The following is a 55,970-nucleotide window of genomic DNA, read 5'->3' on the forward strand; positions in this document are numbered from 1 at the left end:
ATCGGTCGCTTTTCTCATACTCATGTCCGCTACAGGAACAGCGATAGTTTTTTACGAGCCGGTTGAATCGACGCTGTATTGGCTAACGAATGAAAAGCCACAGCCAGCATTGACTTCTCATCCCCACTCTAGCAGTTCGAGGCACAACCTTGACGAAATCTTAGACGAAGTTAATACAGTTTGGCCGGAAGCTAAAACCACTTTTATTTCTCTGCCTTTGAAGCCTGAAGCAACTTTTAAAGTACGGAAAAAATTTCCCAATGAGCCTCACCCAAACGGGGTTAGCACCATTTATCTCGACCAATATAGTGGCAAAATATTGCAGGCTAACAGTGTAAATTCAGCTTCTATACCAAATCGAATTCTCAACTCGCTTTATCCGCTACATATTGGCAGCTATGGCGGAATTTACTTGCGGCTGGTACACGCGATCGCAGGATTAGCAGCGATTGTACTGTTTGTTACGGGCGTACTAATGTGGCGGCAGCGGCATTTGGCGAAATTTTACCGCACGGAGGCGAGACAGCAATATGAAGAATTATCTCCACTTAGCCAGCAATGGCCTTGGTTTTAAGGAGAGCGGCGTGCGGTTGGATGCGGGTGTCATTCTTCTTCCTAAAAACCCCTAAGCTGTTGTGCATTTAAATTTTGTGTTGAGGGCGGGCAGGATGCCCACCCCACAAAAGTAAAAGTTTATTTGACCAGGCAATTTAAATGCGGGTTAGCTTATCCTCTGAATTTTAAATCCTATCAACCGCCTATTTAATGCAAAAATTTATTCAACTCTGGCTCGGACAAACTGCTTCGATGATTGGCAGCGCTATGTCCGCGTTTGCGCTGACTATTTGGATTTGGGAGTCCACCAGTCAAGTGACGGCTTTGGCTTTGTTGATGTTTTTTACTCAATTGCCGCGCATCTTGCTCGCTCCGGTTGCTGGCATTCTCGTCGATCGCTGGAATCGAAAATTTTTGATGGGGAGTGGTGATGCGGTTTCAGCTTTGTTAACGCTCACTATCCTATTACTTTATATCAGCCAAAACCTGCAAATATGGCATATATATGTAGCGGCTGCGGTTAACGGAGTTTTTGACCAAATTCAGCAGTTAGCTTACTCAGCAGCGATCGCCACAATGATGCCAGAAAAGCATTACAGCCGCGCTAGCAGTTTAAGTTTTCTGGCAAGTTACGGTGCGAGTATTATTGCTCCGACGCTGGCGGGGATTCTCTATTCTGTGATTGGGTTGAGCGGGATTTTTACGATCGACCTGGCAACTTTTACAATCGCGATCGCCACGCTAGTATGTGTCAAAATACCCCAGCCCGCGATCGCCTCCAATCCCCAGCCGACTCGCCTCCACCTGTTGCAAGAACTCAGCTTCGGATTCCGCTACATCGTCCAGCGTCCCAGCCTGCTTGCCTTGCTGGTGTCAGTTTCGCTATTCTGGTTTGCTCACGACATCGGCGCGGCCCTCTACTCACCGATGATACTGGCACGCACCGGCAACAATGCCAGAATCCTCGGTACTATCCTTTCAGCCGCCGGCGCAGGCGGCGTTTTAGGAGCATTGATCGTCAGTATTTGGGGCGGCCCCAAACGCCGAATCCGGGGCTTTCTGCTCGGCATGGCAGGCGCGGGCTTGAGTAAAATAGTCTTTGCTTTCGGTCAGGCGCTTTCCATCTGGATTCCCGCTCAATTTTGTTCGTCTTTCAATTTCCCCATCCTCGGCAGTTCCAACGAGGCGATCTGGCTGGCGAAAGTCGCACCAGAGGTACAGGGCCGCGTTTTTGCTACCAGAGCAGTGATCGTGCAATTGGCGTCCGCGATCGGTTTATTGATCGCAGGGCCACTTGCCGATCGCGTCTTTGAACCCGCCATGCAACCGGGAGGTTTTTTAGCAGCTATTTTTGGCGGAATTCTGGGGACAGGTGCCGGTGCTGGCATGGCTTTGTTATACGCTATCTCCGCCCTGGGCTTATTCTTCGTTGCAGTCGGTGGGTATGCTTGCCGGCTGCTGCGGGATGGGTAAAGGGGACACGGAGAGAGGTCTTTTAACTTCTTCCTGACATCCGTTATATCGTTTCCGGTTGCATCGAAATCATAAAATCGAGTCAACCGTTAACACTCAACCATTCAGTTTTTCGACCCGCCCGTCAACAGTCAACAGTCAACAGTCAACAGTCAACAATCACGGACGGTGCAACCGGAATTGATATTACATCCGTTATATCCGTTACAGAATCCGTTGCCGAACTTCCTTCTTCTATAGTTTCTGGCGCGAACTCAGGTGAGCTTCAATTTCCGATCGCGATCGCCATACAGGGCGCAATTCCTTGCGAGCAAAAAGCTGCAACTGATCGCCGGCGTGGGGCGAACCAGGTTGACTGGCGTTGCCGTAACTGTTTAGCGCCATCGCTTTCACCGGATTGGAGAACTCAATCGCGGCGACAAAAGAATCGCCCGCAACCGCTTGAAAGCGATCGTCTTTCCCAGGAGCGAACCATACTGAGCGAAATACACCCAAAGCACCGTCAGCTCCATTTGCAGGCAGATTCGCCTCCCCAGGCAATCGGAAGACTTCCCCCCATGCCACATCTAACGCGCCATAAGTTAGCTCAACTTTGGTAGCTGCCGCTTCCAGCACCCGCACCGCCTCCGCAGGATTTGCCAACCCGTCTGGCGTCGTTAGCGGCGCATCTTCGCTCCAAGGTTTAGCGAATAAGCGATCGGCATCCATCGCTTTTTTCCAAAAGGCAAACAGCACCGCACCGCGACTGTCGGCATCGACTTTGCGATCCCAAGTGGCGAGAACTTCCGCAGCGCGGCGCGCTTTTTCACTGCCTTGCCGTGCGGCGGGAATTAAATCATGGAGGAGGCGATCGGCTAGTTCTACCTGAGTGGAATGTTTGTATTGCATCAATTCATCGAAAGAGATTTTTTCATCTTCTAATAGCATTTTTGCCGATCGCTGCGATCGCAAATCCATCGGGCCGCGCGGTGCCATGTAGGCGGGATAATTATCGGGTGCGATCGCCCTGGGAAACGTCGTTGTCCAAGGCGGATCGTTGGTATTTTGCAACCAACCGCTGGGCGGATCGACAACGCGCGGCAAATCCGCATAGGGATGATTTTTGCTCCACAAAGTCTCTGACGTATTGCCTGCGATCGTGCCTGACCAGTATTTAAAATCTCCCTTTTTGCGTATGGGGACTTGACCGTTAAACAAGTGCATGATATGCCCCTCACGATCGGCATACATGACGGTAAACATGGGAATTTCCAAGCGCTTTAAAGCGGCTTCAAATTCAGAAAAATTCTTTGAGCGTGCCATATCCCACCACTGCTGAAGGGCTGCTGGTTTATCGAGTCCGACAACGCGCAGGGCGATCGCTTTGCCCTGTTTTTCTGTGAGAATCGGCCCGTGAACAGAACGCCGCACGACTAGAGATTCCGATCGCAAATTTCCATTCTTTTCTTTGACTTTTAAAACCTTCTCTTCTCTGTCAAATTTTCGGACTTCGCCATCGAAGCGATAGCCATCGTTAGCGAGGGGCAATTCGTAGGCATCCCAGCCATCGTGAGTGTTGACAGTATGAGTCCATCCCAAGTTGTCATTAAAGGCGATCGTTAATACAGGAAATCCGACGAGAGTCGCTCCGTAAGCGTTAATTTCTGGGGCAATCAGTTGCGCTTCATACCATAAATATAAATCCGACCAAGGAAGGTGAGGATTTGCCAATAACATGGCATTGCCGCTTTCAGAACGGGAAGGAGCGATCGCCCAACCATTAGAGCCTTTGGGGGTGTCATTTTCCGCGAGATCTTCAACGCGCTCTGGCTCGACTATAAAAGTAAAATTGATGACACGTTGCGCGTGTGCCAATACATCTGTCGGTTTGAGGGGCAATGCTACTTTTAATTCTTCGGTGAGCGCCTCTGGGTGTTCTTTTGCATAGGCATTCATTCCGCCAACAAAAGCATCGAGATAGTTGCGAAAAATGGGATTTTGTGATTCATACCACGCATTTGCGCGATTAGGAATTCCCATAGTTTGCACCCAGCGATCGGATTCCAGATAATCTTCGCCCCAAAACTCGGCAGCTTGGCCGCGAGCTTGCCCGTAAAGACGCAAAATCAGATTACCGTGACTTTGCATCTGCGCCCACCCAAAAGCGTAGAAAAGGCTTTTAGTATTCTCTCCATAAATATGTGGAATTCCATAGGTATCCCAAAGAATTTGAGTCCCGGTTTGAGGCGAGGATTGAACCCCATTATTTAGAAGCAAAACTAAAATAAAACTCATCAATAACGAGAGAATTCGCCGGCCTTGTTTTTTTAGTTGTAGAAACACTGGAAATTAATTGGCTAGGGTTAAACTGAGACATAATATCAATTCCGGTTGCACTGGAATGATTGTTGACTGTTGACTGTTGACTGTTGACTGTTGACTGTTGACGGCCGGGTCGAAAAACTGAATGGTTGAGTGTTAACTGTTGACTCGATTTTATTATTCCGATGCAACCGGAAACGATATAACAGCATTTTCAACAAGCTGCACGAACAAAATGCCGAGGATTTAAATCTTTTTTATGGAGAACAAGGGAGAAAATTCTACCAAATCCGATGCCCACAAACGTAACCTATCTACGTCTATCTGCCTCCATCTGCGGTTACAAAAATAACACCTCTTCGAGATATCCAGAAAATCCGAAAAAAGACCCTGTGTAAATCGGATGTGAAATTAAAAGCCCTCCGCTACGCTCACCAACTTGAAAAGCGCTATAAAACGCCGGTGTATCGGCTGTAAAGCGCATTAATGTCATTGGTGAGGAGGGGGGGTAAACAAGTAGGGCGAGATAGGTTATTTTTTAATTTGACCTTGTTGCCAATTTCCTTCTACTTTCGTTCCATCTGCATAAATGTAGGAACCTTGCCCGTGTTTCTGGCCGTTAAGGAATTCACCTTGATAGCGATCGCCATTGGCGTAAATGCAAGTACCTTTGCCGTTGAACTGACCATCGGTAAATTCGCCTTCGCAGCGATCGCCATTCGCAAAAATGAAAACTCCTTTCCCGCTCATTTTACCCTTGACAAAAGTGCCTTTATAGCTATTTCCATTGGCGAACTCACGGACACCTTCACCACTAAATTCTCCCTTGTCAAACGGGCCTTGATAACGTCCCCCTTCTTTAAAAGTAAACAACCCCTGACCTTGAATGTTGCCCTTCACAAACTCTCCTTCATAGCGGTTGCCGTTCGGATATTCGCGAACCCCTTTACCGTGAAACTGCCCTTCACTAAATTGCCCCTCATAACGACCTCCTTCAGCAAAGGTATAAATTCCCGGCCCGTTAGGCACATTATTCAGCAACTCTCCTTCGTAGCGGTTCTTATTAGCATATTGACACACGCCTTTGCCGTTAACTTTTCCTTCTTTAATATCTCCTTCGCATCGAGTGCCATTACTGAACGTAAAAGCCCCGCGACCGCTGGGAGAACCATTGGTAAAAGAGCCTTCGTAACGAATGCCGTTAGTTGAGGTAAAAGTTCCTGTACCGTCGAACTCACCGTTTTTAAAAGTGCCTTCGTAGCGGTTGCCGTTAGCAAATTCGCGGACACCTTGACCGTTGAATTCACCATCGGCAAATTCTCCTTGGTATCGACCTTCTTCTTTAAAAGTATAGATGCCTTGACCGTGAGGTTTGCCGTTGAGAAATTGGCCTTCGTAGCGATCGCCGTTGGCATATTGACAACTGCCGGGGCCGCTGAGTTTTCCCTCACTCAATTCTCCCTCGCAACGTCCGCCATCGGGTAAAGTAATTACTCCTGCCATTGCGCTGTGAGGGTTGGCAAACAACAAAGCCATTCCCAAGTTGGAACCAAGTAAGAGAGCGAGTCCAACTCGCTGAAGTTTACTTAATATTGCTGACGACATTTCCAAATTCATAATTCACAAAAAATTCAAGTTTTAACTTTGCTATTCCTTGGACAGTGCTATAGAATTCCCAGCCAAATTGCTAGAGTCTGAAAAAAATCCCTAGTCAGTGAGATCGAAAACAATGAATATTGTTTCTCCGGGAATGCCACTCTCTGATGAGGCATATTTCCTTTTTTCTATTGCTTTAATCGCTGCGCGATCCAAGTCGTTGTATTTGCTAGGAGTCGAGATCTTGATGTTGAATGGCTTACCGTTGGGGTCAATGTCAAACGTGACTCCCACTCGGCCTTCCCGCCCTTGTTCTCTGGCTGCGCTCGGATATTCAGGTTTACCGCAGCCACTAATGCAAGTACCCAGAGGCGTGCCGGGAGGGCGCGAAGGACTCCCCCCTCTTCCTGGATTTGTCGGTGGTTTTGGCACTGGCCCGGAACCGCTGCCAAAAGGCTGTGACGAACCGCCGCTGCCATTTCCACCTCCACCGGGTGATGAGTTCGATGCACTTCCTCCAGGGCTACCAGATGAGGCGAGGTTTCCTACATCTGGGAGCGCACTTCCAGAATTGCCGCCGCCTCCTGGCCTGGTAGCCGTGACTGGCGAGCCAGCCGCAGGCGCTCGGGGCGCTCGCCCCGAACCAGCCGCAAATGGCTCATCAGAAGGTATGTCGCCATTTTTACTGGCACCGGATGGTGAGTTGGACGGACTTGCTCCGGGGCTCTCAGAGGAGGAGGGGTTTGTGAGATCCCCGATCGCATTTCCAGAGTTACTACCGCCTCCTGGCCTAGTAGCTGTGACTGGCGAGCCAGCCGCAGGCGATCGCTGTATGGGCCCGGAAGAAGGATTTAATGGCTCGGAGGAAGGCTCCCCGCTACCCGCCGAAGCAGATGGTGAGAGCGGGTTATTGTTTTCGGGGCTGTCGGAGGAGTTGGGATTTCCAGCATCATTTGTAAAGTCTCTGGAACTTGCAGCATCCTTGGGGCGGGAGGCGGTAACGGGTGGTTCGCTGGGAGGGGGTTCCGGGCTTGCCGTTGTGCTGGGGCTATCAATTTTTGGAGGCTCGGGCGACGGGGTTTCGGGTTCGGTGGCGATCGGGGTTTTAGGAGTTTCTGGGGAATTTAAATCCTGTTGAGGTGCGGGGGAAGGCTCCTCTGGAATCGGTGGTGGCGTTACCGCTACGGGTGGCTCCTCTGGAATTGGTGGTGGCGTTACCGCTACGGGTGGCTCCTCTGGAATCGGTGGTGGAGTTACCGCTACGGGTGGCTCCTCTGGAATCGGTGGTGGAGTTACCGCTACGGGTGGCTCCTCTGGAATCGGCGGTGGAGTTACCGCTACCGGCTGCTCCCCTGGAATCGGCGGTGGCGTTGCGGCTACGGGTGACTCCTCTGGGGGAGTTGGCTCTGGTGGCGGTTCTGGTTTGAACGTCTCAGGTGGGGGAGATACCTTTTCTGGAATAACCGGCTCTGGCTGGGTTTCCTCTACTGTGGGCTCATCAAGCACAACAATTTCAATTGCATCCTCTTCAAATTCAGCAGGTTTGACCAACTTGAGGCTCAACGGCAACGCGACACCGTGCAGTAAGGCTGAGGCTAACAGACTGATCGCCAGAACTTTTTTGAGTGCTTCTTCTTGTTGTTGTCTTTGCGTCGCCGAAATATTTGAAAAACTCATCCCTTCTCAATCTCCTTTATGGATGACAACATCCTCGCTGGCTCCCCGACATAACCCGAAACAAGCTACCAACAGCCTGTTGAGCTTGCTATCAATGATGAACCTACCCATCCTATAAGAACACTGTCACCCTGTTCAAGACTCTTGCAATTAATTTTCATTATTTAATTTTGAGATAGCCACTAGACGCTACCAATCAACATTTCCTTTGGCGGCGTCTACGTCGCTCTCCTGGGTGCTGTCAATGTTCGGATTCTGGCAGGGCAAGGTTCAAAAATGCCTTAACTGCAATACTCTAGCCCGTAATATACCAACAAATTTCCACATTCTCAAGCTTTTCATAAAAATTAGTCAATAAGTAAAATCAAGTTTTTTTTTGCGTTTGATAGGTAATCTTTATTTAAAAAGCTGGCTCATGACTTGACAAACCCTGAATTTTGTGGAAACCTAGTTGAGAATCTTTTAAATTATTGAAGATTATTGTCAAGTCCTAACGCAAAGATTTAGCAAAGAAGCACTGGCAGAAAAATCTGTCGCGATCTCGGTCGTGATCACATTAGGAGCATTTTGGGTACAGACGAAGATAGTCACACACAGGTAGTGCGTTTGTGCGATCGCGATCGCGCTTGAGTGAAACAATTCGCAGCCTGAATCACTTGTGCCGACTTGACGCAGAAACTCTACCAGCCTTCGATCGGGCTAATTGCACCATTAGGCAGCTTGCGATCATTCAACAGAGCTAGCGAGAGTACAAATCAATGGATACTTTCATTTACATTTTTCGCGCTGGGGGCATTGTTTCTTGGCCGCTGCTTGCCTCGTCAATCGCAGCAGTCGCGCTGATCATAGAGCGTCTTGCCTTTTGGTTTAGGGTAAATCGGCGGCAGCGGCGAGTCGTGCGAGAAGTGCTACAGCTTTACAGTCAAAACCCCGATTCCGCAATCAAAAAGTTACAAGTAAACAGCGATTTGCCCCTAGCCCGGATTTTTTTAGAAGCTTTAGAATTAGACGCGCCCAACATCGAAGAATTTCGTTTGGCCTTAGAGAGTGGCGCTCAGGCAGAAATCCCCATCCTGAAGCGATTCAATACAATATTTGACACCATTATCAGCCTTTCCCCACTATTTGGGTTGCTCGGAACAGTTTTGGGGTTAATTACTACCTTTAGTTCTCTCAAACTGGGAAATGCCACGGGCACCAATTCCGCAGGCGTTACTTCTGGGATTAGCGAAGCCCTCGTTTCTACGGCAATAGGGTTAGTTGTGGCAATCTTTACACTCTTATTTGCCAATATGTTTCGCGGGTTTTACTTACGGCAGATTGCTTTTATTCAGGAAGCGGGAGGCCAGCTAGAGTTATTGTACCGTCACCGCTACGAAAAACTACCAAGAGAATCTAATTATGCGCCTACCCGATGAACCTGATAGTATTCCCCAGATTAACATCGTGCCAATGATTGATGTGGTGTTCGCCATATTAACGTTTTTAATTGTTTCCTCTCTGTCTTTATCCAAATCCGAGGGTTTACCCGTAAATTTACCGAAAGCATCAACCTCTCAAGTTCAGGACTCGCCTACTAAAATTACGGTCACGATCGATGATCAGGGAAAATTAATGGTTGATAAAAAGTCAGTCAACTTAGACCAGATTGAGAGTACGGTGCGACAGACGATGGGGTCAAATCAGAACTCATTAATTGTGCTGAATGCGGATAAAAGCGTCAATCACGGAAATGTGGTGGAAGTTATGGATCGATTACGCCGAATTAAGGGAGCTAAGTTAGGGATTGCTACCGCAAGGTAGAGAGTTCCTATAATTACTAATTTGTAATTCCCTCACACCATAAAGCTGAAATTACCCCGTGCAGATTTACTAAAAAAGCCTGTAAGTCTTATTAAAAGCGACTCCTGAATAGTCTGTATGATTCAGGACTTTATTTGATAAAGCAGTTAAATATTAAAGTCCTTACTGTCAAAAAGCAGCAAGGACTTTAATTATTTATGCCTGAGTAGTAAGGACGAATGCCCTTACTACACACATTAAATACTTGCCATCACTTCACGCGCTGCAGCCAAAGTTCGATCGATATCTTCCTCAGTATGAGCCAAAGAAGTAAATCCCGCCTCAAACTGCGAAGGAGCAAGATAAATTCCGTGCTCCAACATTCCCCGGTGAAAGCGGCTGAACTTCATCAAATCCGACTTCTTCGCATCCTCGTAATTGTGAACCGGGCCAGCCGCAAAAAACAAGCCAAACATCCCGCTAATTTGCCCACCCCAAACCGCGTGTCCCGCTTCCTTAGCAATTTTTAGCAATCCATCAGACAGTTTTTTGGTAATCTTATCCAACTGTTCGTAAGTGCCGGGTTTTTGTAGCAATTCCAAAGTCTTAATCCCAGCAGTCATCGCCAAAGGATTTCCCGAAAGCGTACCCGCTTGATACATCGGGCCTGCAGGAGCCACCATCCCCATAATATCCCGCCTTCCCCCGTAAGCTCCCACTGGCAAACCGCCACCGATAACTTTACCCAAGGTAGTCAAATCCGGGGTGACACCGAATCTTTCCTGAGCTCCGCCGTAGGCGATGCGGAAACCGGTCATTACTTCATCAAAAACTAACAAAGCACCGTTATCTTTAGTAATTTCCCGCAAACCTTCGAGAAAACCTGCATCCGGGGTAATAAAACCGGCATTCCCCACCACTGGTTCGAGAATTACGCCTGCTATTTCGCCGGGATTTGCGGCAAATAAAGCTTTGACTGCTTCTAAGTCATTGTAGGGAGCGTTGAGGGTATTGGCAGTAGTGGATTTCGGGACGCCCGGAGAGTCGGGAAGGCCCAGAGTTGCAACGCCGGAACCGGCTTTTACCAAGAACATATCGGCGTGCCCGTGATAACAGCCTTCAAATTTAATCAGTTTATCGCGTCCGGTGAAAGCTCGCATCAGCCGCAAAACGGCCATACAGGCTTCGGTGCCGGAGTTGACAAATCGCACCATTTCAATGCTGGGAACGGCATCGATGACCATTTCGGCGAGTACGTTTTCCAACAGCGATGGTGCGCCGAAACTCGTACCTTTTTCTAAAGATTCGTGCAGGGCTTTGATGACATCCGGGTGGGCGTGACCACAGATGGCTGGGCCCCAAGTGCCTACATAGTCAATGTATTGGTTTTCGTCAACATCCCAAATGTAGGCTCCTTTTACCCTGTCAAAGACGATGGGCTGTCCGCCTACGGATTTGAAGGCGCGCACGGGGGAACTGACGCCACCTGGCATCAACTTCTGGGCAGCGGCGAAAATTTCTTCTGATTTGGTCGTTTTCAAGGTTGTGGAAACCAATGTTTTCTCCTTAGTGAACGTCTGTTGTTGGTAGAATAATTTTATAACCGGTTCAACATAAAGGTTAGGTCGATTCAAGGAAACTATTCTAGTAGATTTTAGGGTACAAACCAACGAGTAGCAATACTAGCTTGGGTTTTTCAGGCTTTGTAGCACCCGCATCGTGAAGCGAAGCTATCCCGTAGGGAATCGCCCTAAAGTGTAATTTTTTGTAAAAGAGTTCTTGACAATTTACCCCTCCCTTGCTCAATCTTCTCCCTTCCTTTGCGTCCTCTGCGTTCTCTGCGGTTAATTAAAAAAAATCTCCGACAGGAAAGTGTTAATCTATCTTACCAAGTTGAAATAAAATTATGTCTACTACTGATTTATCGAGTTTGAGCCGAGCGATCCCAATTGAAAAGATTCGTTACGACGAGCGCGGTTTAGTGCCTGCGATCGTCCAAGATTATTTGGACGGTACGGTGTTAATGATGGCGTGGATGAATCGGGAGTCGCTGCAAAAAACGCTCTCTACCGGGCAAACTTGGTTCTGGAGTCGATCGCGCGCTGAACTGTGGCCAAAAGGCGCGACTTCGGGACACATTCAAAATGTCAAAGGCCTGCGTTACGACTGCGATAGCGATGCTTTGCTAGTTACTGTCGAACAAGTTGGAGATATTGCTTGTCACACCGGAGAAAGAAGTTGTTTTCACCAAGTTGATGGGGAAATTTCACCGCCGCCAGGGGATATGTTATCTCAATTATTTGCGGTAATTTGCGATCGTCGGGACAATCCTAACGAAAGTTCTTATACTTGCAAGTTATTCGAGGGAGGCGACAACAAAATTCTCAAGAAAATTGGCGAAGAGTCGGCGGAAGTTGTGATGGCTTGCAAAGATGACGACAAAGACGGGATTGCTGGGGAAGTTGCGGATTTATTTTATCACGCTTTGGTGGCTTTGGCTCACCATCAAGTTGATTTGAGAGAAGTTTACCGCAAATTGGGCGATCGACGAAAATAAATTAGTTCGTTGACGGTTAACTGTTGACTGTTGACTGTTGACTGTTGACGGTTAACTGTTGACGGTTAACTGTTGACTGTTGACTGTTAATCCTAACAACTACAGTCTTGGACGCACGCGGGGTCACAAACCCGGTTTCTCTGAAAAATCGTGGTATCGAACCGAGAGATATTGACGCAGAAACCGGGTTTTTTGGTCTTAGTCCTAAACGAACAACTGAATATTAGATTCTAATTTTCAACATTCGATCGAGCTTTTGCAATATAAAAATAGCCGCGCCGACACTCAAAGCCAAACCCAACCAAAAATTATCCGCCGCCCATTTACCTCCATCCAAAGCCAAACCGCCCAGCGGCGGCCCGATTAAATAGCCGATCGCCCAACACTGAGAACTAACCGCCAAATACACGCCCCGCAAAGACTCCGGCGCTAAATCCACCACCAAAGCAGAAGCAAAAGGCGTATAAGTAACAGTCGCAAGCGACAAAAAGCTCAAGCCTAAAACAGCTAAAAATAGATGGTCAGTTGCAGCCATTCCCGTCAAGCCGATCGCGATAAATCCCATTCCCCACAGCAGCGCAGAAATCATCAAAGCTTTTGGATGGGAAAATGGTCTCAAAGCTTTAACAACCGGCAGTTGCAAAGCCACAGTTAAAAACGTACTAAAAGCAAACAAAACGGTAATTGTACCTGTTGAAAAGCCTTTTCCCGATGTCCCCACCGCGACAAACTTGCTAAAGTACAGCGGCATTGTGGTTTGGATTTGGGAAATATATAATGTGAACAGAGTATTTACTAAAGCATAAACTAGAAGACTTCGATCGCTCAGCGCCACCATCCAGCCATTTTCCCCACCTTTTTTGCCTCTATCTGCTGAATTAGCTGGTTTGTAGGTTTCGGCGATCGCGATCGCCACCACGGCAAACAGCACTAAAAACGAGATACCATCAATAATAAAGAGCGATCGATAATTCCCCGTTAACTCAATCAACAAACCGCCCAAAATAATCCCAACTTGCAAACCCAAATTATCAGCAAGCCGCGTCAAAGCAAAAGCTTCCTGTCGCTGTTCGCCCTCCGTTAAATCCGCCACCATCGTCTCGGTTGGAGGCCAATACAAACCCACGCCAAAACCCATCAGTAAATTGCCCGCAATTAAGCCAGCGAAATCATTAGTCGCCGCCAGTACAAAAGAAGCGGCAGCCGAAATAACTGCCGCCAGCAATAAAGTTCGCCGCCTTCCCCAAAATTTTGAATCACAAAAAGAACCGCCCAAAATTCTGCCCAAAATTCCCGAAACTGAACCGCTACCCAAACCAATCCCAACAGCAGTAGCAGATAAACCCACGCGATCGACAAAAAATATCGGCGCGTAAAATAAAGTAAAACCGGTGCCACTTTGGGAGAGGAATCTGCCGGCAGCAAGAATCCAGACTTGAGGGGGGAGACGGGGCAACCAAGAGGATAATTGAAACTTAGACATATACAGTTAAATTAGGAGTTATATCAATTCCGGTTGCACCGGAATTATTGTTGACTGTTGACTGTTGACTGTTGACTGTTGACGGGCGGGTCGAAAAACTGAATGGTTGAGTGTTAACTGTTGACTCGATTTTATTATTTCGAGGCAACCGGAAACGATATTATTTTTGGACGCAGAAACCTGGTTTTTTATGAAAAAAATACGTTACGGTGTTTAATCAGAGTCAAAAACAGATGTCTTTGGTCGCAGTGCATAAGTCCTGTGAGTAATTATTAATTTATTCCGTACTTTTTCCGAATTAGTATTAGTTAACTGAGGGGATGACAAGCATAAGTGAGCTTAACAATTCTTCAGGGTATGTTACACAAAAGTTACCATTGATTTAAAAATACTTAACAGAATTTTAGAAAAAAGTTAGTTAAACTCTAGAAAAGGCAGAAGAAAATTTTAGAGGGTCGAATTATATGACAGCTATTACAACATCAAGAGTGGAATCAATCAAACCGCGCTGGCAAGCAATTGTCATGGTGTCCCTAATTTTCTGGCTCAGCGGTAGCCTGATTTTGGATCTAGTAATTATGCCCAGTCTCTACGTATCTGGCATGATGACATCTCCCGAGTTTGCAACGGCCGGGAATTTAATGTTCTGGGGATTCAACCGCGTTGAGTTAATCTGTTCGGGCCTGGTGGCAACGGGTTTGATGGTTTTGAGCAATTTAGTCGGTGACTTCGGCAAGCGCAGCCGCACAGCAATTTTATTATCATTGGTACTTCTGGCGATCGCCCTGATTGACACCTACGCCCTGACACCCCAAATGAGCGCCTTGGGAATGCAGCTAAATCTGTTCGATTCCGCAGCAGAAGTGCCCGCCGGGATGAATCTACTGCACCAAGGCTATTTTGCATTGGAAGCGCTGAAGTTGGCTGTCGCCGGTACGCTGCTGGGCTGGTGCTACCAAAACCAAGTTTAACCGACACAATGCTCAGAGGTTGAGTTTTTCTCAACTCAACCTGCAGCGGGGGGCGTGAATTCACGCCCCCCGCTAATTTTTTAAATTTTAGCGATCGAAAACGAGGCTCGAATTGCAGCCATTCTGTATTCATCGGCGTTAATCTGTGTTTATCTGCCTGTATCTGCGGTTAAAACAAAAGAATGTATTAACTAACCGCCGATGACAATAAATTGACTCTAATTCACGCCGATGAAGAGAATAGAGAGATGAATAATCTCCGATGCTAACAGATTTGATATAACTATATTTTCAAGTTTCTTGACCCGCCCAAAAACGGGTACTTGGGAACGAATCCTGTTGTGGAGAACTCAAAATTTTAGACTTTTGTTCAAACTTCCAGATTCATCTTTGGAGTAAATCTAAAATCTAAAATCTAAAATCTAAAATCGACTGACGCCACGCCCTACTCGGATGCTTCCGGTAAATCTGCTTTTGGCCACAGCAGGCGCAAGCCCATCACCGCAAATCCGATCGCCGCTAGTCCCTTTACCAGTCGTTCCGGTAGCACCTCAGCGGTGCTGAAGCCGATCGCCACACCGATTAAACTCGCCAGCAGCAGCGCCGACGCGGTGCCGAAAAATACAGCCCGCGGCGAGTTACAACTACTGCCCAGGGCGATCACAGCTAATTGACTTTTGTCTCCCAATTCTGACAAAAAAACTGTAATAAAACTTAGTCCCAAAAGTTGCCAGTCCATGTTTTTTTAGTTCTTAGTTAGCTATTGTATAAATCTACGACTTACCGACAAGGCAGACAATTAACCCAGCACTTCCCACAGCAGAACCGCCGAAATCGCCAGTAAAATCACTCCGGCTGCTCTCTCCAAAGTTCTCGGAGCAATCCGACTAGCCAGCCACCTTCCCAGCAACACCCCCAGCAAACTGGTTGCTATCAAAGCCGAACCCGCACCCGCAAACACGATCCAAGGATTTCGAGATTCAGCCGTCATTAGCAAAATCGCAAGCTGAGTTTTGTCTCCTATTTCAGCTAAAAAAATAGTTGCAAAAGTCGAAGCAAAAACTGCCCAGTGCTTCGACTTCAGTTTCTTTTGTTCCTGACAAATATCGGGATTTACAGTCCCTGAGAGTTCAGCGGGCTCCGGGGTTAAAGCAGCACAAATATCAGTAACCTCTTTTATTTGTAGTTGTACCTGTTGTGGCAAATCATAATTGAGGTTTACTGAGTCAGAAGCAGACAAGCTTGGCGGAACAGAATCAAGTTTCACGGGCAATGAGTGCTAAAAGCTATTTATTTTTGACTTGTACTTTTGATTCTAACTCTCTCGGTGCCTGCTTTTACCAAACCAGGGTCATCTTTTTCCCCCGAGCTTTCAGCAACTGATTCCTGGAACCACCCACCGCACCCACCAAGGGATACAAGCCCCCAGATTTATCTGTCGAGTCAATCTAAAATCTAAAATCTCAAATTGACTGACTGACTGGTTCATGTCCCGTAAGTTCGATCGCCCGCATCTCCCAAACCAGGTACAATAAAGCCCTGTTCGTTGACTATTTCGTCGATCGTTGCCGTGTAAATCATCAAACTCGGGTACTCTGCACTCAGCCTCTTCAAAGCCGGAGGAGCAGCCACCACAGAGATAATCCGAATCAAGCTCGGGTCAATTCCCCGTGCAGTCAATTCCTGCATAGTCGCTATAATCGTCCCGCCAGTCGCCAGCATCGGCTCGCTAATTATCACCCGCGTTTCCGGGTTAAACTGCGCCGGCAATTTGTTCAAATAACAAGTGGGTTGTAGCGTCTCCTCATTTCTTGCCATGCCGAGGTGGTAAACCGAAGCCAGCGGTACAACCGTCTGAATTCCTTCCAGCAGTGCCAAACCCGCCCGCAAAATCGGTACCACAACTAACGGAGCTTCCGGGTTGATAAAAGTCGCCGGACATTCGCCCAAAGGGGTCTGCACTGTGGTTTCCACTGTCGGCAGCCATTCTCGAATCGCCTCGTAAGCCAGCCACCTTCCCAATTCTGTCATCGCAGAACGAAAAAGTACCGAGGGGGTGGCGGCGTCGCGAGCAACAGCCAGCCAGTGTTTAATTAACGGATGCGGGGGAACGTAAACGCGCAGTTGCAGGGACATTAGGAAATTGGGGAGAGTGCTAGGTTAGAGAAATTTTATGCGGTGCGGTCGATCCTTTTCCAGGCCTTCGACAACCGGCGATCGATCGCTCTGTGCAACTTATCACATCCTTGAGGGTGCATACAAGCCAGAGAGTGAGAATCGACCGAAGAGCACCATTTTAAAGATTGCCGTCGCGGGTTCAAACCCGAGCCTCACAGCTCGCATTCCTCTAAAGACGACTCAACAGCAACCAAATAAACCTCAACCTTAGTTTTCTCTTTAGTCCTTTTCAAAGGACTTCAGCTTTTAGGCAGGGGTTTAAACCCCTGCCGGACTGCCCGACTGCCGCACTGCCGGACTATTGCGACAAGCACAAGCCGTCCCTTAGAACCCATCCGCCGATCGACCTCCATCAGCTTATTGAAATATTTTTCCAATAGTATTGACATTAATTAGCAACAAGGCTATAGTAATTTTTAGTGTTCTCCTCTCAAAGGATCGGCAGACGGGGGCAGTCGGCAATGGTAGACTGTTCCCGCATTTTTTTTGGGGAAAGAAGAAGGAAGAAGTCCGATGCAAGTCGGAAGAAGTCAAGGGTGAAGAGGGAAGAGGGAAAAAGGCAGAAGGCTAGATATGCAAAGGGAAAATAGCAGAGGCAACAGTTCAGGGAGGGCGATCGACTGTAAAATCATAGAAATATTAAGATTTTTAACCTAATGTCAGCTCCTACCCAATCCCAATTATTTTCTCCCAACTCCCGCCCTACACAGCAAGAGTTTGATGTGATTGTCATCGGTTCCGGCATTGGCGGACTCGTGACAGCCACCCAGCTAGCCGCTAAAAAAGCCAAAGTTTTGGTGCTCGAAAGCTATACAATTCCGGGGGGTAGCGCTGGATATTTCGATCGAGAAGGCTACAGATTCGATGTCGGCGCCTCCATGATTTTTGGTTTCGGACAGCGTGGCACCACCAACCTCCTCACCCGCGCCCTGAAAGCAGTCAACGTCACCTTAGAAACGATTCCCGACCCCGTACAGCTTCACTATCACTTACCCAGCGGCTTGGAACTTGAAGTGCCCCAGGCTTATGACAAATACTTGCAAGAATTAACTGACAGGTTCCCTCACGAACGCGAAGGAATCCACAAATTTTACGGCGAATGCTGGAACGTCTTCAACTGCCTCAACGGCATGGAATTGCTATCCCTAGAAGAACCCGGATATCTCGTCCGAGTCTTTTTTCAGAACCCTTTAGCCTGTTTGGGATTGGTAAAATATCTGCCTCAAAATACTGGCGACATTGCGCGGCGCTACATAAAAGACCCTACGTTGCTGAAATTTATCGACATGGAATGCTACTACTGGTCTGTAGTACCCGCAGACTTGACGCCGATGATTAACGCTGGAATGGTATTTTCCGACAGACATTATGGTGGCATAAATTATCCCAAAGGCGGAGTCGGTCAAATTGCCCAAAAATTAGTAGAAGGATTAGAAAAATGCGGCGGGCAAATTCAATACAAAGCTAAAGCGAAAAAAATTATCACAGAAAACGGCCGCGCTGTCGGAGTCGAGCTAGCAACCGGCGAAGTTTACCGCGCAAAGCGGATAGTTTCTAACGCCACGCGCTGGGATACTTTTGAGAAATTGCTGCCGGCAGAAGAGATGCCCGCTAGCGAGAAGAAATGGCAGCAGCGCTATCAAAAAGCCCCCAGTTTCTTGAGTTTGCATTTGGGAGTGGAAGCAAGCGTAATCCCTGCTGGTAGCGCCTGCCACCACATTTTGTTAGAAGATTGGGACAAAATGGAAGCGGCGGAGGGAACTGTTTTAGTGTCAATTCCGACGGTGCTCGACCCGGATTTAGCTCCCGCAGGATATCACATCGTTCACGCTTTTACGTCGAGTTGGATGGAAGAGTGGGAAGGACTGTCGCAGCACGAATACGAGGATAAAAAGGAAGAGGCGGCAGGGAGAATTATTGAAAGATTAGAAAAGATTTTTCCCGGTTTAGATGCCGGTTTGGATTATATGGAAGTTGGGACAGCGCGTTCTCACCGCCGCTTTTTGGGGCGCGAAGACGGAACTTACGGGCCGATTCCGCGACAGAAGCTAATGGGTTTGCTGGGAATGCCGTTTAACCGAACTTCTATGCCTGGTTTATATTGTGTGGGTGACAGTACGTTTCCCGGACAGGGTTTAAATGCGGTGGCGTTTTCTGGGTTTGCTTGCGCGCACCGAATTGCGGTTGATTTGGGTTTTTAGCGGTAGTAGTAGGGTGCGTCAGATTGTTAGATTGAAATACGAGAGAAAATGTGAGGCTCCGGGGCTCCCTACACAAAGACTAAAAACCCGGTTTCTCTGCAGAAACCGGGTTTTTAACCTCAAAATTGGTGTTTTCCATTCTTTTAATGAGTTTACTGGTCGTAGCTGCCGCCGACGCCGATTTGGGTATTGTAGATTTTCGCATCTGTGATCGTCATATCTTCCATCGATGCGCCGGATACGTCAGCGGTGTTAATGATAGCTGCGGTCAGATCTGCCCGATCGAGGTTTGCGTCATTTAAACTGGCATTAGTCAGAAACACTGCGGTTAAGTTAGCACTTGTCAACTTAGCACCGGTCAAGTCAGCACCTTCGAGGTTGGCATGAGATAGGTTTGCTCCTCGTAAATTTGCTTCTCTCAAATCAGCACCAATTAAATGAGCTCCCGTTAAATCTGCTCCTGACAAGTCGCACTTAAAACATTGCCCCGTTGACAATAACTGTTTGACGTGAACCGGATTTTCAGCGCGAGCCGGGCCAGCCAACAGTAGGGGAGTAATTAAAAAAGTAGCGGCCAATAGATTGCGTTTCATAATCCTTTTTCCTCACAGACTCTGTATTCAAGTTCTTGTCTTGATATCTACAATCTTACCACGGTTGTTTTCGCAAGTTGCGATCTAATTCACAGATGGCCTGTGATATCGATTGCCCTCAACAACGCATAGATGGTCTCGACAAGCTCGCAAAACATAATTTCGCAAAACTTAACACTGCCGAACTTAATACAGTGCCTTTTTGTAGTAACCTTTTCTAGGTTAGCTAATATAGCCAACCGATGTGTCTTTCTGAAGATGGAGATGATTCGCAATACGAGGGATGATTTTAGGGATGATCCTATCGCAAAAAGTTCACATAAAATACTTTGTTTTTAATAAAACTGTCACGAGGCTGAAAAATTAATTTAAAATAAAGATAAGCTTATAACTTTATAGGTATAGGTAGAGGAAAAGCAGTCACTGGCTTGATCCCCAGTCCAAGCTCTGCTGCATTTTTAACAATAAATTTTAATTAGTTCTCAGCAGCGCAGTAAAAATCCACCTAGTGCTTGGAAAGCAGCACTTTTTTGGAATGTCGCAGAGTCCACGCGATCGCAAAACTCAATTAAATATGCTCAAAAACGATTCATCCAAGTATCTGCCAACCTTAGCTCAAGTAATTGACTGCTACCCCTTGACAGTTGCGCCCGATACCCCACTAGCAGAAGTAATTACCCTGATGGGCCAACGGCGCGGAAGTTGCTCTCTAAACACAGCCATTCCACCAACGGATATCTATCAGCAACTAACAGAAATCGCACATCCCCCCACCTCAAGCGCATTTAGAGACGCGACAGGTATCTGCGTCTTTGTCGTGGAAGAATCCCTAGAAAAATTATCCTCGCACTCTGCTCCACCTTCTCAATTGCAAGGAATCTTCACCGAGAGGGATCTTGTCGATTTGATTGCCTCGGGCAAAAACTTAAAAGGTGTCACCATCGCAGAAGTGATGAAGCAGCCGGCAGCAACTCTGACAAAATCCGAGACTCAAGACATTTTCAGCGCCCTAATTTTGCTGGGCCAACGAAGAATTAAGCATTTGCCAATATTGGACACTGACGGTCAACTATTAGGAGTAATTACGCCGGAAAGCATTCGCCAAGCCATGCTGAAACCGGCAAATATCTTAAAAATGCGCCGCGTGAAAGAAGTAATGACCGCACAAGTCATTCAAGCACCTCGCTCCGCGTCAGTTAGGAGTTTAGCCGAATTGATGGCGCAGCACCGCGTTAGCTGCGTAGTAATTACCGAATCAACAGAATTATCGATGAATTTACCGTTCCCCATTCCATTAGGTATAGTAACAGAACGAGATATTGTAGAATTTCAAGCTTTAGATATAGATTTGTCGAAAACGATCGCCCAAACAGTGATGAGTACCCCTTTATTTAGCCTCAAGCAAGAAGACTCGCTGTGGGTAGCTCATCAGGAAATGCACGAGCGTTTAGTCCGCAGGTTGGTAGTAACGGGGGAAGGCGGAGAACTCCTGGGAATAGTTACTCAAACCAACATACTGCGCGTACTTGACCCGATGGAAATGTCCGGGGCGATCGATGTTCTGCACGATTCAGTAGCAGAAAGGACTAAGGAATTGCAAAAAGCGATCACATCGCTCAGCTTGACTAACGCCAGACTAGAAAGCGAAATTGCTACCCGCGTGCGGGCTGAGGCCAGGCTCCACCTTTTAGAATCTGCTGTAGTGAACGCTAACGACGCGATCGTGATTATGGATGCCGGAGACAGCGATATCTCTGACCCCACAATCATCTATGCCAACGAAGCTTTTACCCAAATGACGGGCTACCTACCCGAAGAAATCATCGGGAAAACCCCCAGTTGCTTGCGTGGCCCAGAAAGCGACCCCACCCAAGTCGCTAAAATTCGCCGTACTTTCTCTCGCCGAGAACCCCTACGCCTGGAATTGATTAACTACCGCAAAGACGGTTCAACATATTGGGTGGAACTCAACAGCGTACCCATTACCGACACCTCCGGGAACGTTACCCACTGGGTGTCGGTGCAGCGAGATATTACCGATCGCAAGCGCATGGAACAAGCATTTTTTAAAGAAAAAGAACTTGCTCAGGTTACTCTACAATCGATCGGCGATGGCGTCATCACTACTGACGCCGACGGCTGCATTTTCACCCTGAATCCAGTTGCCGAAACACTCACGGGTTGGTCTACCTCGGAAGCTAAGGGTTTGCCCCTCGCCCGCGTGCTGAGAATAGTTGACGAAACTACCAGGCGGCCGATTGAAGATATCGCTGAAATTGCTTTGTGCGAAGGTCGGATTGTTGACCAAGGAAACAACAGCTTGCTGATTGACCGCAACAACACCGAATTTGCGATCGACCACTGCCTCGCCCCCATCCACGCCAGCAGCGGCGAAATTGTCGGGGCCGTCGTTGTGTTCCGAGATGTTACGCAAGTGCGAACTCAAGCGCGGCAACTCACCTGGCAGGCAACTCATGACCCGCTGACACAATTAGTCAACCGCCGGGAATTTGAGTACCAGCTAGAGCACGCCCTGCACAGCGCTCAAGGTTACGGGCAAGAACACGTTATGCTTTACCTGGATCTCGATCGCTTCAAAATAGTTAACGACACCTGCGGTCATGCTGCTGGGGACGAACTACTGCGCCAAGTCAGCCAGCTATTTAAAAGCAATATCCGCAAAACCGATATTTTGGCACGTCTGGGTGGCGATGAATTTGCCGTACTCCTGTACCATTGTCCCGTCGAACGAGGATTGAATGTTGCAGAATCGCTGCTGCGAAGCATTCAGCGATTCCGCTTTGGGTGGCAGGATAAAACTTTTTCGATCGGCGTCAGTATCGGTTTGGTAGTAATCAATCCCAAAACAGCCTCGACATCTGCGATTTTGAGCGCGGCCGATATTGCCTGTTACGCTGCGAAAAATAAAGGCCGCAACCGCGTGCAGGTTTATCAAGCCGGCGATCAAGAATTAATTAAACAGCACGGCGAAACGCAGTGGGTGGTGCAAATTAATCAAGCTTTAGAAGAGAATCGCTTTTGCTTGTACTCTCAGCCGATCGTACCTTTGCTTAACTCTCCAACCACCGGAACCCACTGCGAAATCCTGCTGCGCCTCCAGCTTGAAACTGGTCAGGTGGTGTCGCCGATGGCGTTTATTCCGGCGGCCGAACGCTACAACTTGATGCACGCGATCGACCGCTGGGTAATTCGCACTTTATTTAGCCAGTTATCTAAAATTTTCACAGCAAATTTATTTGTCCAAAACCCCGAGGTAGACAGCGATAAAATAGTTACCTTCCCTGCTTGCTCTCTTTTGTCTAATCCGCAATCCTCCTTTGGCAAATATCCCAGCCTTTATTCAATCAACCTTTCTGGGGACAGCCTCAACGAAGAAAAGTTTATCGAGTTTATTCAGGAGCAGTTTTCCATCCATCAAATACCGCCGCAAATAATTTGTTTTGAAATTACCGAAACCGTGGCGATCGGTAATCTCACAAAGGCAGCCAGCTTAATTTGGCAACTCAAGGAACTAGGCTGCCAGTTTGCCTTGGACGACTTCGGCAGCGGGATGTCTTCCTTTGCTTATCTGAAAAGCTTACCCGTTGATTATCTCAAAATTGATGGCAACTTTATTAAGAATATTGCCGACAATCCTATTGATATTGCAATGGTGGAAGCTATTACCAAAATTGCTCATGTCATGGGAATTAAAACTATTGCCGAATATGTGGAAAATCAAACAATTATGGATAAACTAAATGAACTTGGGGTAGATTACGCTCAAGGTTATCATTTGGGAAAACCTCAACCTTGTAACTTCACCTCTCCTAGTTTAGCGGATGTTTTGGGGGATTTTACGGTTAATTCTTTTGCTCTTGAGGCTAAGCTGGTTTCTTGAAAAAGCAAGTTCGGCAACGAGCCAGCAATGGGATTTAAGGGATGGATGTTGAGGGATGAAGGAAAAGGGAGATTTTAAGTTGTCCTATCGTTTACTGTTGTTTGGGAATGATTTAAACGCAGAGACCGCAGAGGGCGCTGAGTCACAGAAGAGAGAGATGAATAATTCCGATACCAACGGATTTGATATCAGATTAATTCTCCCTTCCCCTTCCCCATTACCCATTAGCCATTACCTTCTACATTAGTTTCCGCCGCTTCAATGTACTGACTGTCTAACAAAAAAGCACCTTTTTCAAAGCGAATTCCCCAATAATTGCCGGGACGCCGATCGAACACAACGCCTTCAGCGCCGATCGCAATTAGATTCGCCGGCCGCAGCATTGGCATCGGTTCGGCAGTTTTGACGTAAGGTGGCATCGCCACAACTCGGACTTTTTGACCGATTGTAAATTCTTTTTCCATGAGTTTTATTCCTTTTGGCGATCGGCATAATCTAATGGTAACTGGGAGTGCGATCGAGAGCGATGAAATTTTAGACAGTATCTTTCATGCGTTTAGCCAACAAACAATCCTCAAAGCTAAAGGATTCTTCGTCTAAAAAGCTGGAGATTGCCATTTCGATCGCGGCTTCGAGAGAACATTCAAGTTCAGCGGACTTGGACAAGAGGGCAGCTTTTATATAGTCAGGCAAATAATCGACCAACTGATGAATAGCTTCTGGAGAAAGGTGTTGCGTGGCGATTGTTTGATTCATAACTCTCTGGGGATTTTAACGTTGTAGGGAGGGTTGCTGGCTTGGAGGATGAGGGTTTCTAATTCATATGATAACCCCGGTCTTTGCCATTGGTTGAGAGTGACGAAGGCAATCCTTACTTCGTCTGGATTGTAGCGATCGAGCCAGCCCCACAGAAAGGCTTTATGTCCGTTGCGAAGTCTGTCTCGCAAGTTTTTGGCTTTGCCAATGTAAAGCAATCCTTCGGAGGAATGCCGAAATGCGTATAAACCTACTCTGGTAGGAATGGTATCAAAGTCGCGGCTGAGGGGTTGACATTGCTGGAAGGGGGTGAATGCAAGGGTGTCGAGAATTTGGCGGGCTTCTTGTTGGATAGAATCGGGCATAATGAAAGGCGAGCGTATTTGCCAGATTTTATATTGAACGATCGCCCATTAATTACCGACATTAACTTCAAGTTCAGATTCTTTAGTTGCCTCGCCCCGGTTGGCAATCGGCAAAACCAAGTGCTTCGCTATCGAGGAAATTAGCAATTGCCATTTCCACAACAATTTCGCTCGGATATTCAATTTCCGCAGCACGGGCGAGGAGGGCGGCACGAATTCGTTCTGGAAGGTATTTTAGGATGGCTTCGGCATCAGCAGCAGATAGTTGTTCCAGAGTTGTTGATTGCATGAGTCTAGTTTTCCGGTGGGATTTGAACGTTGTAGGGCGGCTCAGTTGCTCTCAGAATAATTGCTTCTAGGTCTAATAATAACGCAGGGTTGCTCTACGCCGAGAGCGGGTGAATGGCGATCCGAACATCTTCCCAGTTGTATTTGTCGAGCCATGCCCAGAGAAATGCTTTGTGTCCGCCAATAAATCTACCGCACAAGCTTTTGGTTTTACCGATGTAAAGCAGGCCATCCACACGATGTCTGACAGCATAAAGTCCAGGGCGAGAGGGGATGGTATTAAAGTTGTGGCCCAGGGGTTGGCATTGCTCGAATGGGGTGAAGGCAAGGGTGTCAAGAATTTGGCGGGCTTCTTGTTGGATAGAATCGGGCATGATGATAGGAGATCGTATTTGCCGGATGATTTTATATTGAGCGATCGCAAAAGTAGCAAATTGGGCAAGTTTATGTCATTATTGGCTGGGCGCTGCAATCTTAAATCCTAATTTCCCCCCCGATCGCACATAACACCCGATACCGATCGCGCTACAATTGTCAATCGGGATGAAAATGGCTGATCTAAAAGTAGGGGATAGTTTCTATGGCTACAAATCGTCGCATTGAGCGTGTAGCTTCACTGATTAAACGGGAAGTCAGCCTGATGTTGCTGAATGGAATCAAGGACGACCGGGTAGGTGCTGGTATGGTTAGCGTTACCGACGTAATTGTTTCGGGAGACCTTCAGCATACAAAAATTTTTGTCAGTATCTACGGTACTGATGAGGCAAAGGCCGAGACTATGGAGGGCTTGAAATCTGCTACTAGCTACGTCCGCAACCAGTTGGGTCAACGGGTGCAACTGCGCCGGACACCGGAGGTAGTATTTCTCGAAGACCGTTCTTTGGAACGGGGCGATAAAATGTTGATACTGCTGAATCAGCTTTCTGCCGATCGCAAACCGGGTATGTTTGATGACGAAGAATTGGCGGATGGCAATGAAAATGATGATGAAGATGATGATTTAGAAACAGACGAGGATTAGTATCTGAAGGTAGTCAACAGCCCCAAGTCAACAGTCAACAGTCAACAGTCAACAGTCAACAATTCCTAATTTCCCATGATTGACAATCTTTCCTTACCAGAACTGGTAGCCCAGATGTTCGTGGTGCGCGCTTCTGGCTGCTTGTTCGACCACCAAATTCGCTATCCCGAATGGGAACCAACTGCCAGCAAACTCCGCTATTATCTGGAAAATTTGGGCGTTGGTGGGGTGATATTTGTCGGGGGAAGTGGTGCGGAGTTGGCAGTTCGATCGCACCAATTGCAGTCTTGGGCTAAGTTTCCGCTGCTGCTGGCGGCTGATATTGAGGAAGGTGTCGGCCAGCGGTTCGGGGGGGCGACTTGGTTCGGGCCGCCGATGGCAATTGCTGAAGTGGCGCGGCAGGATGCAGGTAAAGCCGATCGATATGCTGAACAAATGGGCGCTGTGACTGCGATCGAAGCTAGGGCGATCGGTCTAAATTGGATTCTCGCACCCGTGGTTGATGTTAACAACAATCCTGACAATCCGGTAATTAACGTCCGCGCTTTTGGCGAGACACCGGAAATTGTCGGCAAATTGGCCGCTGCTTTTATTCGAGGTGCAGGTGAGCACCCGGTTTTGACTACAGCTAAGCATTTTCCCGGCCACGGAGACACGGCGGTTGATTCTCACTTGGAATTGCCGGTTTTGCCGCATTCGCCAGCGAGATTGACCGAGGTTGAGTTACCTCCGTTTGTTGAGGCGATCGCCGCTGGGGCCGATGCTGTGATGAGTGCTCACTTGCTGATTCCGGCTTGGGATGCGGAGTTTCCTGCTACTCTTTCTCGCAAAATTTTGATCGGGAAGCTGCGAGAAGAGTTGGGATTTGAAGGTTTGATCGTGACGGATGCTTTGGTGATGGGTGCGATCGCCAATAAGTACGGCGCTAATGAAGCTGCTGTTTTGGCTGCTGAGGCTGGTGCTGATGTTTTGCTGATGCCGCTTGACCCGGAAGGGGCGATTCAGGCGGTCTGCGAAGCGGTCACTCAAGGGCGACTTTTTATAGCACAAATCAAGGCATCTGTCAAGCGAATTTGGGAAGCGAAAATAAAGGTGGGTTTGTCGATTTCTGACCCCCCCCAACCCCCCCTTGCTAAGGGGGGGAGCAAGAATTTAGAATTGATCGAGTCGATCGACTTAAGTTTGCTGGCAAATCCACAGGCAAGGGCAACTGCTGCCGATATTTTGCGAGATTCTTTGAAATTTGGGGGAAATCTACCTTTGCAGGTTCCAAAGCCCCCAGAAAACCAGGTTTTGCGGAATTTGATTGTTGTAGATGATGTTTTGGGGTGCGAGTTTTTGGGAAACCACACTCCTGCCATCGCCTTGCCCCAACAGTTTGGTTACAAATTGCAACTGATTGACGATCGCACAGGGACGATCGCGGATAATGCAGGTGCAGAGCTTTTTTCTCCCACACTGCTGCAAATTTTCATTCGCGGCAATTGCTTTCGAGGCAGTGCTGGTTTGACCCAAGCAGCTCAAGATTTATTTAAGAAATTATTAAAGACGGGAGAACTGCAAGCTGTGCTAATTTACGGCAGTCCCTACGTTTTAGAGCAATTTTTGCCACACTTGCCTCCGAGTATTCCTTATGTATTTTGTTTCGGGCAGATGCCGCTAGCTCAATCTCTCGCTCTAGAAGTGTTGTTTGGAATTGACGCCACGGGCAATTCTTGAACTGCCTGACTCCTAAATCTTTTTTTTGCTGCTGCGTCAGGAATTAAATTCATCAACTCGTTTTCTCACGAGAAATTCTGCCTTTGGGGGGGGAAGCATCCAGAAACCGGGAATCGGGCTTTAGTGCCTAAGTCCTGAAGTGATACCAGTTTCAAAAAAGAATGCAACTGTAGGCAAGCTACAAACCCCTATCCAGTCATTCATTCCCAATTCTAAAATCTACAATCGCTCGACGCTCGCGCGACTCGACGGATCGAGTGAGCGCTCGCCGAACGTCTCACGCCGAAGTCTCAAATATAAAAGGGTATGAGCTTTGCAACAGATCCACCTGTTAGCCGGGAAAATCGGCCACATCTCTACATCCCAAGACTGCTCCGATCACTTACTCATCATTGCTAGAATTTTTTCTCACTTAACCGTAGTGAATTGTATACCTCTATACTGACAAAATTTAACTTACATATCCGGAATTTTGGATTATATTATTACCAGGGCCATAATTTTTTTTTTACTAAAACCTTGAGGGCGCATTATGATTCAGTCCACTATCAAAATCCAATACTCTTTAGATGTCATCCAGGATGAAGCCCGTCACCTCGTGCACGAGGGCGTGCTCAGCCGCCAGCAGCCCATATATACGCTGTGCCAATTTATTCCGCCCCGGGAATGGGCCTGTGTAGAGTGCGAGTTAGAAAAATGCGACTTCTTGCTGCGCGATCGCATCGCCGACCTGATCGGTTCTGAAAACTGGGACAATGACTAAAGTTTGGTTCTTTTAAATAAGTTGGTAAATCATTTTGCAAGTAAACTCCGGCTGTATTAAAGACTCTTGATTCTTTAATGCTGGGAATTTTTGACACGCAAAATTTCCAACTCGGCCCTCAGCGCTGCCATGTGTGCAGTTAACTCTTGAATCTCTAGCTTTACGTTAGGCTGTACAACCGACTCGGGAGGAGCATCAGTCGCTGCATCTGATTGCTTGGGCGAGACAGATTCGCTGTCTGGATTCTCCCGATCGCCCGGTTGAGAGAAAATAGTATCTACAAAATTCCGGGCTTCTCGATCGGTCATTTCTCCTTTTTCCAGCAGCTCATCGGCTAGCTGACCCAAATCTGACTTCAGTTTGTCAAGATTTTCTTCTCGCTTCAGAGGATCTTGCAATGTCTCAATTAAAAAGGAAGTTGCACCTAAAGTCAGGTGAAATCCTGTTTGCAGCATTTGAGGCAGGTTGTCGGGATTCATCTAAAAATGCCGCTAAAACGTTTTTCTCAGTTTTTGGTTCGCTAGTTGCTCCCAAGTCGGGAGTAAAGCCGCTTTTTAGCGGGAAAATGCGAAGTTGTCGCTCGCGATCGCCCCGATTCAGGAAAGATCAGCTTTTGGGGGGACGTTTTTCCGTTGTATTCATACTCATCGTATCATTACTTCGTAAATTAATAAATGTCAAGTGTAAATTTTTGTAACTACGCATCGAGACTTGCCCACTGGAAGGGTCAGTCTATTTGATATTTGAGATTAAACAGGACTTACGCACTGCGAAAAAAACCTGGTTGCTGGCCAACCCTGCGTAAGTCCTGTTCCATCCAGTTAAGGATACAGCGCTTCACCGGTGGAGGGGTCAAATATAAATAGTCGATCGAAGTCAAGCTGTACCGTCAGTCGATCGCCCGATCGCAAGCGAACACTCGCAGGTATTTGTAACTGTACAGTAGTTTCAGCACTCAACAAAGGCAAACTCGCCCGAATTAAAGTTTCTCGCCCCAGAGGTTCCACTACTTTTACCTCTACATCAAGAGGGACTTTTTCTAATGCCCAAACATCCCTTTTCAAATCATCTTCTTCTGCGTTTTGTGGCTTAAACATTTCTATATTTTCTGGACGGATGCCCAAATCAAATCCTTGTCCTTCTCTCGCCTGCAATTTTTTCTGAATCGACGGCGGACAGACTAAAGATTGATTTCCTACTTGAAAGGCTTCGTTACTATATATTACAGGCAAAATGTTCATGGCGGGATTGCCTAAAAATGTAGCCACCATGCGGTTAGCTGGTTTGGCATAAATGCTTTGCGGATCTCCAATTTGTTGAATTTTTCCCCCATTTAAGACTACAATCTTATCAGCTAAAGTCATCGCTTCCACTTGATCGTGGGTGACGTAAATTGTGGTAATTCCCAGCCGTTGATGCAGTTGTTTGAGTTCGGCTCTAGTGTCATCTCGCAGTTGAGCATCGAGGTTAGAAAGCGGTTCATCTAACAGAAATACTTTCGGTTCGCGGGCGATCGCCCTTCCTAGTGCTACCCGCTGCTGCTGTCCGCCTGATAGCTGTTTGGGCTTACGCTTAAGGAGGTGGTCGATCGAGAGCGATCGGGCTACTGTTTCGACTCGTTCTTGGATTTTAGTCGGGTCAACATTCCGCATCCGCAATCCAAATGCCAGATTTTCTGCGACAGTCATGTGCGGGTAAAGCGCGTAATTTTGAAACACCATTGCTACATCCCGCTGTCTCGCCGGAATGTTGTTAACTAAATTATCTCCGATGTAAAGATTGCCGGAAGTTGCGGTTTCTAAACCTGCAATTGTCCGCATAATTGTGGATTTCCCGCAGCCGGATGGCCCGACTAATACCCAAAATTCCCCGTCCGGGATTTTGAAGCTGATATTTTCGATCGCGGTGACGTTTTGGTAGCGTCGGGTAATATTTTCTAAGCGAACATTTGCCATTTTTTAACTGTAATTGGTAATTGATAATTAGTGCTTTTTACCTTCAGACTTCAGCCTTCAGAAAACTGTTCCAGTTCTAAAAGTGTGCGGTCTAATTCTTCAACTATAGGCGTTAACTCAGCTTGACCGAATGCTTCTACTAAAGAACGATAATACCAGAGAGAACCGTCTTTGCCACCTTTGAAGCGTTCCCAAACCAAGTCGCCCAATTGACGGTAATCTTTCAAGATCGATCGAACATTATAAAGTTTATCAGCAGCCGAGACTAATCTTACTGAGGCCGAAGCTGTAGAAATGCGATCGATATAAGCTTGTTTTCGCTGCCGCCAAGGGGGTTTCGGCGTCGCGTCACTGTCGGTACAGCCGTCTACAATCGCTGTGACGGTATCGCCAAAGCGGCGGCGGATGGCTTCGCGGGTGGTGTGGCCGCCTTGATCTTCGATCGCATCGTGAAGCAAAGCTGCGATCGCCTCATCTTCATTTGCCCCATATTCTAAAGCTATACTAGCCGTGCCCAACAAATGGGCAATGTAGGGAACCCCGGAACCTTTGCGAAGTTGGGTAGCGTGCAATTCGGCGGCATAGGTGAGGGCTTCAGAAAAACGGTTTGAGAGAATCATGAAAGTCACCTTTCTTAATTGCTATGATATATAAATTGTAGGGCTAAGTTGAAAAGACAAAAATTGTTTTCGTTCGATAGCTGATATCAACTCCCCCTGCCAAATTCAATAAGATCATAAAGATGCGTTCGAGAGCGATCGTGTGTAAACTTAAAATCATCAACAAGAGGTTGCGCTTGTGACAGTTACTACAATTTCACCCAAAAATGCCGACAAAAAATTAGAGCCAGAATCACAGCCCCAATTAGAAGTTATAGCAGAAATACACCCAGAATCTGAGCAAGGAAAAGTCATACCTCTTGAAGAATTTTTAGTCAAGCCTGCTGATAGAATGGAATGGGTTGACGGCAACTTAGTGGAGAAAACAGGAATGACATTCAAGCACAGTCTAGCTCAATCTAAATTAGCCCGTTTCTGGGGAAATTATAAAGACTCCAGCGGACAGGGAGGAGAAGTTCTTACCGAAATACTTTGTCGCACTAGCAAGCAGGGTCGCCGCCCCGATGTTGCTTACATCACTGCTGAACTGCTGCCAGAATCAGGCAATTTTACAGCATTTTCCCAAAGTTTTCCTTTGATAGCGGAAGTTGCTTCCCCCGAAGACAGTGGCGAAGAGTTATTTGCGAAAGCTCAGGAATATTTGGAATCGGGATGTTTAGAAGTTTGGTTGCTATTTCCTGAAGCTAGATTAATATTTGTCAATGCAGGGCAACGCTGGCAGTTGTTTAATGCCGATGAAGTTGTTAACACTCAAAGTGTGCTTGGAGGTTTTAGCGTAGCCGTCAGTGAATTGTTGGCTTGAAGGATTTGTTAAAATAATTTATTAAAACCATAAAAAGAGAAACTCCAGGTGAGAAACTTTAGCTTAAGACTGGGTTTAATGAGAAGGTGGTAACGATCAAATCGAGTTTAAGATCGACCTACAGGTAACTTTGAAGTATTGATACAGTTAACATCTGATTAGGGGACGGCGGCTTAGACTGAAAAGGAGTGACCCTAAAGGGTCAGCCGATTCCTCCCACGACTAGAAGCCCTCGGCTTTCTATGGGATTTTCTATAAGCGGTAGTCTGCGATTGGAATGGGGTTGAGAAAATTTTGGTGGAGTGCGATCGCCTTTAAATTTGAGCCAGAACGATCGCCCGATCGACTAAAAAAAACAGTCGGCTAACAGATCCGAGCTGATCGCAGCCTCCCAGCCACTCCACCAACCAACGCCCCATCAAGCAACTCAGCCATTGTTGCTCTCGGTGAAAAAGAGAAAACGACTCGCAACTTGCTGATGCGATTGGTTATTAGAGGTACGACATTAATTGTTAGCGTCGGTGCGTATTTCACCTAGCAAGTGGTGCGGAATTTGACGCTAGAAAACTTGAACCGCAATGCTTTTTTAGAAGTCCAACCCGATGCGATATTTTCCCTGTTTATTGCAGATAAAATCTGGTGGCTCTAAACCAGGTTTGGGAACTCTCAACCCTGTACCCTATCTTTACTGTTTTGAACGCTATGCTGTCAAAGTCCACAATTGTTGTTGCTAAAGGCTTTAGTAAGGTTCCCCTGCGAACCGGTCTGGTTGTTCCATTCATCCTGCAAATCTTCGCGGCCGTAGGATTAACAGGGTATCTGTCGCTGCGAAATGGACAAAAAGCAGTGAATGAACTAGCGACTAACTTGGAAACGGAGGTGAGTAACCGTGTGGATCAGCACCTCGACAGCTATGCCGCTGCAACCCGCTATTTGACCCAAATCAACGGCGAGCAAATTGACCTGGGATTGTTGAACTTACAGGATGCCGATCGCCTAGCTCAATTCTTTGCTAAGCAGGTAAAAACCTATAACGTTGGCTATATCCTCTACGGCTCTAAAACGGGCGACTTTATCGCATCGGGATATTACCGCGAGTCAACCATTCCCAACCACGGCAATCCTGACATTAGCCTGGTGCTACCGAAGCGGTACGGCAATCCAGATTTGTACAACTACATTACGAATGACCAAAGCAAGCCAACTAAAATGTTTGAAATCACCAAAGCGTATCAGTTCCAGAAAGAAGGCTGGTACGCCAAAGGTGTCGAGACGGGCAAACCAGGGTGGAGCGCGATCTATCAATGGGAGACTAATAACTACCCGTTGTCGATCGCCACGAGTCGCCCCATCTATGACAAGAATGGTCAGTTGATCGGCAGCGTGGGGGTGGAGCAGCGCCTTTCGCAAATTAGTGACTTTTTACGTGAAATTAAGGTTAGTCAATCCAGCAAGGTGTTCATTCTGGAGCGCAACGGACTTATCGTTGCCAGTTCTAGCGATGCGCCCGTGTTTTCAGTGACCAACGGCAAACCTCAACGACTACGGGGCTTTGAGAGTAAGGACGCCCTAATTCAAGCCACCTCCCAGTATCTCCGCGATCGCTTCGGCGATCTGAAAACCATTCAAACCATCCAGCGCCTAGACTTTCAGCTCCAGGGTGAGCGGGAGTTTGTTCAAGTAACTCCCTGGCACGACGAATGGGGATTGGACTGGCTCGTAGTCGTTGCCATGCCCGAATCAGATTTCATGGGACGAATTAATGCCAACACAGTCAACACGATTTGGCTGTGCTTAGGGGCATTAGGGCTGGCAACGGTTTTGGGTGTCTACACCTCGCGCTGGATTGCTCGACCCATTTTGCTGCTCAGTCACGCATCGGAAGCGATCGCCGAAGGAAAACTCGACCAAAACGTCGAAGCCTCTGGCGTTAAAGAACTGGGTGTACTTGCTCACTCCTTTAACCGAATGGCGCAGCAGTTGCGCGATTCCTTCACCGCCCTAGAGCAAACTAACCAGCAGCTTGAACAGCGAGTTGAACAACGCACCGCCGAACTCAAGTCTGCAAAGGAAGCAGCAGACAATGCCAACAAAGCAAAAAGCGAATTTCTCGCCAACATGAGCCACGAACTCCGCACTCCCCTCAACGGTATTTTGGGCTATGCTCAAATCCTCAACCGATCCAAAGCGTTGCCAGCAAAAGAACGTCATGGAGTAGAAATCATTCATCAGTGCGGTTCTCATTTGCTGACGCTGATTAACGATGTGTTGGACTTGTCCAAAATTGAAGCCGGTAAACTAGAACTCACACCTCAAGCGATTCACTTTCCGTCATTCCTCCAAGGTGTCGCTGAAATCTGCCGCATTCGTGCTGACCAAAAAAACATTGACTTTGTTTACGATCCCGATCCACAGTTGCTTGAAGGGGTTTTTGTTGATGAAAAACGGCTGCGTCAGGTATTACTCAACTTGGTGGGAAATGCGATTAAATTCACCGACAAAGGTTCTGTCACGCTCAAGGTTGCCGTAGTTGAGAATCCTCCCAATCCGTCCACCCGCTCTTTCAAATTTCAAATTGAGGATACCGGCGTAGGAATTGCGCCCGATCAATTGGATAAAATTTTTCAGGCTTTTGAACAAGTGGGCGATCGCCAGCGCCAAGCCGAGGGCACGGGTTTAGGACTCGCCATCAGCCAAAGGATTGTCCAACTTATGAACGGACAAATCCAAGTTAAGAGCCAACCCGGAGTCGGCAGTGAATTCTTTTTTGAGGTGGAACTGGCGATCGCCACAGATTGGGCCGAGCAAAACTCCCTCACAACTGGAAAACAAATTATTGGTTACGAAGGACAACGCCGCAGCATTCTGGTGGTAGACGATCGTTGGGAAAACCGAGCCGTTCTCGTCAACTTGTTAGAGCCACTCGGATTCCAACTTAGTGAGGCAGAAAATGGACAAGCAGGATTGGAAAAAATACGACAGTCTCAACCTGACTTGGTGATTACAGACTTGGCGATGCCAGTTATGGACGGCTTTGAACTGCTCAAACAAATTCGCAGTGCCAATGATTTGCAATACCAGAAGATCATAGTCTCTTCCGCATCAGTATCACAAGCCTATCAACAGATGAGTTTAGATGCAGGGGGAAATGATTTCCTGGCAAAGCCAGTGGAAGTCAGTGATTTATTTAACCTCTTAGCTACTCATTTGGAATTAAAATGGAAATATGAAATTACTGCCTCAAATGAGTCTGCTTCATCCATTCCAACGACTGCATTAGAAAACCCAGAATGCAGTATTATTCCTTCCCCTGTTGAGTTAAAGACGTTACTAGAAATGGCACAGAAAGGCAACTTAAAACGGCTACGAGAACATACAGAGCATATTGCTAACTCTAACCCTGGCTATGCTGATTTTGCCTCACAAATTCTTCAGTTAGCCAAGCAATTTAAAGCCGAAGAGATTGAAGAGTTGCTACAACAACACCTCATATCAAATCCGCTAGCATCGTCATGATAAAGTTTCCTTCAATCTGCCACCAATAATAAGCACGCTTTTCATTTTTTCGGCTCACAGTCAACAGTCAACAGTCAACAGTCAACAGTCAACACTCATTCCGGTGCAACCGGAATCGATATCACAGAGAAGAAAGCCGATGTCTAGTCCTGAATTAATTCTGGTGGTGGATGATACCCCTGCGAATTTAGAAGTGGTTTGTGAAACCTTAAGTGATGCGGGGTACGAAGTAGCAACCGCAATCAACGGCGATCGCGCTCTTAAGCGAGTCCAAGCTTATCCTCCCGATCTGATCTTGCTCGATGTTCAAATGCCAGGAATTGACGGCTTTGAAACCTGCAAACGTCTGAAGGCAGATCCCACCACAGCCAGTATTCCGATCATTTTTATGACGGCTCTCTCGGAGGCTGATAGTAAGGTGAAAGGATTTGTCCTGGGTGCTGTGGACTACATCACCAAACCATTTCAAGAACAAGAGGTGCTAGCACGGGTGAAAACTCATTTGCAGCTACGGCAGTTAACTAAAAATCTCGAACAGCGTGTAGCTGAGCAAACGGCTGATCTAGAAACAGCCTTCTCACAACTGCAGCAGTCTCAGCTTCATTTAGTCCAAACCGAAAAGATGTCTGCGTTGGGCAATTTAGTGGCGGGTGTTGCCCACGAAATTAATAACCCGCTGGGCTTTATTGCTGGCAATCTGAAACCCGCTCAGGACTATATTAAAGACCTCTTTAAACTAATTGAGTTATACCAAAAAGAACTCCCTTATCCAAGTGCCTCACTACAGGAATTCGTGGAGGAAATAGATTTGGAATATTTACAAGAGGATTTACCCAAGTTGATCGATTCGATGCAAGAAGGAGTCGATCGCATTCACACAATCAGCACCAGTTTAAGAACCTTCTCGCGTTCGGATAGCGATCGCCCCATTCATTACAATATCCACGACGGCATTGACAGCACGATCTTGATTCTCAAGCATCGCCTCAAAGCCAACGAATCTCGCCCGGAAATTCAAGTCATCACAGACTATGGCGATCTGCCACAGGTAGAATGCTTTGCCGGACAGTTGAATCAGGTATTTATGAATCTGCTGGCAAATGCGATCGATGCCCTTGAGGAATCAAATCAAGGACGCAGTTTTGCTCAGATCAAAGCTAACCCTAACCAGATTACTGTCAAGACGCAATTGTCGGAATCTCAGGCAGTGATCCGAATTCAGGATAATGGGATTGGCATTACGGATGTGGTGAAGCCAAAAATCTTTGAGCATTTGTTTACAACCAAAGGCGTGGGGCAAGGCACAGGGCTAGGATTGGCGATCGCCCGTCAAATCGTAGTCCAGAAACACTCTGGAACTCTAGAAGTCAACTCAACTTTAGGTCAAGGTACAGAGTTTGTGATTTCAATTCCGGTGAAGGAGCTCGCTGTAAAAGACATTCAGGCAACGATCTGCGTTGACACAGCATAACAAATCGTTGCAGCGACAGCAGAAACATGATTAATCGCCTCTTCAAACCCTCCAAACTATTGATATAGTAGTACGCGGTGCAAAAAACGGTAAACCATGACAGCCACAAATCTCGTCAATAAATTTGAGTACAAACCCCTATACAAACCAAATCAATTAATTTGCGGAACGGGGCAAACAGCCATTGTCAGCGGCTGGACAGTAAAAAGTGCGATCGGCAAACATTTACAAGCTCAAGAATTTGCTGCGATCGGACAACTATACTCTCCTACGCGCGGTATAAATTTCTTAATTAGAAACTTGCTGTGCAATCCTCACGTCCGCTTTTTAGTAATTCTCAACGCTACCAAAGAAGACCGCAACTCGGGTGCGGCCGCGTGCTTGCTTGACTTTTTTCGCAACGGCTTTGAAGCTGGCAAAAGCGATACTGGTAGAGATTGCTGGCTAATTAAATCTTCAATATTTGGCTACATTGATATTGAAATAGCAGCAGAAGCCTTAGAACTATTGCGTCATTCCATCGAATGGAAAGACGCGACTAATATAGTAGAAACAGTGACTATTGTCAAGTCTTTTGCCCAAAAAGAATCTGTTGAACCTTGGGGAGAACCCCTAACTTTTCCGTTAGTCGAAATCGTCCCGACTGTACTCCCCGGTGAGAAATACGGACATAGAATCGAAGGCAAAACTATAGCCGAAACTTGGGTAAAAATCATCCACCGAATTAAGACCACCGGCACCCTGCGGCCGACTGGTTATGACGGACAATGGCAAGAATTAATTGACTTGATGGCAGTGATTACAGATGAACCTGCGGAGTTCTATTTTCCCGAACCGAATTACTTACCAATAGACCGCGATTTCCTCGAACAGTACAAACCGCAAATGCTCGAAGATGCCCCGTATAACGAAGGCATTAAATATACCTACGCACAGCGGATGCGGTCGTGGTTTGGACGCGATCAAATTGAAGAAGTTATTGCCAAACTAATTAAAGAAATTGACGCGGCAAGTGCTGTAATTAGTTTGTGGGATGCCGGGGGAAATATTAACAGAAGGTCTGACGGTTCCTCAGACCACCAGCACAGCGGCAGTCCTTGTTTAAATCATATTTGGGTGCGAGTGGTGGATGGTGAAATATCGCTAACGGCAACTCTCCGCAGTAACGATATGTTTGCGGCTTGGCCGGCCAATGCAATGGGTTTGCGGGCTTTGCAGCAGCATATTCGAGATGAAATTGCGAGGCGTTCCGATTATAATTTGACGATGGGCCCGTTGGTAACGCTAAGTCAATCGGCTCACTTGTATGACGATACCTTTGAAAATGCCGATCGACTAATTCAAACCCAATATGCTAAAATCTGCGAAGATCGAGACTTTTTCGATGCAGCAGGCAATTTTTTAGTTGAAGTAGCGGACAATCAGATAGTAGTCACGCAAACCACCCCGGGCAGCGGCGAAGTTGTCACTTGTTATTCTGGAAAAAATCCTCTCAAGTTAGTGCGAGAAATTTGTGCAGCTTCCCCGGCTATCAAAGGCGAGCATATTGGTTATTTGGGAATAGAATTGCAAAAGGCGGCCGAGTGTCTGAAAACCAGCAACCAATACATTCAGGATAGAAAATGAATCTAGAAGAAGAAAGACCGAGTTGGGACGAATACTTCTTAATGTTAGCAAAATTGGCCGCTACTCGATCGACTTGTCTGGCTTTTCCTGTAGGCGCGGTGATAACTAAAAACAGGCAAGTTTTAGCAACGGGTTACAACGGTTCGCCGTCAGGTTCGGCACACTGTACTACTCAAGGCTTCTGCTATCCTGGTTTGAGTAGTTGCGACGCCAGTAAAACTTTACCATCAAGGGCGGTTCACGCTGAAGCCAATGCGATCGCCAAAGCTGCCAAACACGGTATATCTACTGCTGGGGCTAGTATTTACGTCACCTTAGAACCCTGTATCTATTGTTTGAAATTAGTCATTGCGGCTGGAATTCGAGAAGTGTTTTACGAAACGAGTTTTAACAGCGGAGAAAAAGCTGCTTTGAGAGATACTTTTATTAGTGAAGGTATTGTTGAGTTAAAACAAATTCAGCTATCTGAAGATACAGCAAAAAAAGCGGCTTTGTTTTTGTTGAATCCTACGTCTGTGGCCAAAAATTTAGTATAGGAGGAATCCTTCCCCTGGTTGTCGCAGCCACAAGAAACAACTCTGCTGTGTTCCTATAAATGATATTTATTTGGTGGCAATTTGTAGGGATACGGCAGTGCCGTATCCTCAATACCGCGTGATACAAATGATATTTATTGGACGAGTTGTAAAGACACAGCACTACCGTGTCCTTACAAAAAATAGAGAAGGCAATTAACCAAAAACCCTGCTTACAAATTGTGAATACCGTGTAGTTCAATCAATCAAACTCATTCACAGCTTGCAAATAGTCGATCGCCGCATCTATCCTCGAAGAATACCTAAAAGCAAACTGATCGAACCAATATCCCTCATCGGAATTCTTATCCAACTTTTTCAGCCAAACCTGAGCTTGCCTAACTTTCTGTCTGCGCGTTTGTACGTCCAACTGTGGTTCCGCGACTTTTTCTGCGGGTTGCGGTTGCAGTGAAGCGACTTCCTGAGCTTTATTTTGGGCTTCGTGCTCAGCCTTAAGCGGTTGCAGTGAAGCGACTTCCTGAGCTTTATTTTGCGCTTCGTACTCAGCCTTAATTTGAGCTAAATCCTTATCCAAAGGACTAGCATACAAATTTATATCTGATGTTTTAAGTGTTGCAGTTGACGGCGCTTGTGCTGGCGCCGGCGCCTGACTTTTCAACTCAGCAATTTTTTGAGATGCTTGATATTCTGCCTTAAGTTCACCTAACAGGCGCTCGATCGATTCCATAACTTAAACCCCCTAAAAAATCCTGCTGGGTCAACTGGTCCCAATATAATCACGGAAACTTCGCCCGCCTCCTCAATCAGTTATTGCATTCAGCAATACCTCTGTCAGGGTCATTCCTTCAATATCATCCATCGTGACAGTATCAACGATATCGAATTTAGCCCCCGCGCTTTGCAGTTCGTCATCCAATATCTTGAGAAACTTAGTAGCTTCCGGCGCATTCCCTACTTGAATGAAAGAAATCGCCAACTCTTCATCTCGATCGAGCTTCCGCGAAGCCTCTATAATCGTTTTCATCACTTCTTTGCGATCGTCCGGTTCTCCGTCCGTCACCACTAATATTGTTTCCCCATTTTGCTTGGTCTTACCGGATGCTTTGCGCTGAAAATAACTGTTCAGAGCGTCTTGCAGCACTGCACCTAAATTGGTAGTTCCCGAAGGTTCGTTTTCTTGGAAAATTTGCACGACTTTAGCGGATGTTACGTTGTCGTAGCGCTTGAAGCGACCGGAAAACAAATAAACTGTTATGCCATCAGGATCTAGTTCTTCGCATTTATTCGCCAATGCGATCGTCGATTCTTGCATGAGCGCCCACCGACTTTTACCGCCCATCTGGTCTTTCGTGTACATACTGCCGCTTTTGTCAATGATTATGGTATAATCGCGGTTCTGAAGCATAAAATTTTTCCTGTTAATTAAGTTTTTCCCAAAAATATCAAAACCAGCGAGCAGAAACAGTTGAGCGTTAGTTGCTCGCTGCGTTTTTTTAGTTGATTTGCGATCGCAAATAGCGGAATTTAAGCTGCAACTAAAGCGTCTTTAAGTGGCTTCCAGCTAAAAGCTCGATCGCCTCCCATTTCCACTGCTATTTTAACTCGTGGTTCTAACGTCGGCAAAACAGTCAAATACTCAATCTCCTGACTCGACAAAATCTGCCCTTCAATAATCCACAGCACCAGTCCTTTTGCTTTCGGCGGCAAATTGTCTAATTGAGTTTGCAAAATCGGCGGCACGTAGTACGTATAACCCACAGCCCCTTCATTGCCAGTAGTTTTCTTGCCCAAATGTGGGGGTCGCACGCCGTGAACTCCCGTCAAATACATCGCCAAATCGCCCAAACCCCGCGCCGAAATCGTGTGCGCCCCGTAGCCCGCAGCCCTCAGCCTGCGGAGGTAGCGCCCCTCAAATCCTCCCTCTAAAGGAACGTACAGGGCCAGCGACCCCGACTTTTCCAAATCCCGAATCAGATCAGATCCTGTCGTAATCAATCCCATAAATTTGTGTTTCCTGCTGTATCAAAATTTGGTCGATCGCTGCTTGCGAGCTTAAAATATTATAAATCCTAAAGTTGAGGCGAAAAATTCTCATCGCGGCCTTGACAAACGGCAAACACTTCATGTAACATTGTGAATTGTCGCCGTAAAGGATACTGAGTAAATTTATGCTCAAGTCCTGGCGCAAACAAGCAAGACCGAAAAAAAACTCGGAGATATAGCAGGTAAAAAGCCGCGTATCTTAACCCTTGCAAGACTTCCACAAGCTCGCTCCCAAATTTAAAACTCCAATTTTAAACACCGAGGAAGGCTGTTGGTTGATAACAGTTAATTGCAGGAACACTGAAATAAATGTTTCTGCACAAGAGCAAGCGGATTGACGTAAACTTCGCAATCCGAAACCTCTTGCGTACATAAAAGGAAAAAAAATCCGTGTCTGTAGGCATTCTTGGCACCAAACTAGGCATGACTCAAGTGTTTGACGACCAAGGGAGAGCAATCCCTGTCACCGTCATACAAGCAGGGCCTTGTACAGTAACGCAAATTAAAACGAAACAAACTGACGGCTACAGTGCCGTTCAAGTTGGATACAACGAAGTCAAACCAAAGGCTCTCAACAAGCCAGAATTGGGACACCTTGCCAAGTCGGGGGCAAATCCATTGCGCCACTTGCAGGAATATCGTTTGCCAGATACCAGTTCATTTGAATTAGGTCAACAACTAAAAGCAGATACCTTTACACCGGGACAAATAGTAGATGTCATCGGTACAAGCATCGGTAAAGGTTTTGCAGGTTTTCAAAAGCGCCACAACTTTAAACGAGGCCCCATGTCTCACGGTTCCAAGAACCACCGCGAGCCTGGATCGATCGGGCCTGGAACTACTCCCGGTCGCGTTTATCCCGGGAAAAGAATGGCAGGACGTATGGGCAACGTTCAAGTCACCGTCCGCAAACTAACAATTATCCGGGTGGATACAGAGCAGAATTTGCTGCTAATTAAGGGAGCAGTTCCCGGCAAAGCTGGCGCCTTAGTCAATGTTGTGCCTGAGAAAAAAGTAGGACGTTAGTCAGTAGTCATTAGTCAGTAGTCAGCAGTCAGTAGATAGTGGTTGGCCATTAGTAGCAAGCAATAACTAAGAACTAAAAGCTGAAAACTAAGACCTGAAAACTAAGACCTGAGAACAGACAACAGACGACAGACAACAGACAACAGACAACTAAACAACAGACAACTAACAACAGACAAAGGACAAAAGATATGGTTAATTGTGTAGTCCGAAATTGGCAAGGCGAACAAGTTGGAGAAACAACTTTAGAACTGCGCGTAGCCAAAGAAGAAAATGCTTCTCACATCGTTCACAGAGCATTGACGCGGCAAATGAATAACGCCCGTCAAGGAAATGCTTCCACCAAAACTCGATCGGAAGTCAGAGGCGGTGGCCGCAAACCCTGGCGTCAAAAAGGCACCGGCCGAGCCAGAGCAGGTTCGATCCGTTCTCCGCTGTGGCGGGGCGGCGGTGTCATCTTCGGGCCAAAACCGAGAGACTTTGAAGTCAAGATGAACAAAAAGGAACGCCGTCTCGCTTTGCGGACAGCATTCTTCAGTCGCACCGAAGACATCATTGTGGTTGAAGAATTTGCAGAGCAATTTCAGAGACCGAAAAGCAAAGAATTGCTGAGTGCGATCGCCCGCTGGGGCATCGAACCCGATACAAAAGTTCTGTTAATCTTGCCAGAACCGCAACTAAACGTCTACTTATCAGGACGCAACATCGAATTAGTAAACGTCATCTTGGCAACTTCCCTGAATGTTTACGACGTTCTCGCGGCTGACAAAATTATCGTCACATCTACAGCCATAGCTAAAATTCAGGAGATTTACGGTGAGTAAAATCGACCCCCGCGACTACGCAGATTTGATCCAGCGTCCGATTCTCACCGAGAAAGCTACCCGAATGATGGAATTAAATCAATTCACATTCGACGTAGCCCCCAAAGCGACGAAGCCTCAAATCAAAGCTGCAATCGAAGAACTATTTAAGGTCAAAGTCATCGGCGTCAATACCCAAAACCCGCCGCGCAAAAAGCGTCGAGTTGGCAAATTCGTCGGCTTTAAACCTTGTTACAAGCGAGCAACCGTAACTCTGACCGACGGAGACTCGATCCGCAAACTCCTATTCCCAGAAGTTTAGGAAATTTGGGATTTTAGATTTTAGATTTTAGATTGCGGTTAACTGGTGAAAATACCAAACCCAGAAAGCTAGCAAGTTAACTGATAATCGCAAATCTAAAATCCAAAACCGCCAAGTCCTTGCATCCCAAATCTAAAATCTAAAATCTAAAATCGATTATGGGCATCCGTTCTTACCGACCTTATACCTCCAGCACCCGGGAACAGACCGTCTCGGACTTCGCTGAAATTACCAGATCAGAACCAGAAAAGTCTCTAACCAGCAACAAGCACACCAAACAAGGCCGCAACAACCGAGGCGTCATCACCTGTCGCCACCGGGGAGGCGGTCACAAACGGCTTTATAGAGACATCGACTTCCGCCGCGACAAACACAGCATTCCCGCTACCGTCAAGGCGATCGAATATGACCCCAATCGCAACGCCCGCATCGCCCTCCTGTTCTACAAAGACGGCGAAAAACGGTACATCTTGCACCCGCTCAACTTAAACGTCGGTACAGTAATTGTCTCAGGCCCAGACGCGCCGATCGAAATCGGTAACGCCCTCCCCCTGAAGAACATTCCCCTCGGTACCAGCATCCACAACGTCGAGCTAGTACCTGGAAAAGGCGGACAAATCGTTCGCTCCGCCGGCTCAAGCGCTCAGCTAATGGCAAAAGAAGGTAGCTACGTTACCCTCAAACTGCCATCCGGTGAACAGCGCAAAGTCCGCGCCGACTGCTACGCCACTATCGGTCAAGTCGGCAACACAGACGCCAGAAACCTCAGCCTCGGCAAAGCAGGTCGCACCCGCTGGAAAGGTCGCAGACCCACCGTTCGCGGTAGCGTCATGAACCCGGTAGACCACCCGCACGGCGGTGGCGAAGGCAAAGCTCCTATTGGACGTTCGGGGCCTGTCACTCCTTGGGGTAAACCAGCATTGGGTGCAAAAACTCGACGCAAAAACAAGCGCAGCGACGCTTTAATCGTCCGGCGCCGCCGGAAATCTTCCAAACGTGGCAAGGGCGGTAGACAAAGTTAGTCATCAGTCAGCAGTCTTCAGTGCTTAGTTATTAACTGCTAACTAATGACTGAGGACTGATGACCAATGACTGCTGAAAGCTGACTAATGACTCCTGAATTACTAAAAAAATCATGTCTCGATCGCTAAAAAAAGGCCCGTTTGTCGCAGATAATCTGATGACAAAAATCGAAAAACTCAACGCCGCCGGCCAAAAACAAGTAATTAAAACTTGGTCGCGCTCTTCTACAATCCTGCCCCAAATGGTAGGTCACACGATCGCCGTTCACAACGGCAGACAGCACGTACCCGTCTACCTCACAGACCAAATGGTAGGCCACAAACTCGGAGAATTTTCCCCCACTCGTACCTTTAGAGGTCACGCTAAAAGTGGTGATAAAAAGGCAAAAAGATAGCCGAATTAGGTGATAGGTAATAGGTGGTCGGACAAACTTTTTCCCAATTACCAATTACCTTTTTCCCAATTACCAATTACCAATTACCCCAATCGAAATGGTTATAGATACCACATCCGAAATTAAGGCGATCGCCCGTTACATCCGGACATCGCCCTTCAAAGTGCGCCGAGTCCTCGACCAAATTCGCGGCAAAAGCTACCAAGAAGCGCTGATTTTACTCGAATTCATGCCCTACCGCGCCTGCGAACCAATTGTCAAAGTTTTGCGATCGGCAGTAGCCAACGCCGAACACAACGCAGGATTGGATAAATCCAAGCTGGTAGTGTCTCAAGCTTACGCAGACCAAGGCCCAGTCCTCAAACGCTTTAGACCCCGCGCTCAAGGTCGCGCCTACCAAATCCGCAAGCCAACCTGTCACATTACCGTAGTAGTAGCTCCGCTCGTAGAAAACTAAACCAGGGAAAAACGTAATAGGTAATAAACAGCTTAAAGTTGAAAAAAATGGGTAATCACCAATTACCAATTACCAATTACCAATTACCAATTACCAATTAACTCATCAACTATTATGGGCCAAAAAATACATCCAATTGGTTTTCGCCTCGGCATTACCCAAGAGCACCGCTCTCGCTGGTTTGCTGATCCCAAAAACTATCCAGAACTCTTGCAAGAAGACTATAAAATTCGCAAGTACGTTCGTAAAACCCTCAGCAATGCTGGGATTTCCTCGGTCCGAATTGAGCGCAAAGCTGATCAAATCGACCTAGAAGTGTTCACCGCCAGACCAGGCGTTGTCGTAGGCCGCGGCGGAGCAGGAATCGAAACCTTGCGCGTCGGTTTGCAGCAGCAACTCGGTAGCAACCGCCAAATCCGCATCAACGTCGTCGAAGTCCAGCGAGTAGACGCCGATGCCACACTGATTGCCGAATACATTGCTCAGCAACTAGAACGGCGCGTATCCTTCCGCCGAGTAGTCCGCCAAGCAATCACCCGCGCCCAAAAAGTAGGCATCCAAGGCATCAAAATTCAAGTCAGCGGACGCCTCAACGGCGCAGAAATCGCACGTACCGAATGGACGCGCGAAGGAAGAGTCCCCTTGCACACGCTGCGGGCAGACATCGACTACTCCTACTGCACTGCTCAAACCATCTACGGTATTCTGGGCATTAAAGTTTGGGTTTTCAAAGGCGAAATTATTCCCGGACAGGAACAAGAGGCTGCACCAAATGCAGCAGTGCCCCGCACCAAACAAAAGCGCCGCCGCCAGAACTTTGAAGATCGATCGAACGAAGGCTAGCTAATTGTTAACTGTTAGTTGTCACTTGTTAAGTGTCAGTTGTTCCAAACCAATTAGCAATTAGCAATCACCAATTACCAATTACCAATTACCAATTACCCAACTCCCTTTCGCCATGTTAAGCCCTAAAAGAACCAAATTCCGCAAACAACAGCGCGGACGAATGAGCGGTGTTGCCACCCGCGGCAACACAGTTAGCTTTGGCGACTTCGCGCTCCAAGCCATCGAACCCGCCTGGATTACTTCCCGCCAAATAGAAGCCGGACGCCGCGCCATGACCCGCTATATCCGCCGGGGCGGCAAAATCTGGATTCGCATTTTTCCCGACAAACCAGTCACCCAGCGCGCAGCAGAAACCCGGATGGGTTCTGGTAAAGGCGCACCTGAGTTTTGGGTTGCCGTAGTCAAACCCGGCCGGGTAATGTTTGAAATTGGTGGCGTAACTGAAGAAACTGCGCGCGAAGCAATGCGTTTGGCATCTTTCAAATTACCAATTAAAACCAAGTTCATCACTCGCGAAGAAGGCCAGTCATAGCGATAATCGAAGGTAGAAGTAGGTAGGCATTGGTCAAAATTTTAAACGGCTACAGCAATTTAAAATCGGTCATTCATAACTTTTCTTTCCTTCGACATTCACCATCTAGACAATTCTGTCTTCTGTCATACCGAGATCGCTAACGAGAAAGCACACAATTATGTCTTTGTCCAAGATTAAAGAAGCTAGAGAATTAAGCGATGCTGCAGTAGCAGAGCAAATTTTAGCCGTTAAGCGCCAACTAATGGAATTGCGGCTTCAGCAAGCTACCGGCCGCATGGAAAAGCCTCACCTGTTCAAGCATGCCAAACATCGGCTAGCTCAATTGATGACAGTTGAACGCGAGCGCCAAATCGTTGCTGAGAAAGAAGCAGCAGCAGCAAAATTAGCCGCATCTAAACAGGTAGCACAGCCTGCTGCAACCGCAGCAGTCAGCCAAGAGTCAGAAGCAGCCGAGCCGACGATCGCACAGTAGCTAAAAAAAGTCAATTGCACAACAAAAATAGGTAGCTATGGCAATTAAAGAACGAGTTGGCGTAGTAGTCAGCGACAAGATGGATAAAACCGTCGTGGTAGCAATCGAAAACCGCTCCTCCCACACCAAATACGGCAAAATCGTAGTCCGCACCAAGCGCTACAAAGCTCATGACGAAGAAAATCAGTGCAAATCGGGCGATCGTGTCCGCATCACTGAAACTCGCCCCCTGAGCAAAACCAAACGCTGGACGGTTGCTGAGATTTTCGGGACAAAAAACGGCTAACAGTTAATTGCGACATCGCGATCTCCCGATCGAAAATTAACAATCAACTAGCAGTCAAAAGTCAACAGTCAACAGTTAACACTCAACAGTTAACACTCAACAATCACCATGATTCAACCCCAGACATACCTCAATGTCGCCGACAATAGCGGAGCCCGCAAACTGATGTGCATCCGCGTATTGGGAGGCGGCAACCGCCGCTACGGCGGAGTCGGCGATGTCATCATTGCCGTCGTCAAAGATGCCATCCCCAACATGGCAGTCAAAAAATCAGATGTCGTTCGGGCCGTCATTGTCAGAACCCGCAAAGGCCTGCGCCGCGACAGTGGCATGAGCATTCGTTTTGACGATAACGCCGCCGTTATTATCAACGTAGACGGCAACCCCAAAGGCACTCGCGTCTTCGGCCCCGTCGCCCGCGAACTGCGCGACAAAAACTTTACTAAAATCGTTTCCTTAGCCCCGGAGGTACTTTAAAATGTACGGAAAAAAGGGTAAACCAACTAGCGAACCGCAGCGCTACAGAATGCACGTCAAAGCAGGCGACACCGTGCAAATAATTACTGGCAAGGAGAAAGGAAAAGTCGGAGAAATCTTAAAGACATATCCTAAAGTCAGCAAAGTAATTGTTAAAGGTGTAAACATTAGAACCAAGCACGTCAAGCCGCAGCAAGAGGGAGAGTCCGGGAAAATACTCACGTTTGAGGCTCCCATTCACAGCTCAAATGTCATGCACTATTCCGAAAAAGAAAAAATAGCCAGCCGCGTTTGCTATACATTTAGCGAAGACGGCCGGAAACTGCGACAGCTCAAAAAAACTGGAGAAATCATCGATCAATAGTGATTGGTTATCAGTCATCAGTCATTAGTCCGACTTCTGACAAGTGACTTCTCAACTAATAACTAACATCGGTGAGACTGACCAGCGACAAATTCCCTGACCAAGCCCAGGGACAGTTAACGAAACACAAAAACTATGCCGGACAAACTCAAGGTTCTTTATCAAGGAAAAATCGTTCCCACACTGATGGATCAGTTTAAATATACTAATATCCATCAGGTTCCCAAACTCGTCAAAGTCACAGTGAACCGCGGTTTGGGAGAAGCATCTCAAAACGCTAAGGCACTGGATTCGTCGATCAACGAAATTGGCATCATCACCGGGCAAAAACCAGTGGTGACGCGGGCGAAAAAAGCGATCGCAGGCTTCAAAATCCGCAAAGGAGTACCCGTCGGCGTTATGGTGACGCTGCGCGGCGATCGGATGTACGATTTTCTCGATCGGCTGATCAACCTTGCACTCCCCCGAATTCGGGACTTCCGCGGGATCAGCCCCAAAAGCTTCGACGGGCGCGGCAACTACAGCTTGGGTCTGAGAGAACAGCTAATTTTTCCAGAAATAGAATATGACCGCATCGATCAAATTCGAGGCATGGACATTTCAATTATCACCACAGCAAACACCGACGAAGAAGGACGCGCCTTGCTTAAAGAAATGGGAATGCCGTTCCGGGACAACTAAGCACTAGAGTAAGAAGCAAAAGATGGCAGCTAACGATACCATAGCAGATATGTTGACGCGCATTCGCAATTCTTGCATGGCGCGCCACCAAACAACGCAAATTCCAGCTACAAAAATGACCCGCAGCATCGCCCAAGTCCTCAAAAGTGAAGGCTTCATCGGCGAATTTGAAGAAGCAGAAGCAGAAGGGATCAAGAGACATTTAGTGCTTTCTCTAAAGTACAAAGGTAAAACTCGCAAGCCCATTATCACGGCACTTAAGCGAGTCAGCAAACCAGGACTGCGCGTTTACTCGAACCGTAAAGAATTGCCCAGAGTATTAGGCGGAATTGGCATTGCCATTATTTCCACCTCCAGCGGCATTATGACCGATCGAGAAGCTCGACGCCAAGGTTTGGGCGGTGAAGTGCTTTGTTATGTTTGGTAGTCATTAGTCATTAGTCATTAGTCACGGGTCGTTGGCAACAGACTCAAAAATCAATAACTAAGGACTAATAACTAAAGATTAATCATCAAGGACTAATAACTAGAAACAAAGGACAAAAAACTATGTCGCGAATTGGCAAGCGTCCGATTAGCATTCCCAATAAAGTCACCATCACCCTAGACGGTCAAAAAGTAGCCGTCAAAGGCCCTAAAGGTGAACTTTCCCGAGTTATCCCAGCCGAAATCCTCATGGGACTAGAAGGCGAGACTTTACTCGTTACCCGCCGAGACGAATCTCGCGTCGCCAGACAACTGCACGGCTTGTGCCGCACTCTAGTCGCCAATATGGTCGAAGGTGTATCCCAAGGTTTTCAGCGGCGCCTCGAAATTATCGGCACAGGTTATCGGGCACAGGTTCAAGGACGGAACCTGATTTTAAACGTCGGTTACAGCAAACCCGTTGAAATGCCCCCTCCAGAAGGCATCACAATGGCAGTTGAAGGCAACACCAACGTCATTGTCTCCGGCATTGACAAAGAACTCGTAGGCAATACAGCAGCCCGCATCCGCGCAGTGCGTCCGCCAGAAGTCTATAAAGGCAAAGGCATTCGCTACAGCGGCGAAGTCGTCCGGCGCAAAGCTGGTAAAACAGGCAAAACAGGTAAGAAGTAACAATGAAGCTTACTCGCAAAGAATCAGTCCACCGCAGACACCGCCGTGTTCGGCGCAAGGTGTTCGGCACCTCCGAACGCCCCAGACTCGCGGTATTTCGATCAGAGCAGCACATCTACGCTCAAGTAATCGACGACACCGCCCAGCATACTTTGGCTGCCGCGTCAACCCTCGATCCCGAATTGAAGTCAAATCTCAGTTCTGGTGGCAACTGCTCCGCGAGCGCCCAAGTCGGTCAGTTGATTGCCAAACGCTGTTCCAGCGCTGGCATAGTCAAAGTCGTATTCGATCGCGGGGGCAACCTCTATCACGGTCGTGTCAAAGCCCTCGCAGAAGCAGCTCGCGAAGCGGGGTTAGACTTCTAGAGGGGGTAATGGGTAGCGGGTAATGAGTAATTAAAAAGTAAAAAGTCAAAAGTTGAAAGTGAAAAGGCCAAATCCAGATTTCTTCTATTTTTACTTTTTACTCAAACAATTACCATTTGCCGATCGCCTTTCACCAACTACTAATTCCCACAGGACAAAACTATGGCAGAACAAAAAGAACAGCGCAACAAGAAAAAAAGCAGCAGTAACAAAACACGCGAAAAAGAATCCGAATGGCAAGAACGGGTCGTTCAGATCCGGCGCGTTACTAAAGTAGTCAAAGGTGGTAAAAAACTTAGCTTCCGCGCCATAGTCATTATCGGCAACGAACGCGGCCAAGTTGGAGTAGGAGTCGGCAAAGCTAGCGACGTAATCGGTGCCGTTAAAAAAGGCGTCGCTGACGGCAAAAAGCACCTCATTGAAGTCCCCCTCACCAAATCTAACTCCATCCCTCACCCCATCAACGGTGACGGTGGCGGAGCTAAAGTCATGATGCGACCGGCCGCTCCGGGAACCGGGGTAATTGCAGGGGGAGCTGTGCGAACAGTTCTCGAACTAGCAGGAGTCCGCAACATCTTAGCCAAACAGCTAGGTTCTGGAAATCCCTTAAACAACGCCCGAGCCGCAGTCAATGCCCTCTCCACCCTCCGCACCTTGTCCGAAGTTGCTCAAGAGCGCGGAATTCCAGTAGAAAACCTCTACGGTTAGGGCACGCGAGAATGGGAAACTGTAAGTTTTGAGTGTTAAGTGCTGGCGTGGAAAATAAAAACATCCCCAACTCAAAACTCACGCACTCAAAACTACTGCGTACCCGCTCTCTAAATACCAATTACCAATTACCAATTACTAAAACTATGAGATTGCAAGACGCCCGACCCAAAGCAGGCTCCCAAAAGCGCCCCCGACGCTTGGGCAGAGGTATTTCTGCCGGTCAAGGCGCGAGCTCCGGCAAAGGGATGCGCGGTCAAAAATCTAGAGCCGGTAGCGGCACTAGACCCGGTTTTGAAGGAGGTCAAAATCCTCTCTACCGCCGTCTCCCCAAGTTGAAAAGCTTCCCTCTAGTGAACCGGAAAGAGTACACTACCATTAATGTAAGTAAATTAGCATCGCTGCCAGCAAACACCGAAGTTACTCTCACCTCTTTGATCGAAGCAAAAATTGTCACCACAGACGACGGGCCGCTGAAAATCTTAGGAGATGGTGAATTGAATGTACCTTTGCAAGTGCGCGCCTCGGCTTTTACCGCAGGTGCTCGCACCAAAATTGAAGCCGCAGGCGGAAGTTGCGAATTAGTTGCGTGAAGATTTGAGGTTTGAGAGTCTGTCCAAATCTCAAATCCTCAAGCTTGCTATCAGAAAATGATTTAGCCGAAAATCCCAAATCTAAAATCCAAAATCGTAACTATGGACGTTAGTAGAGAGAAAGCGCCAACTGCACAAGAGACTTTAATGCAGATGGCTCAAGCTGCTGGTTTGCGAGGCCGCATCCTCGTAACCATTGGCTTACTGATTTTAGTACGCCTGGGTGTCCACTTGCCAGTCCCCGGCATCGATCGAGTCGCCTTTGCCCAAAACGTCCAAAATAGCCCTTTAATTGGCTTTCTGGACTTGTTCTCAGGAGGCGGCTTGTCAGCTTTGGGGATTTTCGCGTTGGGGATTTTGCCCTACATTAATGCTTCAATTATTGTGCAACTTCTAACTGCGGCTCTGCCAAGCTTAGAAGACTTGCAGAAAAATGAAGGAGAAGCAGGGCGGCGCAAGATTTCTCAAATTACTCGCTACGTGTCTTTGGGCTGGGCCATTCTGCAAAGTATTGGCATTGCGATTTGGGTCAGCCCTTTTGCTCAATCTCCATCGCCTTTATTCATAGCACAAACTGCTTTGGCTCTGACAGCAGGTTCAATGTTTGTAATGTGGATATCGGAAGTGGTGACGGAACGAGGTATCGGGAACGGAGCGTCGCTACTGATTTTTATCAATATTGTGTCGGTATTGCCGCGCTCCTTGGGACAAACTTTTGAATTGGCTCAAAGCGGGGACACGCAAGTTGTCGGCCGCGTAGTCGTTCTGCTGCTGGTCTTTTTGGTAACGATTGTCGGGATTGTTTTTGTTCAGGAAGGTACTCGCCGGATTCCGATTATTTCTGCCCGTCGCCAAGTCGGCCGCAAAGTTTATCGGGAGAGCCGGAGTTATCTGCCCCTGCGCTTGAATCAAGGCGGAGTGATGCCGATTATTTTTGCATCTTCGGTGCTGATTGTGCCTTCTTTCCTCGCTCAGTCTCTCAATAACCCGTTTTTGGTTCAAGTTGCTAATGTTTTGAGGCCGGACGGGCCAGCGCCTTGGGCTTACGCGCTGTTTTATCTGACTTTGATTCTGTTCTTCAGCTATTTCTACGCTTCGTTGATTGTCAACCCCGTAGATATGTCTCAGAACTTGAAGAAAATGGGCGCCAGCATTCCTGGAATTCGTCCGGGTCAGAAAACCAGCGATTATGTGGAGAAGGTTTTGAACCGTTTGACTTTCTTGGGAGCGATATTTCTCGGTCTGGTGGCCATTGTACCAACTGCTGTAGAAAGCGCGATCGGTGTGCAAACTTTTAGAGGTTTTGGCGCAACTTCCCTACTGATTCTAGTAGGTGTGGCGATCGAAACTGCTAAGCAAATTCAAACTTACGTCATCTCCCAACGATATGAAGGAATGGTGAAGTAATCGCAATGCAATTGATTTTTATGGGGCCTCCAGGGGCAGGAAAGGGAACTCAGGCTCAGCTTTTAGCAGCTCTCTGGAAAATACCCCACATTTCTACAGGTGACATCCTGCGCGCTTGCGTGGTCGCCAAAACTGCTTTGGGTGAAAAAGCCCAAGCCTACATGAATGCTGGTGAGTTGGTTCCCGACCAGTTATTGATGGATATCGTACAAGAACGCATGAATCAACCAGATGCTAGCGCTGGCTGGATTCTCGACGGCTTTCCGCGCACAGTGCCGCAGGCAGCTTTTTTTGACAAACTGCTCTGCGATGTTGGCGGTGAGGGAAGTGCGTCTGGAAAAAACTGCGCTCTCAGAGCTGTCAATTTGGACGTTCCTGACAATGTTTTGGTGGCTCGCCTACTGTCGCGGGGGCGTCAGGACGACAATGAGGAAACGATCCGCCGCCGATTGCAAGTTTATCGCGAGCAAACTGAACCTTTGATTGAGTTTTACAGAAACCGCGAACAGTTAGTTGTGGTTGATGGCGATCGAGCGATGGAATTAGTCACAGCAGAACTGCAACAAGCTCTCTCGGGCGACTCTTGAACCCTCTCAATACAGCTTGTTACTCACAAGCTTTTGCTAAGATATGTTAACTAGGAGCTTTTTGTGCTATCAGGTTTTGTGAGGGTTGCTAGAGACCGGATTGAACTCGATACTAATTGCTACAACTTTACTCAAGTAAAGCTAAAACAAGTGGTTGGTTGAGTCAATAAGTCGCTAAAGTCGCCCGAATTCTTGCCCGCTTTCCCGTTTGACTCCTACCAGTAAATAGGTTTTGAGGCAAATAGCGGGACACTCCTAGTTAATCAAATGTAGAGTTGAGGTAAATACCAAATTGTCTAAGCAAGATTTAATTGAAATGGAAGGGACAGTGACGGAATCCCTGCCTAATGCGATGTTTCGCGTTGACCTAGATAATGGGTTTAATGTGCTAGCTCACATTTCCGGCAAGATCCGCCGCAACTACATCAAAATTCTGCCTGGCGATCGCGTCAAAGTCGAATTGACTCCCTACGACTTGACCAAAGGCAGGATTACTTATCGCCTTCGGAAAAAATAGGCTTAGATAAAACTTTCTAAAAACTAATTCTAAGTTTAATTTAGAGAGAATTTGGTAAAAAGCTTCAAATTTATGCTATAATGCTACGTTTGTAGTGTTGCCGAGAAGGGCGTCAACAACCCAGCGGTGTACCGGGTTAAGTCATTGTTACACCGTAAAAGTATCGCTCGCCAACACTCTGGCGCAGGCGAACTTTACCCAGCAATGGGAGTGGGTGCAAGCGGGCTCCTTCATGAAACAACCCGCACTTTATACAATTTAATCGAGGAGAGGCCTACACCTTGCCCAGCCTCTCCTCCCACCGCTCTACGGGCAGTCCCAGCGTGCCTGCTCTCCGGTAGAGCGGGGTTCTCCAGGCAGGAAGAAAGATGAAAGTTCGAGCATCTGTCAAAAAAATTTGTGAGAAATGTCGCGTCATCCGCCGTCGCGGTCGAGTGATGGTGATATGCACTAACCCGAAACACAAACAGCGCCAAGGTTAGAAAAAAGGAAGATTGGGCAATGCACGCAGGTGCATCCTAATTGAACATTGTAGCCAAACAGGAAAACTAGGGAGACAAAAAGTGTGGCACGGATTGCCGGGGTAGACCTTCCACGCGATAAGCGCGTCGAAATAGGTCTGACATACATTTACGGAATAGGCCTGTCGAGGGCCCAAGAAATTATCGCTGCAACAGGCGTAAATCCTGACACTCGCGTCAAGGATTTAACAGAGACCGACGTGACTGCTCTGCGGGCTCACGTAGAAAGCACCTACCAAATCGAAGGAGACCTCCGGCGCTGGGAGTCAATGAACATCAAGCGCCTGATGGACATCGGAACTTATCGCGGTCGGCGTCACCGTTTGGGTCTGCCGGTGCGGGGACAACGAACCCGTACTAACGCCCGAACCCGTCGTGGCGTCCGCCGAACAGTTGCGGGCAAGAAAAAGGCACCTTCCAAGAAGTAACATCTTTTTTGGAAAAATACGCTGGGGGCTGCTGGCTCCTAGCGCTTCAGGACATTAGTTGAGAGAAACGTTAAAGAGACTAATATGGCGCGACAACAAACAGGCAAGAAATCTGGTGCAAAAAAGCAGAAACGGAATGTACCCAATGGGGTAGGCTACATCCAGTCTACCTTTAACAACACGATTGTAACTATTACCGACCTCAACGGCGAAGTGATATCCTGGGCATCGGCAGGTTCCAGCGGTTTTAAAGGAGCGAAGAAAGGGACTCCCTTTGCAGCTCAAACAGCAGCAGAAAGTGCTGCCCGCAGAGCCAACGACCAAGGAATGCGCCAAATAGAAGTAATGGTGAGCGGACCAGGAGCAGGTAGAGAAACTGCAATCCGGGCGCTGCAAGGGGCGGGACTGGAAATCACCCTGATTAGAGATGTTACCCCAATTCCTCACAACGGCTGTCGCCCTCCCAAGCGGCGTAGAGTCTAAAACGATTTGAGATTTTAGATTTTAGATTTTGGATAATGGCTAACTGCTTAAAGTCAAAAACTAATGGTTCTAACTGTTGCCCCGTCCATCCAAAATCCGAAATCCGTTCAGGGGTATGCTCTGCAATCTAAAATCCAAAATCAAAAATCCAAAGTGGAAAAGGGAGGTCACTCCGTGGCGCAGTTTCAAATTGAATGTATAGAGTCTAACACTGACAAAGACCGCAGTCAGTACGGAAAATTTGTCCTGGAACCGCTCGATCGCGGTCAGGGAACAACTGTTGGGAATGCGCTGAGGCGAGTTCTGCTGTCAAACTTAGAAGGAACAGCAGTAACTTCAGTCCGAATCGCGGGCGTCAATCACGAGTTTGCCACGATCGAAGGGGTACGTGAGGATGTTCTAGAAATTCTCCTGAACATGAAAGAGGTCGTCCTCAAAACTCATTCTCAGCAGCCGCAAATCGGCAGGTTGCGGATTGAAGGGCCTGTCACCGTTACGGCCGATCGATTCGATTTGCCCTCAGAGGTCGAATTGATTGATCGATCCCAGTACATTGCAACTCTCTCCCCCGGTTCAGTTCTGGAAATGGAATTCAGAATTGAAAAAGGCATCGGATACCGAGCAGTAGACCGCAGTCGCGATGATGGGTCGGCTTTGGATTTTCTCCAAATTGACGCCATCTTTATGCCGATTCGCAGAGTCAACTACAGCGTTGAAGATGCTCGGGTAGGCGGGACGGTCGAGAAAGATCGGCTGATTATGGAAATCTGGACTGATGGCAGCGTGACTCCTCAAGAAGCTTTGAGTCAATCTGCCAACATCCTGGTA

General features: G+C 47.4%; 61 protein-coding genes (2 of these 61 only partly in view). 41 read left to right on the forward strand and 20 right to left on the reverse strand.

Annotated features, from left to right (window positions below; all coding sequences use genetic code 11):
• Window positions 1-574, forward strand: partial view of a PepSY-associated TM helix domain-containing protein gene (locus tag D0A37_RS28245; protein WP_242719628.1) — the final stretch only. 608 nt of this gene lie to the left of the window's left edge; the window shows 574 of its 1,182 coding nt (coding positions 609-1,182); its start codon lies off the left edge, out of view; the stop codon is at window positions 572-574.
• 191 nt (window positions 575-765) lie between these two features.
• Window positions 766-2,028, forward strand: coding sequence for an MFS transporter (locus D0A37_RS28250; protein WP_242719630.1), 1,263 nt, complete (start codon window positions 766-768; stop codon window positions 2,026-2,028).
• A 234-nt stretch (window positions 2,029-2,262) separates the two neighbouring features.
• Here the strand turns inward: D0A37_RS28250 and D0A37_RS28255 are convergent, their stop codons facing one another.
• The 3 genes from D0A37_RS28255 to D0A37_RS28265 all read right to left on the reverse strand — a co-directional run bounded on the left by D0A37_RS28255 (window position 2,263) and on the right by D0A37_RS28265 (window position 7,602).
• Window positions 2,263-4,350: an acylase gene (locus tag D0A37_RS28255; RefSeq protein WP_445242457.1), complete on the reverse strand. Its 2,088-nt coding sequence runs from the start codon at window positions 4,348-4,350 to the stop codon at window positions 2,263-2,265.
• A gap of 510 nt (window positions 4,351-4,860) precedes the next feature.
• A complete protein-coding gene (locus tag D0A37_RS28260; protein WP_242719632.1) occupies window positions 4,861-5,946 on the reverse strand; it encodes an MORN repeat-containing protein in 1,086 nt (361 codons plus the stop codon).
• 90 nt (window positions 5,947-6,036) lie between these two features.
• Window positions 6,037-7,602 (reverse strand): energy transducer TonB, encoded by a 1,566-nt coding sequence (locus tag D0A37_RS28265; RefSeq protein ID WP_242719634.1) that lies wholly within the window; start codon window positions 7,600-7,602, stop codon window positions 6,037-6,039.
• A 758-nt stretch (window positions 7,603-8,360) separates the two neighbouring features.
• Between D0A37_RS28265 and D0A37_RS28270 the strand changes: the two genes are divergently transcribed.
• Together D0A37_RS28270 and D0A37_RS28275 are read left to right on the forward strand one after the other, a co-directional pair.
• The gene (locus D0A37_RS28270) at window positions 8,361-9,020 is read left to right on the forward strand and encodes a MotA/TolQ/ExbB proton channel family protein (RefSeq protein ID WP_242719636.1); all 660 of its coding nucleotides are present in this window, start codon (window positions 8,361-8,363) and stop codon (window positions 9,018-9,020) included.
• Window positions 9,004-9,405 carry an ExbD/TolR family protein gene (locus tag D0A37_RS28275; RefSeq protein ID WP_242719638.1) on the forward strand — a complete coding sequence of 134 codons (402 nt, stop codon included), beginning with the start codon at window positions 9,004-9,006 and terminating at the stop codon, window positions 9,403-9,405. The genes D0A37_RS28270 and D0A37_RS28275 overlap by 17 nt, the downstream gene beginning before the upstream one ends.
• 236 nt (window positions 9,406-9,641) lie before the next feature.
• On the opposite strand, the gene hemL is transcribed toward D0A37_RS28275, so the two are convergent.
• Window positions 9,642-10,940, reverse strand: a complete 1,299-nt coding sequence (hemL, locus tag D0A37_RS28280; RefSeq protein ID WP_242719640.1) for a glutamate-1-semialdehyde 2,1-aminomutase — start codon at window positions 10,938-10,940, stop codon at window positions 9,642-9,644.
• A gap of 350 nt (window positions 10,941-11,290) precedes the next feature.
• On the opposite strand from hemL, the gene hisIE reads away from it, so the two are divergent.
• Window positions 11,291-11,941 carry a bifunctional phosphoribosyl-AMP cyclohydrolase/phosphoribosyl-ATP diphosphatase HisIE gene (gene hisIE, locus D0A37_RS28285; protein ID WP_242719642.1) on the forward strand — a complete coding sequence of 217 codons (651 nt, stop codon included), beginning with the start codon at window positions 11,291-11,293 and terminating at the stop codon, window positions 11,939-11,941.
• Window positions 11,942-12,164: 223 nt separating this feature from the next.
• Here hisIE and D0A37_RS28290 read toward each other — a convergent pair whose 3' ends face one another.
• The gene (locus D0A37_RS28290; protein WP_242719644.1) at window positions 12,165-13,424 is read right to left on the reverse strand and encodes an MFS transporter; all 1,260 of its coding nucleotides are present in this window, start codon (window positions 13,422-13,424) and stop codon (window positions 12,165-12,167) included.
• A 464-nt stretch (window positions 13,425-13,888) separates the two neighbouring features.
• Here D0A37_RS28290 and D0A37_RS28295 point away from each other — a divergent pair, with 464 nt between their 5' ends.
• A complete protein-coding gene (locus tag D0A37_RS28295) occupies window positions 13,889-14,395 on the forward strand; it encodes a DUF4149 domain-containing protein (RefSeq protein ID WP_242719646.1) in 507 nt (168 codons plus the stop codon).
• A 445-nt stretch (window positions 14,396-14,840) separates the two neighbouring features.
• Here D0A37_RS28295 and D0A37_RS28300 read toward each other — a convergent pair whose 3' ends face one another.
• The 3 genes from D0A37_RS28300 to upp form a co-directional block, all read right to left on the reverse strand.
• Window positions 14,841-15,134: a TMEM165/GDT1 family protein gene (locus tag D0A37_RS28300; RefSeq protein ID WP_242719648.1), complete on the reverse strand. Its 294-nt coding sequence runs from the start codon at window positions 15,132-15,134 to the stop codon at window positions 14,841-14,843.
• Window positions 15,135-15,194: 60 nt separating this feature from the next.
• Window positions 15,195-15,662, reverse strand: a complete 468-nt coding sequence (locus D0A37_RS28305) for a TMEM165/GDT1 family protein (protein ID WP_190658034.1) — start codon at window positions 15,660-15,662, stop codon at window positions 15,195-15,197.
• A gap of 218 nt (window positions 15,663-15,880) precedes the next feature.
• On the reverse strand, window positions 15,881-16,531 hold the full coding sequence (gene upp, locus D0A37_RS28310) for a uracil phosphoribosyltransferase (protein ID WP_242719650.1): 651 nt from the start codon (window positions 16,529-16,531) through the stop codon (window positions 15,881-15,883).
• A 698-nt stretch (window positions 16,532-17,229) separates the two neighbouring features.
• Here upp and crtH point away from each other — a divergent pair.
• A complete protein-coding gene (gene crtH, locus D0A37_RS28315; RefSeq protein WP_242719652.1) occupies window positions 17,230-18,774 on the forward strand; it encodes a carotenoid isomerase in 1,545 nt (514 codons plus the stop codon).
• Between the two features lie 152 nt (window positions 18,775-18,926).
• On the opposite strand, the gene D0A37_RS28320 is transcribed toward crtH, so the two are convergent.
• Entirely contained in the window at window positions 18,927-19,367 is a 441-nt protein-coding gene (locus tag D0A37_RS28320) for a pentapeptide repeat-containing protein (RefSeq protein WP_242719654.1), read from the reverse strand.
• A 535-nt stretch (window positions 19,368-19,902) separates the two neighbouring features.
• Between D0A37_RS28320 and D0A37_RS28325 the strand changes: the two genes are divergently transcribed.
• The gene (locus D0A37_RS28325) at window positions 19,903-23,268 is read left to right on the forward strand and encodes an EAL domain-containing protein (protein WP_242719656.1); all 3,366 of its coding nucleotides are present in this window, start codon (window positions 19,903-19,905) and stop codon (window positions 23,266-23,268) included.
• A 224-nt stretch (window positions 23,269-23,492) separates the two neighbouring features.
• Here D0A37_RS28325 and sipA read toward each other — a convergent pair whose 3' ends face one another.
• The 5 genes from sipA to D0A37_RS28350 all read right to left on the reverse strand — a co-directional run bounded on the left by sipA (window position 23,493) and on the right by D0A37_RS28350 (window position 25,051).
• Window positions 23,493-23,732, reverse strand: a complete 240-nt coding sequence (gene sipA / locus D0A37_RS28330) for a regulatory protein SipA (RefSeq protein ID WP_242719658.1) — start codon at window positions 23,730-23,732, stop codon at window positions 23,493-23,495.
• A gap of 70 nt (window positions 23,733-23,802) precedes the next feature.
• Window positions 23,803-24,024: a hypothetical protein gene (locus D0A37_RS28335; RefSeq protein ID WP_242719660.1), complete on the reverse strand. Its 222-nt coding sequence runs from the start codon at window positions 24,022-24,024 to the stop codon at window positions 23,803-23,805.
• Window positions 24,021-24,389: a GIY-YIG nuclease family protein gene (locus D0A37_RS28340; RefSeq protein WP_242719663.1), complete on the reverse strand. Its 369-nt coding sequence runs from the start codon at window positions 24,387-24,389 to the stop codon at window positions 24,021-24,023. The genes D0A37_RS28335 and D0A37_RS28340 overlap by 4 nt, the downstream gene beginning before the upstream one ends.
• An 82-nt stretch (window positions 24,390-24,471) precedes the next feature.
• The gene (locus tag D0A37_RS28345) at window positions 24,472-24,678 is read right to left on the reverse strand and encodes a hypothetical protein (RefSeq protein WP_242719665.1); all 207 of its coding nucleotides are present in this window, start codon (window positions 24,676-24,678) and stop codon (window positions 24,472-24,474) included.
• Between the two features lie 94 nt (window positions 24,679-24,772).
• Window positions 24,773-25,051 carry a GIY-YIG nuclease family protein gene (locus tag D0A37_RS28350; protein ID WP_242719667.1) on the reverse strand — a complete coding sequence of 93 codons (279 nt, stop codon included), beginning with the start codon at window positions 25,049-25,051 and terminating at the stop codon, window positions 24,773-24,775.
• Window positions 25,052-25,257: 206 nt separating this feature from the next.
• Here D0A37_RS28350 and rbfA point away from each other — a divergent pair, with 206 nt between their 5' ends.
• The 3 genes from rbfA to D0A37_RS28365 all read left to right on the forward strand — a co-directional run bounded on the left by rbfA (window position 25,258) and on the right by D0A37_RS28365 (window position 28,180).
• A complete protein-coding gene (gene rbfA, locus D0A37_RS28355) occupies window positions 25,258-25,698 on the forward strand; it encodes a 30S ribosome-binding factor RbfA (protein WP_242719669.1) in 441 nt (146 codons plus the stop codon).
• Window positions 25,699-25,773: 75 nt separating this feature from the next.
• Window positions 25,774-27,417: a glycoside hydrolase family 3 protein gene (locus D0A37_RS28360; protein ID WP_242719671.1), complete on the forward strand. Its 1,644-nt coding sequence runs from the start codon at window positions 25,774-25,776 to the stop codon at window positions 27,415-27,417.
• Window positions 27,418-27,949: 532 nt separating this feature from the next.
• On the forward strand, window positions 27,950-28,180 hold the full coding sequence (locus D0A37_RS28365) for a DUF4327 family protein (protein ID WP_242719673.1): 231 nt from the start codon (window positions 27,950-27,952) through the stop codon (window positions 28,178-28,180).
• A 74-nt stretch (window positions 28,181-28,254) separates the two neighbouring features.
• Here D0A37_RS28365 and D0A37_RS28370 read toward each other — a convergent pair whose 3' ends face one another.
• From D0A37_RS28370 to D0A37_RS28380, 3 genes are all read right to left on the reverse strand, one after another.
• Complete coding sequence (locus D0A37_RS28370) at window positions 28,255-28,659, reverse strand: hypothetical protein (protein ID WP_242719675.1); 405 nt, start codon at window positions 28,657-28,659, stop codon at window positions 28,255-28,257.
• A 342-nt stretch (window positions 28,660-29,001) separates the two neighbouring features.
• Entirely contained in the window at window positions 29,002-30,135 is a 1,134-nt protein-coding gene (locus D0A37_RS28375) for an ABC transporter ATP-binding protein (protein ID WP_242719676.1), read from the reverse strand.
• 50 nt (window positions 30,136-30,185) lie between these two features.
• Window positions 30,186-30,755: an HD domain-containing protein gene (locus D0A37_RS28380; protein ID WP_242725808.1), complete on the reverse strand. Its 570-nt coding sequence runs from the start codon at window positions 30,753-30,755 to the stop codon at window positions 30,186-30,188.
• Between the two features lie 178 nt (window positions 30,756-30,933).
• Between D0A37_RS28380 and D0A37_RS28385 the strand changes: the two genes are divergently transcribed.
• From D0A37_RS28385 to D0A37_RS28405, 5 genes are all read left to right on the forward strand, one after another.
• On the forward strand, window positions 30,934-31,557 hold the full coding sequence (locus D0A37_RS28385; RefSeq protein WP_242719678.1) for a Uma2 family endonuclease: 624 nt from the start codon (window positions 30,934-30,936) through the stop codon (window positions 31,555-31,557).
• Window positions 31,558-32,259: 702 nt separating this feature from the next.
• The gene (locus D0A37_RS28390) at window positions 32,260-35,073 is read left to right on the forward strand and encodes a hybrid sensor histidine kinase/response regulator (protein ID WP_242725811.1); all 2,814 of its coding nucleotides are present in this window, start codon (window positions 32,260-32,262) and stop codon (window positions 35,071-35,073) included.
• Between the two features lie 139 nt (window positions 35,074-35,212).
• Window positions 35,213-36,544: a sensor histidine kinase gene (locus D0A37_RS28395; RefSeq protein WP_242719680.1), complete on the forward strand. Its 1,332-nt coding sequence runs from the start codon at window positions 35,213-35,215 to the stop codon at window positions 36,542-36,544.
• 96 nt (window positions 36,545-36,640) lie between these two features.
• Window positions 36,641-38,170 carry a thymidylate synthase gene (locus D0A37_RS28400; RefSeq protein WP_242719682.1) on the forward strand — a complete coding sequence of 510 codons (1,530 nt, stop codon included), beginning with the start codon at window positions 36,641-36,643 and terminating at the stop codon, window positions 38,168-38,170.
• Complete coding sequence (locus tag D0A37_RS28405) at window positions 38,167-38,706, forward strand: deoxycytidylate deaminase (protein ID WP_242719685.1); 540 nt, start codon at window positions 38,167-38,169, stop codon at window positions 38,704-38,706. The genes D0A37_RS28400 and D0A37_RS28405 overlap by 4 nt, the downstream gene beginning before the upstream one ends.
• Before the next feature lie 241 nt (window positions 38,707-38,947).
• Here the strand turns inward: D0A37_RS28405 and D0A37_RS28410 are convergent, their stop codons facing one another.
• The 3 genes from D0A37_RS28410 to D0A37_RS28420 form a co-directional block, all read right to left on the reverse strand.
• Window positions 38,948-39,433 carry a salt stress protein, Slr1339 family gene (locus D0A37_RS28410; protein ID WP_242719687.1) on the reverse strand — a complete coding sequence of 162 codons (486 nt, stop codon included), beginning with the start codon at window positions 39,431-39,433 and terminating at the stop codon, window positions 38,948-38,950.
• Between the two features lie 72 nt (window positions 39,434-39,505).
• A complete protein-coding gene (locus tag D0A37_RS28415) occupies window positions 39,506-40,111 on the reverse strand; it encodes a vWA domain-containing protein (RefSeq protein WP_242719689.1) in 606 nt (201 codons plus the stop codon).
• 119 nt (window positions 40,112-40,230) lie between these two features.
• The gene (locus D0A37_RS28420) at window positions 40,231-40,707 is read right to left on the reverse strand and encodes an NAD(P)H-quinone oxidoreductase subunit N (protein WP_242719691.1); all 477 of its coding nucleotides are present in this window, start codon (window positions 40,705-40,707) and stop codon (window positions 40,231-40,233) included.
• A gap of 432 nt (window positions 40,708-41,139) precedes the next feature.
• Here D0A37_RS28420 and rplC point away from each other — a divergent pair, with 432 nt between their 5' ends.
• The 25 genes from rplC to D0A37_RS28545 form a co-directional block, all read left to right on the forward strand.
• Window positions 41,140-41,775: a 50S ribosomal protein L3 gene (gene rplC, locus D0A37_RS28425; protein ID WP_242719693.1), complete on the forward strand. Its 636-nt coding sequence runs from the start codon at window positions 41,140-41,142 to the stop codon at window positions 41,773-41,775.
• 191 nt (window positions 41,776-41,966) lie between these two features.
• The gene (gene rplD, locus D0A37_RS28430; RefSeq protein ID WP_242719695.1) at window positions 41,967-42,599 is read left to right on the forward strand and encodes a 50S ribosomal protein L4; all 633 of its coding nucleotides are present in this window, start codon (window positions 41,967-41,969) and stop codon (window positions 42,597-42,599) included.
• Entirely contained in the window at window positions 42,592-42,900 is a 309-nt protein-coding gene (locus D0A37_RS28435) for a 50S ribosomal protein L23 (RefSeq protein WP_006634999.1), read from the forward strand. The genes rplD and D0A37_RS28435 overlap by 8 nt, the downstream gene beginning before the upstream one ends.
• 158 nt (window positions 42,901-43,058) lie before the next feature.
• Window positions 43,059-43,922: a 50S ribosomal protein L2 gene (gene rplB / locus D0A37_RS28440; protein ID WP_242719697.1), complete on the forward strand. Its 864-nt coding sequence runs from the start codon at window positions 43,059-43,061 to the stop codon at window positions 43,920-43,922.
• 113 nt (window positions 43,923-44,035) lie between these two features.
• The gene (rpsS, locus tag D0A37_RS28445; protein ID WP_242719699.1) at window positions 44,036-44,317 is read left to right on the forward strand and encodes a 30S ribosomal protein S19; all 282 of its coding nucleotides are present in this window, start codon (window positions 44,036-44,038) and stop codon (window positions 44,315-44,317) included.
• A gap of 97 nt (window positions 44,318-44,414) precedes the next feature.
• Window positions 44,415-44,774, forward strand: a complete 360-nt coding sequence (gene rplV / locus D0A37_RS28450; RefSeq protein ID WP_006634996.1) for a 50S ribosomal protein L22 — start codon at window positions 44,415-44,417, stop codon at window positions 44,772-44,774.
• A 114-nt stretch (window positions 44,775-44,888) separates the two neighbouring features.
• Entirely contained in the window at window positions 44,889-45,617 is a 729-nt protein-coding gene (gene rpsC, locus D0A37_RS28455; RefSeq protein ID WP_242719701.1) for a 30S ribosomal protein S3, read from the forward strand.
• A gap of 115 nt (window positions 45,618-45,732) precedes the next feature.
• Window positions 45,733-46,152 (forward strand): 50S ribosomal protein L16, encoded by a 420-nt coding sequence (gene rplP / locus D0A37_RS28460; RefSeq protein ID WP_242719703.1) that lies wholly within the window; start codon window positions 45,733-45,735, stop codon window positions 46,150-46,152.
• Between the two features lie 160 nt (window positions 46,153-46,312).
• On the forward strand, window positions 46,313-46,627 hold the full coding sequence (gene rpmC, locus D0A37_RS28465; protein WP_242719705.1) for a 50S ribosomal protein L29: 315 nt from the start codon (window positions 46,313-46,315) through the stop codon (window positions 46,625-46,627).
• Window positions 46,628-46,664: 37 nt separating this feature from the next.
• On the forward strand, window positions 46,665-46,913 hold the full coding sequence (gene rpsQ, locus D0A37_RS28470) for a 30S ribosomal protein S17 (protein ID WP_006634992.1): 249 nt from the start codon (window positions 46,665-46,667) through the stop codon (window positions 46,911-46,913).
• A gap of 108 nt (window positions 46,914-47,021) precedes the next feature.
• A complete protein-coding gene (gene rplN / locus D0A37_RS28475) occupies window positions 47,022-47,390 on the forward strand; it encodes a 50S ribosomal protein L14 (RefSeq protein WP_006634991.1) in 369 nt (122 codons plus the stop codon).
• Window position 47,391: 1 nt separating this feature from the next.
• Window positions 47,392-47,754: a 50S ribosomal protein L24 gene (gene rplX, locus D0A37_RS28480; RefSeq protein ID WP_242719707.1), complete on the forward strand. Its 363-nt coding sequence runs from the start codon at window positions 47,392-47,394 to the stop codon at window positions 47,752-47,754.
• Window positions 47,755-47,889: 135 nt separating this feature from the next.
• Entirely contained in the window at window positions 47,890-48,435 is a 546-nt protein-coding gene (gene rplE, locus D0A37_RS28485; RefSeq protein ID WP_006634989.1) for a 50S ribosomal protein L5, read from the forward strand.
• 22 nt (window positions 48,436-48,457) lie between these two features.
• Complete coding sequence (gene rpsH / locus D0A37_RS28490; RefSeq protein ID WP_015178715.1) at window positions 48,458-48,862, forward strand: 30S ribosomal protein S8; 405 nt, start codon at window positions 48,458-48,460, stop codon at window positions 48,860-48,862.
• A gap of 122 nt (window positions 48,863-48,984) precedes the next feature.
• Window positions 48,985-49,533 (forward strand): 50S ribosomal protein L6, encoded by a 549-nt coding sequence (gene rplF, locus D0A37_RS28495; protein WP_172190403.1) that lies wholly within the window; start codon window positions 48,985-48,987, stop codon window positions 49,531-49,533.
• 2 nt (window positions 49,534-49,535) lie between these two features.
• Window positions 49,536-49,898: a 50S ribosomal protein L18 gene (gene rplR, locus D0A37_RS28500; protein WP_242719709.1), complete on the forward strand. Its 363-nt coding sequence runs from the start codon at window positions 49,536-49,538 to the stop codon at window positions 49,896-49,898.
• Window positions 49,899-50,060: 162 nt separating this feature from the next.
• Window positions 50,061-50,606, forward strand: coding sequence for a 30S ribosomal protein S5 (gene rpsE / locus D0A37_RS28505; RefSeq protein ID WP_242719711.1), 546 nt, complete (start codon window positions 50,061-50,063; stop codon window positions 50,604-50,606).
• A 146-nt stretch (window positions 50,607-50,752) separates the two neighbouring features.
• Window positions 50,753-51,199 carry a 50S ribosomal protein L15 gene (gene rplO, locus D0A37_RS28510; RefSeq protein WP_242719713.1) on the forward strand — a complete coding sequence of 149 codons (447 nt, stop codon included), beginning with the start codon at window positions 50,753-50,755 and terminating at the stop codon, window positions 51,197-51,199.
• A gap of 102 nt (window positions 51,200-51,301) precedes the next feature.
• A complete protein-coding gene (gene secY, locus D0A37_RS28515; RefSeq protein WP_242719715.1) occupies window positions 51,302-52,606 on the forward strand; it encodes a preprotein translocase subunit SecY in 1,305 nt (434 codons plus the stop codon).
• 5 nt (window positions 52,607-52,611) lie between these two features.
• On the forward strand, window positions 52,612-53,193 hold the full coding sequence (locus tag D0A37_RS28520; RefSeq protein ID WP_242719717.1) for an adenylate kinase: 582 nt from the start codon (window positions 52,612-52,614) through the stop codon (window positions 53,191-53,193).
• A 292-nt stretch (window positions 53,194-53,485) separates the two neighbouring features.
• On the forward strand, window positions 53,486-53,710 hold the full coding sequence (gene infA, locus D0A37_RS28525) for a translation initiation factor IF-1 (protein ID WP_006276978.1): 225 nt from the start codon (window positions 53,486-53,488) through the stop codon (window positions 53,708-53,710).
• A 368-nt stretch (window positions 53,711-54,078) separates the two neighbouring features.
• Window positions 54,079-54,192 (forward strand): 50S ribosomal protein L36, encoded by a 114-nt coding sequence (rpmJ, locus tag D0A37_RS28530; RefSeq protein ID WP_015178722.1) that lies wholly within the window; start codon window positions 54,079-54,081, stop codon window positions 54,190-54,192.
• An 83-nt stretch (window positions 54,193-54,275) separates the two neighbouring features.
• Complete coding sequence (gene rpsM / locus D0A37_RS28535; RefSeq protein ID WP_242719719.1) at window positions 54,276-54,659, forward strand: 30S ribosomal protein S13; 384 nt, start codon at window positions 54,276-54,278, stop codon at window positions 54,657-54,659.
• Window positions 54,660-54,743: 84 nt separating this feature from the next.
• Window positions 54,744-55,142: a 30S ribosomal protein S11 gene (gene rpsK / locus D0A37_RS28540; RefSeq protein ID WP_006634980.1), complete on the forward strand. Its 399-nt coding sequence runs from the start codon at window positions 54,744-54,746 to the stop codon at window positions 55,140-55,142.
• 174 nt (window positions 55,143-55,316) lie between these two features.
• Window positions 55,317-55,970, forward strand: partial view of a DNA-directed RNA polymerase subunit alpha gene (locus D0A37_RS28545; protein ID WP_242725814.1) — the 5' portion only. 291 nt of this gene lie beyond the right edge of the window; the window shows 654 of its 945 coding nt (coding positions 1-654); the start codon lies at window positions 55,317-55,319; the stop codon falls past the right edge of the window.

The organism is Microcoleus vaginatus HSN003, from assembly GCF_022701255.1.
GTDB classification, from domain to species: domain Bacteria; phylum Cyanobacteriota; class Cyanobacteriia; order Cyanobacteriales; family Microcoleaceae; genus Microcoleus; species Microcoleus vaginatus_B.

What these genes read in the sequence shown, in the direction of transcription:
- D0A37_RS28250 (WP_242719630.1), top strand. Translation starts at nt 766, where the DNA reads ATGCAAAAATTTATTCAACTCTGGCTCGGACAAACTGCTTCGATGATT.
- D0A37_RS28260 (WP_242719632.1), bottom strand. Translation starts at nt 5,946, where the DNA reads ATGAATTTGGAAATGTCGTCAGCAATATTAAGTAAACTTCAGCGAGTT.
- D0A37_RS28265 (WP_242719634.1), bottom strand. Translation starts at nt 7,602, where the DNA reads ATGAGTTTTTCAAATATTTCGGCGACGCAAAGACAACAACAAGAAGAA.
- D0A37_RS28270 (WP_242719636.1), top strand. Translation starts at nt 8,361, where the DNA reads ATGGATACTTTCATTTACATTTTTCGCGCTGGGGGCATTGTTTCTTGG.
- D0A37_RS28275 (WP_242719638.1), top strand. Translation starts at nt 9,004, where the DNA reads ATGCGCCTACCCGATGAACCTGATAGTATTCCCCAGATTAACATCGTG.
- hisIE (WP_242719642.1), top strand. Translation starts at nt 11,291, where the DNA reads ATGTCTACTACTGATTTATCGAGTTTGAGCCGAGCGATCCCAATTGAA.
- D0A37_RS28290 (WP_242719644.1), bottom strand. Translation starts at nt 13,424, where the DNA reads ATGTCTAAGTTTCAATTATCCTCTTGGTTGCCCCGTCTCCCCCCTCAA.
- D0A37_RS28295 (WP_242719646.1), top strand. Translation starts at nt 13,889, where the DNA reads ATGACAGCTATTACAACATCAAGAGTGGAATCAATCAAACCGCGCTGG.
- D0A37_RS28300 (WP_242719648.1), bottom strand. Translation starts at nt 15,134, where the DNA reads ATGGACTGGCAACTTTTGGGACTAAGTTTTATTACAGTTTTTTTGTCA.
- upp (WP_242719650.1), bottom strand. Translation starts at nt 16,531, where the DNA reads ATGTCCCTGCAACTGCGCGTTTACGTTCCCCCGCATCCGTTAATTAAA.
- crtH (WP_242719652.1), top strand. Translation starts at nt 17,230, where the DNA reads ATGTCAGCTCCTACCCAATCCCAATTATTTTCTCCCAACTCCCGCCCT.
- D0A37_RS28320 (WP_242719654.1), bottom strand. Translation starts at nt 19,367, where the DNA reads ATGAAACGCAATCTATTGGCCGCTACTTTTTTAATTACTCCCCTACTG.
- D0A37_RS28325 (WP_242719656.1), top strand. Translation starts at nt 19,903, where the DNA reads ATGTCGCAGAGTCCACGCGATCGCAAAACTCAATTAAATATGCTCAAA.
- sipA (WP_242719658.1), bottom strand. Translation starts at nt 23,732, where the DNA reads ATGGAAAAAGAATTTACAATCGGTCAAAAAGTCCGAGTTGTGGCGATG.
- D0A37_RS28335 (WP_242719660.1), bottom strand. Translation starts at nt 24,024, where the DNA reads ATGAATCAAACAATCGCCACGCAACACCTTTCTCCAGAAGCTATTCAT.
- D0A37_RS28340 (WP_242719663.1), bottom strand. Translation starts at nt 24,389, where the DNA reads ATGCCCGATTCTATCCAACAAGAAGCCCGCCAAATTCTCGACACCCTT.
- D0A37_RS28345 (WP_242719665.1), bottom strand. Translation starts at nt 24,678, where the DNA reads ATGCAATCAACAACTCTGGAACAACTATCTGCTGCTGATGCCGAAGCC.
- D0A37_RS28350 (WP_242719667.1), bottom strand. Translation starts at nt 25,051, where the DNA reads ATGCCCGATTCTATCCAACAAGAAGCCCGCCAAATTCTTGACACCCTT.
- rbfA (WP_242719669.1), top strand. Translation starts at nt 25,258, where the DNA reads ATGGCTACAAATCGTCGCATTGAGCGTGTAGCTTCACTGATTAAACGG.
- D0A37_RS28360 (WP_242719671.1), top strand. Translation starts at nt 25,774, where the DNA reads ATGATTGACAATCTTTCCTTACCAGAACTGGTAGCCCAGATGTTCGTG.
- D0A37_RS28365 (WP_242719673.1), top strand. Translation starts at nt 27,950, where the DNA reads ATGATTCAGTCCACTATCAAAATCCAATACTCTTTAGATGTCATCCAG.
- D0A37_RS28370 (WP_242719675.1), bottom strand. Translation starts at nt 28,659, where the DNA reads ATGAATCCCGACAACCTGCCTCAAATGCTGCAAACAGGATTTCACCTG.
- D0A37_RS28375 (WP_242719676.1), bottom strand. Translation starts at nt 30,135, where the DNA reads ATGGCAAATGTTCGCTTAGAAAATATTACCCGACGCTACCAAAACGTC.
- D0A37_RS28380 (WP_242725808.1), bottom strand. Translation starts at nt 30,755, where the DNA reads ATGATTCTCTCAAACCGTTTTTCTGAAGCCCTCACCTATGCCGCCGAA.
- D0A37_RS28390 (WP_242725811.1), top strand. Translation starts at nt 32,260, where the DNA reads ATGCTGTCAAAGTCCACAATTGTTGTTGCTAAAGGCTTTAGTAAGGTT.
- D0A37_RS28395 (WP_242719680.1), top strand. Translation starts at nt 35,213, where the DNA reads ATGTCTAGTCCTGAATTAATTCTGGTGGTGGATGATACCCCTGCGAAT.
- D0A37_RS28400 (WP_242719682.1), top strand. Translation starts at nt 36,641, where the DNA reads ATGACAGCCACAAATCTCGTCAATAAATTTGAGTACAAACCCCTATAC.
- D0A37_RS28405 (WP_242719685.1), top strand. Translation starts at nt 38,167, where the DNA reads ATGAATCTAGAAGAAGAAAGACCGAGTTGGGACGAATACTTCTTAATG.
- D0A37_RS28410 (WP_242719687.1), bottom strand. Translation starts at nt 39,433, where the DNA reads ATGGAATCGATCGAGCGCCTGTTAGGTGAACTTAAGGCAGAATATCAA.
- D0A37_RS28415 (WP_242719689.1), bottom strand. Translation starts at nt 40,111, where the DNA reads ATGCTTCAGAACCGCGATTATACCATAATCATTGACAAAAGCGGCAGT.
- D0A37_RS28420 (WP_242719691.1), bottom strand. Translation starts at nt 40,707, where the DNA reads ATGGGATTGATTACGACAGGATCTGATCTGATTCGGGATTTGGAAAAG.
- rplD (WP_242719695.1), top strand. Translation starts at nt 41,967, where the DNA reads ATGGTTAATTGTGTAGTCCGAAATTGGCAAGGCGAACAAGTTGGAGAA.
- rplB (WP_242719697.1), top strand. Translation starts at nt 43,059, where the DNA reads ATGGGCATCCGTTCTTACCGACCTTATACCTCCAGCACCCGGGAACAG.
- rpsS (WP_242719699.1), top strand. Translation starts at nt 44,036, where the DNA reads ATGTCTCGATCGCTAAAAAAAGGCCCGTTTGTCGCAGATAATCTGATG.
- rplV (WP_006634996.1), top strand. Translation starts at nt 44,415, where the DNA reads ATGGTTATAGATACCACATCCGAAATTAAGGCGATCGCCCGTTACATC.
- rpsC (WP_242719701.1), top strand. Translation starts at nt 44,889, where the DNA reads ATGGGCCAAAAAATACATCCAATTGGTTTTCGCCTCGGCATTACCCAA.
- rplP (WP_242719703.1), top strand. Translation starts at nt 45,733, where the DNA reads ATGTTAAGCCCTAAAAGAACCAAATTCCGCAAACAACAGCGCGGACGA.
- rpmC (WP_242719705.1), top strand. Translation starts at nt 46,313, where the DNA reads ATGTCTTTGTCCAAGATTAAAGAAGCTAGAGAATTAAGCGATGCTGCA.
- rpsQ (WP_006634992.1), top strand. Translation starts at nt 46,665, where the DNA reads ATGGCAATTAAAGAACGAGTTGGCGTAGTAGTCAGCGACAAGATGGAT.
- rplN (WP_006634991.1), top strand. Translation starts at nt 47,022, where the DNA reads ATGATTCAACCCCAGACATACCTCAATGTCGCCGACAATAGCGGAGCC.
- rplX (WP_242719707.1), top strand. Translation starts at nt 47,392, where the DNA reads ATGTACGGAAAAAAGGGTAAACCAACTAGCGAACCGCAGCGCTACAGA.
- rplE (WP_006634989.1), top strand. Translation starts at nt 47,890, where the DNA reads ATGCCGGACAAACTCAAGGTTCTTTATCAAGGAAAAATCGTTCCCACA.
- rpsH (WP_015178715.1), top strand. Translation starts at nt 48,458, where the DNA reads ATGGCAGCTAACGATACCATAGCAGATATGTTGACGCGCATTCGCAAT.
- rplF (WP_172190403.1), top strand. Translation starts at nt 48,985, where the DNA reads ATGTCGCGAATTGGCAAGCGTCCGATTAGCATTCCCAATAAAGTCACC.
- rplR (WP_242719709.1), top strand. Translation starts at nt 49,536, where the DNA reads ATGAAGCTTACTCGCAAAGAATCAGTCCACCGCAGACACCGCCGTGTT.
- rpsE (WP_242719711.1), top strand. Translation starts at nt 50,061, where the DNA reads ATGGCAGAACAAAAAGAACAGCGCAACAAGAAAAAAAGCAGCAGTAAC.
- rplO (WP_242719713.1), top strand. Translation starts at nt 50,753, where the DNA reads ATGAGATTGCAAGACGCCCGACCCAAAGCAGGCTCCCAAAAGCGCCCC.
- secY (WP_242719715.1), top strand. Translation starts at nt 51,302, where the DNA reads ATGGACGTTAGTAGAGAGAAAGCGCCAACTGCACAAGAGACTTTAATG.
- D0A37_RS28520 (WP_242719717.1), top strand. Translation starts at nt 52,612, where the DNA reads ATGCAATTGATTTTTATGGGGCCTCCAGGGGCAGGAAAGGGAACTCAG.
- rpmJ (WP_015178722.1), top strand. Translation starts at nt 54,079, where the DNA reads ATGAAAGTTCGAGCATCTGTCAAAAAAATTTGTGAGAAATGTCGCGTC.
- rpsK (WP_006634980.1), top strand. Translation starts at nt 54,744, where the DNA reads ATGGCGCGACAACAAACAGGCAAGAAATCTGGTGCAAAAAAGCAGAAA.